This is a genomic window from Ureibacillus thermosphaericus, from assembly GCF_002370195.2.
In the GTDB taxonomy this organism is placed as follows: Bacteria; Bacillota; Bacilli; order Bacillales_A; family Planococcaceae; genus Ureibacillus; species Ureibacillus thermosphaericus.
This window is the reverse complement of record NZ_AP018335.1, coordinates 195,001-252,671: the sequence shown is the minus strand read 5'-3', so window position 1 is coordinate 252,671 and position 57,671 is coordinate 195,001. Positions and strand designations below refer to the sequence as shown.

Here is a 57,671-nt window from a genome sequence, read left to right as displayed (position 1 = left end):
ATAAGTAGAATAGATGGTAATATATACCATAACGAACCTCTTTCGAAAAAGTATTTAAATTCAGGTATAAATACCATATTTTCTGAAATGTACATGAACATGAAAAATGAACTTACTAATAGAATAGCTTCAGGTATATTAATAACTTTTTTAATAGGAATTCCTCCTTTTATAAAAATATACTTAATTATACCATATTATACTTTAACTGTAAAAAATATATGTTGTAATATGGATAATCAATAAAAAAGGAGTGGTTTAATGAAGTTCAAAGTCTTATTATTTCTTCTAAGTTCTTTCTTGTTTTTGTCATTTGGTATTAATCAAGAGGTATCAGCATCAGTTTTAACAAAAGATTTGAAAGATACAGCAATTGCTGATAGTAAAGTTGAGTTTGAACCTGCGGTTGACTATGAAAATTTACAAGTTACTAATGATGATGGCTCAATTATTCTTTTTGACAATCTAGAAGACATGGAAATTTATTTGACGACTTCAAAAGAATCACAATCAGGTATCGGTATTAATTGGTATGGCGAGACTGTAGTAGGTACAGAATATAAATGGTTCCACTTTATGGGATATTCTAAACATACTCCTAGTTGGAGAAAGGCATCTGAGCACCATGTAAATAGTGGAGAAACAGAAACGTTTTCTGCAACAGTTAAAACAGAATGGGGAGATGTAACAGCATCATATACTAGAACAACTGGTGTTACATCTGTAATTCCTGCTGATCCTTCTAGATACAGCAGATTAGGTGGCTTTGCAGATTTGAAAATTGAAAGAATTAAAACTACTCAACCTAGCTTTGGTACTCGTTATTCTACAAAAGTAAAAGTATTAGATACGTACATTGATGTAGTATATAAATAAAAATTTTTGGTTCTTTGTCAAATGGTGTTGGTGAATAAATTTTAGTGATATTATTTGGTAATATGTAATCGGATGGCTTAGGGGAAATTCGAGATTCCCCTAAGCGGTTTTTATTTTCGCTAAGTTTTGGGTAATGAATATTCGGTTTCTAAAGTGATAGAAGGATCGATAACCGAAAGAAATGCGTTTCATCACCTTGATTTTGTTATGAATTCCCTCTAAAATGCCGTTGTTATTAATCGTATTTCAACGTATTCTCGACGTCATTGATGGATTTGTTGATTGTCTTGATGGCGGGTTTCATATAGCGGGAAACGATATTTTGTTTATTCTCTAATGTTTTCTTTAGGAGCTCAAAGTCTTTGATTTTGATGCAATGTTGCACGTATTGATATAACTCAAAGGAGCTTCCAGTATTTTTTTCAATTTATTGTAATTCTTTTTATCCCGATTCATGCCGTTGATGCGCGTTTTGTTTAAAGCTCTGCTAAATAGTTGGAGGATATGGAATTTGTCGAGTATGATTTCTGCTTTAGGGAAAACTTCTTGGATTAAGGAAATATAAGGGCTGTACATATCGATGACAATCGTTTTTACCGCATCTCTCGCCTTCTTGGAATACCGTAAGAAATACTCTTTGAGGACATGTAATCTTCGGTCCTCCACGATATCCACCTTTCAGAGTCGCAGAAAATAAAGGACATCGCTCCAGCTGCGGATTTCACTGATTTAAACTCATCAAAACACAAATGCTGTGGAAGGTAGTGAACATTTGGTTGATAGTAGCTATAAAAGCTGTCGATGACTCGACTGACAGTGGCATGAGATACATTGTGTTTGATGGCAATATCTTTTTCGGATATTTTATCTTTGGCGTTTAAAGTAATCGATACTTTAGTATTGTTGGAAATACAACAGTTTTTAGCCACGACGCTCGTTTTTCAAGTAAACGTGGCATGACAATGTTTACAGAAATAACGCTGTTTACGCAATTTTAAGTAGGTATGAAAACCTGAAACACTAGGCATTTTAATGAGAGACGTTTAAACCGTGTTTAATGATTTGATCATCGAAGACATGGCCACAAGCATAGCACGCTTTTGGTTGGTAAGTTAATTGGCCATAAAAGACTTTTGATTGGACCCCTTTAATGAGTTCTTCTGCACATAACATCACCGAATCCACCATGTCATAAAAGCAAGTAAAGAATAAATATATTAGTAATATCCCTTTTTGAGGTGGAAAAATGAGACGGTTAAGAAGAAATATAATGGTGATAATTTTTATATTAATTGCAAGTCTTATTCATTTTATCTTTCATTATTTTCTTCAATAAGTGGATAGGGAAACGCATCTCTCTATAAAATGAAAACAATTTATTTCTAGATAAGAAATGAATGAGTTACTATATAGAGAGATGTTTTTTTTTTTGGATTTATAAATGATACATTTTGAATTAATGAATTCTTTTAGATAAACTATTGTTAATGTTAGGGTGAGAGGATACGTGAAGACGATGTACGAAAAGGAAGTGCATTCTTTAGAAGAAACAAATCAACTTGGAATTCGTTTAGCGAATTTACTTGAGCCGGGAGATAATCTAACATTTGAAGGGGATTTAGGTGCCGGGAAAACAACATTTATTCAAGCTTTAGCGAAAGGACTTGGTATTTCCCGAACAGTGAATAGCCCTACTTTTACAATCATGAAACAATATGAAGGGAAGTTGCCGCTTAATCACTTAGATGTGTATCGTTTAGAAAATAGTGATGAAGATTTAGGATGGGATGAAATATTTTATGGTGATGCGGTAACGGTAATTGAATGGGCACATTTAATTGAGGAAAATCTACCGGATGAAAGATTAGATATTGAAATTCAACGAATTGATGAAAATAAAAGAAAATTTATATTTAGACCAATAGGAAAACGGTATGAACGATTATGTGAGGAGTTATTTACATGATTTGGTTAGGAATTGAAACATCAAACGCTCCACTTTCCGTCGCTATCGTAAGAGACGGAGAAGTGCTTTCAGAAATAGTACAAAATACAAAATCAACACATTCTGTTACTTGTATGCCAACAATAGAAGAGGTATTTCGAAAAACTAACTTAAAACCTGTTGATATTGATGCCGTAGCGGTTTCCGAAGGTCCTGGTTCGTATACTGGGCTAAGAATCGGGGTAACGATTGCAAAAACGTTATCTTGGACTTTAAAGAAACCATTAGTTGGCATATCAAGTCTAAAAGTGCTTGCAAGTAATGTTGAATTGTTTGATGGCATTATTTGCACGATGTTTGATGCTAGAAGAAAGAATGTATACGCTGCAGTATATAAAGGGAAAGAATTGAAAACGATTATTCCAGAACATCATGGATCTTTGGAAGAACTGTTGCAACAGTTAAAAGAGTATCAAGAAACAATTATGTTTGTTGGTTCAGATGTGAAAAAATTTAAGGAAGAGATTCAATCCGTTTTAGGTGAACAGGCTAAATTTGCACCGCCTTCACTTAACTTACCGAGAGCTTCAAAATTAATCGAATTAGCTGAAAAAGAACCATTGCCAACATTAGAAATGGTTCATTCCTTTGTGCCAAAATATCATCGTTTAGCTGAAGCAGAGGCAAATTGGTTAAAAGCACATCAAAAGGAGCAAAAAGGATGATTCACTATCGAAAAATGACGGCACAAGATGTGGAGGCAGTGCATGCGATAGAGGTTGAATCGTTTCCAACTCCTTGGACCGAGGATTCTTTTCATTACGAAATGAGAGAAAATCCCTTTGCTCATTACATTGTAGCAGAAGATGACCATGGAACAATTGTTGGATATTGCGGTATCTGGATTGTCGTTGATTCTGCTCAAATTACTAATGTGGCGGTTACTGAAAAATCAAGAGGACAAGGCATTGGTGAAGGGCTTATGCGAGAGGCAATGAGAGTAGCGAAAGAACACAATGCGGAAACGATGAGTTTAGAAGTACGTGTATCAAACATAGTGGCACAAAATTTATACCGAAAGCTCGGATTCCAAGATGGCGGAATTCGGAAAGGATATTATACAGATAACCAGGAAGATGCTCTAGTAATGTGGGTGAATTTATAATGGAAAACTTAATTTTAGCAATTGAAACAAGCTGTGATGAGACAGCTGCTAGCGTAATTAGAAATGGAAATGAAATTCTTTCAAACGTAGTAGCTTCACAAATCGATAGTCAAAAAAGATTTGGGGGGGTCGTACCAGAAATTGCGTCTCGCCACCATGTTGAACAAATAACGGTTGTAATTGAAGAAGCATTGGAAAAGGCAAGCATTGTACCATCAGATTTAGACGCAGTGGCAGTGACGGAAGGCCCAGGACTAGTTGGTGCATTGCTTATCGGCATTAATGCAGCAAAAGCCTTTGCCTTTGCTCACGGATTACCGATTATTGGGGTGCACCATATTGCCGGTCACATATATGCAAGTGCGCTTGTTGAACCAATGAAATTTCCTTTATTAGCACTTGTTGTATCTGGAGGGCATACGGAATTAATCTATATGAAAGAACATGGATCTTTTGAAGTCATTGGAGAAACTCGCGATGATGCGGCCGGGGAAGCTTATGATAAAGTAGCGCGGGTGTTAAATTTACCTTATCCCGGTGGTCCGCATATTGATCGAATGGCTCATGAAGCTAAAAAAGGTGTAGATTTTCCACGAGCGTGGTTAGAAGATACGTATGATTTTAGTTTTAGTGGATTAAAATCAGCTGTTATTAATTATAAACATAATTTGGAGCAAAGAGGACAATCAATTGTGCCTGAAGAAGTCGCAAAAGGCTTCCAAGACAGTGTTGTAGAAGTATTGACAACTAAAACGATAAAAGCAGCTAAGGAATTAGGGGTTAAACAAGTAATAGTAGCTGGTGGTGTTTCTGCAAATCGTGGATTGCGAGAAAGTTTAAGTAAAGCGCTTGAACAGGAAGGGATACCATTTACGGCTCCACCACTTTCTTTATGCACAGATAATGCAGCAATGATTGGCGCCTGTGCGGCTTACATGTTTGAAGCGGGAGTAAGATCCGATTTATCGATGAATGGTTTGCCAGGGAAAGAATTGAAAAGTTGGAGTAATACAGACGACAAACTTCGATAAAAGTATAATATTTTCTTCAGAAAAAGATGGGGTATGACATGAAGTCATATCCTTTTTATTTATACACAAAATTATACACAGAATTAAAATAATATTTTTCTTAAAACTTATTCGCAAGTTTGTGAATAGTTTTCTTTTTTTGTCAAGACGAACATTCGTACTTATGCACAATCTGTGTATAACTTGTGGATAACCTGTGATAAAGCTGTGAAAAATCAATATATTGTGTGTATTTTTCCAGAACGAAGTGTGGATTTTTTTTCTGGTGATGTGGATAATGTGGAAAAGGCTGTTGATATGTTGGTATCACTGAGTTTTTATTGTGAATAAAACTGTGGGGAAAATTTATCGAAATTTGTCTATTGACCAAGATATATGTAATATTCGAAAACAAGATTCATGTTTTCCATATATAAATGAAAAGCTACCTGAATATTATTCAGGTAGCTTAAATTTTCAGGTTTTCCAATTCTTCTTGTAGTTCAAGCCATTGAGTTTCGAGCTCGCTGTGAGATTGCTTTAACGAATCCAGTTTATTTTGGAGCTCTAATGCCTTTTCGTAATCACTAAAAATCTCTGGTTCACAAAGCTTCAGTTCGATATTGTTAATTTCCTCTTCATAATTGGACATTTCTTTTTCAAGCTCTTCAATTTTTCTTCGAATTTGACGCTCTCGTTTTTTGACTTCTTTGTTTACTGAAGATGGATGCTGGATTTTGATTTCTTCCTGTTTTGCTTCATGCTTTGTTTCATTCAGTTCAGCTAATTCCATTAATTCTTGTTTTTTCTCTACATAATAATCATAATCACCTAAATACTCAAATGTGCCTGTGGCGGATAGTTCAACGACTTTTGTAGCAATTTTATTCATGAAATAACGGTCATGGGAAACGAATAGTATCGTTCCGGGATAGTCCATCAACGCATTTTCTAATACTTCTTTACTGTCTAAATCAAGATGGTTTGTTGGTTCATCTAATACAAGGAAATTTGCTTTTTGCAACATGAGTTTTGCTAAGGCAAGGCGTGCTTTTTCCCCACCGGATAATGTATTAACAAGTTTTAGTACATCATCGCCACTAAATAAAAATTGACCTAAAACGGAACGAATTTCTTTTTCATTCATTAACGGCCATTCATCCCAAAGTTCATTTAAAACGGTTTTATTACTATCGAGTTTTGCTTGTTCTTGATCGTAATAGCCAATTTTAACGTTCGTTCCATAACGAATGCTTCCAGACAGTGGAGATAAATCTTTGACAATGGTTTTTAATAGAGTGGATTTTCCGACTCCGTTCGGTCCTACTATCGCAACTCGATCTTGTCGGAAGATGCGCAAATAGATATTTTCAGAAATCATTTGATTTTGCTCATATCCAATTGATAAATCATCGATTGATAGTACATCATTGCCGCTTTGTCTTTCGATATCAAATCCAAATTTTGCTGATTTTTCATCACCAATTGGGGCATCCATCCATTGGATACGTTCCAACATTTTTCTTCGGCTTTTTGCAAGTTTTGCTGTAGAAGCACGTGCGATATTTTTTTGAATAAAGGCTTCAAGTTTCGCTTTTTCATCTTGCTGTTGCTCATACATTTTTAAATCGCGTTCATATTGTTTTGCTTTTTGGTCCAAATAATCGCTATAATTTCCTATATACTTTGTTACGCGAGTTCTTGATACTTCATAAACGATATTGACGATTTGATCGAGAAAATAACGATCGTGAGAAACGATTAAAATGGCACCTGTATAAGCTTTTAAATAATTTTCAAGCCAACTTAATGTTTCGATATCTAAATGGTTCGTAGGCTCGTCTAAAATCAGTAAATCCGGTTTACTTAGTAGCAATTTTGCAAGGGCAAGTCGTGTTCGTTGACCACCCGATAAGGAAGAAACAGGTTTATCATACATGTCGGGGAAGAATTTCATACCATGGAGTACGGAACGTGTATCTGCTTCATATTGATAGCCACCTGCTTCTTTAAAAGAATGTTGTAGTTGATCATATTCTGCCATAATACGAGAGTAATTAGTTGGACTCTCATACACGGATGGGTCAGCCATTTGTTGTTCTAATTCGCGAAGTCGCATTTCTTGTTTTTTTAACGGTTCAAACACCGTCATCATTTCTTCCCAAATTGTACGTTTGGATTCAAGACCAGCATGTTGTTCTAAATACCCAATTGTTATATCTTTAGGAATAATGATTTCGCCAGAATCGTAAGACAATTGTCCAGCAATGATTTTTAATAACGTAGATTTACCCGCACCGTTGCGACCTACTAATGCGACACGGTCACGGTGTTGAACTTCTAATTTTACATCCTTTAATATTTCATCAGATAAGAATGATTTTGTTAATTGATTTACTTGAAGTATGATCATGTTTACACCTCTGTTCACTACTATTAGTGTAATAGAAGACAGGAATTCAAGCAATGTGAACGCTTTACTTATTTAGCTATGTTTAGTAATATAAAATCAATTTCGAGTTGAAGTTAACAGGGGGATTATTGTGAAAAGAGATATAAAAATTCCACAGGCGACAACAAAAAGACTTCCTCTTTATTATCGGTTTTTACAGAACTTTGCAAATGATGGAAAACAGAGAGTTTCATCTCAAGAATTAAGTGAGGCAATGAAGATTGACTCCGCTACAATTCGAAGAGATTTTTCTTATTTTGGCGCCTTAGGTAAAAAAGGATATGGATATGATGTTTTGTATTTGTTGGAATTTTTTAGACAAATTCTAGATCAAGATGAAGGCGCGAATGTCGCTCTTATTGGCGTGGGGAATTTAGGAAATGCCCTTTTGAAATATAATTTCCAAAAAAATCATAATACGAGAATCGTTGTTGCGTTCGATACAAAGGCGCCAATGGAAGGGCATGAAGTAAATGGAATCCCGGTTTATCATCCGGATCGATTAGAGGAAATGTATCAAAAATATAATGCGGAGCTTGCCATCTTGACGGTTTCTTCGCGTTCAGCCCAAGCCATTGCGGATCGCCTGGCAGCCATCAATGCAAAAGGGATATTGAATTTTACACCGGTCCGGCTGAACGTTCCGGATACGATGAAAGTGATGAATATCGATTTGGCTGTGGAATTGGAGGCTTTAATCTATTTAATTCGCAATAGTGATTGATGAAAAGTTTTCACAAACATTCATTTAATATGTAATGCAAAATGTGTCGAATTGGGGTAAAATAATTACATATTTAGAGGAGGTGGCATCAATGGTTGTGCACTTAAGTGCAATTTCACCAGCAGCTCTTGTCGTTATAGGGATTGTGGCTTTAATCATTTTTGGACCGAAAAAATTGCCTGAATTTGGACGAGCAATGGGAACGACATTGCGCGAGTTCAAAAAAGGTACGCAAGGGTTATTAGATGATAACGAAAGTACAGAAAAAAAGAATATTATTGAAATAGATCAGCAGCAAAAATCCATTGAAACAGTTGAAACGAAAGAAAGAGAACAGAATAAGTAATTTTGAGGATGTCTAGCAAATGGATCCAAAAGAACTTCCGGTTATAGAACATATAGAGGAATTAAGAAAGCGCTTAATCATATGTGCGGTTTTTTTCGTTATTGCATTATTTGCTGGATTCTACTTGGCGGAGCCAATTATCAAATACATTCAGTATGATGCAGAGCCATTTATCGAACACTTTAAGCAGAATAATGAACAGTTGGATCAATCAAATGAACTCACGTTAAATGCTTTTAAAGTGACCGATCCGCTCACCGTTTATTTGGAAGTGGCATTTTTTGTTGCATTGATTTTGACATCGCCGGTGATTTTATATCAACTTTGGGCGTTTGTTGCACCGGGATTGTATGAAGCGGAACGGAAGGCGACATTAAAATATATCCCTTACGCTTTCATCCTGTTTTTGGCGGGCGTATTGTTCGGTTATTTTATCCTTTTTCCGAATGTCATGAATTTCATGATGAATTTGTCCGAGCGGTTAGGAATTCAACAAGTGATTGGGATAAACGAATACTTTTCCTTTCTCTTCAAATTGGTGATTCCTTTTGGGCTTTTGTTTCAACTCCCGGTCATCACCCTGTTTTTATCACGGCTCGGTGTATTGAATCCGAAGTGGATGGTCAAATTCAGAAAGTATTCTTATTTCGTGCTCTTTGTGATTGCCGTACTGATTGCGCCGCCTGATTTGGTTTCGTATATCATCCTGTCGATTCCGTTGTTCATTCTATATGAATTCAGCATTGTGATTGCAAAAATCGGATACAGGAAATTTGAAAAATCGGAAGAACAGCGGTTGAAGGAAGAAAAGGAAGCGGAACAGAAACAACAGGTGGAAGCGGCACTGGCGGAACAACGCCGCCAAATCGAACAAATGAAAGAACAAAATTAAAGCCTATTTTCAATGATGTGAATTCATTGAAAATAGGCTTTTTTTTTCATCTTTAAATTCCTGCAAAAATCAATGATTGAAAAATTGTTGGATTTTATCAATGTTCAATTGCAAGTAAGTAACGAAACCATTCAACAGCATATGGGCAATAATCGGAGTAATTAAACGCTTTGTCTTATAATACAAGTAAGATAGGATAAAGCCGGTAATTGTATAAAGGATAATGTGACTGAAATCCAAATGGATGATGGCAAAGAAGATGGCACTGACAAATGCGGCCACCCAAAAGTTGTTTTGTGCTTGCATGATGGAACCGAAAATTACCCGGCGAAACACAAGTTCTTCCAGGACAGGCCCAAAAAATACGGAAGCAAAAATCATCACAGGTGCGATTTTTGTCACTTTGATAATGGCTTCCGTGTTTTCGGAGCCGGGATTGATGCCTAATGATGATTCAATTTGTACGCCGATCACTTGGCCAAGATAAATCATGAAAAACCCGACAATTCCCCAAACAATGGCCACGGGCAACGGCTTTTTTTCTCCCTTTAAGCAATTCCAAAAGTTTTTATTCCTTGAAATAAGAAGAATGGAGATGATGAATGCAATCCCCGCCGTGATGGAAGACCACCATCCGGCCAAGGCAATATTCGCTGAACTTCCTTCCAAATCAATGAAACTTAAAAAGAAGTTTTTTAGGGGAGGTATCCAAAGTAAAAAGGAAGAAAGTTGAAAAGCGATGTAAGTGATTAATACATAAAATGCTGTTTTTTGAGTTTGCAAATTTTTTGAACTGGCCAATCGTATGATTCCCTCTTTCCCGAAAAAATGTTTAAAATGTAATTGGAGGCATAAACTGACAAGTGTGATTGCTTCTTTTTACTAACCATATTCTATTGTAGAGGAAGATAGAAAGAAAAGAAATTTTTTATACTTCTCACTTGCAAAAATAGGAACGATTCATTATTATATAATTGTGTTAGCACTCGGTTGTGTGGAGTGCTAATAATGGTAGTTAAAATATGATTTAGGAGGTTGTTTCACTTGCTAAGACCATTAGGAGATCGCGTGATTATCGAATTAGTTGAGGTAGAAGAAAAAACTGCTTCTGGACTTGTACTACCTGATTCAGCAAAAGAAAAACCACAAGAAGGAAAAGTGGTTGCTGTAGGTTCTGGTCGTGTATTAGACAACGGCACTCGCGTTGAGCCTGAAGTAAAAGAAGGCGATGTGATTATCTTCTCTAAATATGCCGGAACAGAAGTGAAATATGAAGGTAAAGAATATTTAATTTTAAGAGAAAGCGATATTTTAGCTGTTTTATAATCATATAGAAAGCAAAATTGCGCTTCTTTCATTGTATGAAATGTCAGGCGTATTTATACCGATTTTGATTACCGATAGATAAAAATAAATGGAGGTAAGGCAAAATGGCAAAAGATATTAAATTTGCAGAAGAAGCTCGTTCGTTAATGTTACAAGGTGTAGATAAATTAGCAAACGCTGTAAAAGTAACATTAGGTCCTAAAGGTCGTAACGTTGTACTTGAAAAGAAATTTGGTTCACCTTTAATTACTAATGACGGTGTAACAATTGCGAAAGAAATCGAACTTGAAAATCCTTATGAAAACATGGGTGCAAAATTAGTTGCAGAAGTTGCTTCTAAAACAAACGAAGTAGCAGGTGACGGTACAACAACTGCAACAGTTTTAGCACAAGCAATGATTCGTGAAGGTTTGAAAAACGTAACAAGCGGTGCAAACCCTGTAGGAATTCGCAAAGGTATTGATAAAGCAGTAGCCGCTGCAATTGAAGAATTGAAAAACATTTCTCGTCAAGTTCAAAATAAAGAAGAAATCGCACAAGTTGCTTCTATCTCTGCAGCCGATGAAGAAGTAGGTAAATTCATCTCTGAAGCGATGGAACGTGTTGGAACTGACGGTGTAATCACAATCGAAGAATCAAAAGGTTTCAATACTGAATTAGATGTAGTAGAAGGTATGCAATTTGACCGCGGTTACGTATCTCACTACATGGTAACAGATACTGATAAAATGGAAGCAGTGCTTGAAAATCCTTACATTTTAATTACTGATAAGAAAATCTCTAGCATTCAAGATATTCTTCCATTATTAGAGCAAGTAGTACAACAAGGCAAACCATTATTAATTATCGCTGAAGATATCGAAGGTGAAGCTCTTGCAACATTAGTATTGAACAAATTACGCGGTACATTCCAAGTAGTTGCTGTAAAAGCACCTGGATTCGGTGACCGCCGTAAAGCAATGCTTGAAGATATTGCCATTTTAACAGGTGGACAAGTTATCACTTCTGACCTTGGCTTAGACTTAAAAACAGCTGATATCACATCTTTAGGACGCGCTGGTAAAGTAGTTGTAAATAAAGAAAACACTACTATCGTTGAAGGTGCTGGAGATCAAGCTGCTATTGAATCACGTGTAAATCAAATCCGTGCTCAAATTGAAGAAACAACTTCAGAATTTGATAAAGAAAAATTACAAGAACGCTTAGCAAAATTAGCTGGCGGTGTAGCAGTAATTAAAGTAGGTGCTGCTACTGAAACAGAATTAAAAGAGCGTAAACTTCGCATCGAAGACGCATTAAACGCTACTCGTGCAGCGGTTGAAGAAGGAATCGTTGCAGGTGGTGGTACTGCATTAGTAAATGTTTATAAAGCAGTAGAAAAAGTATTAGATGAAGTAGATGGCGATGTAGCAACTGGTGTGAAAATTGTGTTACGTGCTCTAGAAGAACCAGTTCGTCAAATCGCAGAAAATGCTGGTTTAGAAGGATCAATCATTGTTGATCGCTTAAAACGTGAAGAAGTTGGCGTTGGTTTCAATGCTGCAACTGGTGAATGGGTAAACATGATTGATGCAGGTATTGTTGACCCAGCTAAAGTAACTCGTTCAGCATTACAAAATGCTGCTAGTGTAGCTGCATTATTCTTAACAACTGAAGCAGTGGTAGCTGATATCCCAGAGCCACCAGCTCAAAATCCAGGAATGCCAGATATGGGCATGATGTAATAACGTTATAAATAAAGACGCCATCCTTTTGGCAGTGTTGAATAGAAAAGGGTTCTTTCCGAAGCAATGGAAAGAACCTTTTTCTTTTCGCTTACATCTTCACTATAACAATATTGAACTGCTAGTATAAATTCAAAATTACTAAATTTAAAGTAAAATAAAAAGGTAATATTTTTTTCTTGATAAATTTGAACTGTAGGTATAGAATAGATTTCGCTTAAAAATTGTTACAGAGAGTGTGAATAGATATGACTAAAGAACTGTCAGTACAAAGGCCTCCTTATTTAATGATCGCTGTATTGTTTATAGGAGCCTTTATTTCGTTTTTAAATAATACCTTAATGAATGTTGCATTACCTACCATCATGCAAGATTTTAAAATTAGTTATGCAACTGTACAGTGGCTTTCTAACGGCTATATGTTAGTTAGCGGTGTATTAATCCCTGCCTCTGCTTTTTTCATCACGAGATTTAACACAAAACCTTTATTTGTAGTGGCTACTAGTATTTTTACTTTAGGTACGCTACTTGCAGCCTTCTCTCCTAACTTTGGAACATTGCTTGCCGGAAGAATGGTTCAAGCTGCAGGTTCATCCGTTATGGCTCCGCTCTTAATGAATGTGATGTTAGTTAGTTTCCCAATTGAAAAACGTGGGACAGCAATGGGCTTCTTCGGGCTTATTATGATGGCTGCACCAGCAATCGGTCCAACATTATCGGGCTATATTGTAGAACATTATAATTGGCGAATTCTATTTACGATGATTTTGCCTTTTGCAGTTATTAGTGTTTTATTAGGTTTATGGAAATTAGAGAATGTCATACCTACGAAAAAAAAATCATTGGATTATTTTTCAATTGTGTTAAGTACAATTGGGTTCGGTTCTCTTTTATACGGATTTAGTACAGCTGGTAATAAAGGATGGTCCGACCCTGTAATTATTACAACCATCATCATTGGTATAATTGGCATCGTTTTATTTGTATTGAGACAATTAAAACTTGAATCTCCGTTTTTAAGTATGGAAATCTTTAAGGCTCCTTCCTATACCCTTTCCGCAATTTTTAGTTCCGTGCTTGGAATGGGGTTAACAGGGGGAATGATTTTAACTCCAGCTTATTTACAAAGTGTGCGGCATATCGAACCGATGGAGTCAGGGTTAATGATGTTACCGGGAGCGCTTGTTATGGCTGCAATGTCACCTATTACTGGTCGCTTGTTTGACAAGTTTGGACCACGCGTATTGGCGATAATTGGTATGAGTATTATGACGGTTACAACATATCTACTGTCTCATTTAGAAATTGACACTTCAATTATTTATATCATTTCCGTATATACTGTTCGAACAATCGGGATATCTTTAGTGATGATGCCTGTCATGACAAATGGATTAAATTCTCTAGCACCTCGATTGAATCCACATGGTACTGCAGCAAATAACACCATTCAACAAATTGCTGGTTCTATTGGCACAGCAGTCTTGATTGCGGTGATGAACACAAAGGCTACATCCGTTGGAGAAAAAATGGCAGCGGAAGCGATGCAAGCTGGTACATTTTCGGAGGAAGTAATGGCAAGCATTACCCAACAGGCCCTTTTAGAAGGAATTGAATTAGCATTCTTTGTAGCAACTTGCTTTACTCTTATTCCACTACTTTTATCATTCTTCTTAAAACGTGTAACACAGCCTCAAATTAAATAAAAATGAAACGAACAAAAACCACCATTTTCAATATTGAAAAATGGTGATTTTATTTTCCAATATTCTTTATAAAATTTATAAGAATTATATGATTTATTTTATTATAAAATTATTTTATAATAATTAATGGTCTGATTTGAAATGATATTAAATAAAATTTGAGGAATGTTTAGAATTAGGGAAAGGGGAAGTAGCTCTTTTTTCAGTTATATGAATATTAGAAATGAATGTTCTATTTAAGTTGCTTTTTAATGCATTATTTCATGTATAATACAGTTAGCATAGCAAGTTTGAACATAATTTGTGTGTGGAGGTTTCTTATGGAAGTACTAGATATTTTAGATAGAATAAATGAAATAGAAGTGTTTTATGAGCCAATTTTTAGTGCGGATTCGCATTCGATTGTTGCTTATGAAGTTTCTGGAAAGCTTTTAATAAATGATAAAACGATCGATATTGTTAATTTAACTTATGATTCAACGATTCCCGAAGATTTGCGGAAAGAAGCAGAACTTACTCTCATAAAAAAAGCTGTTACAGAAGTAAAGGATTCGTTAAATGATTTCTATGTTTATTTACCATGTAATCCAAATTTGTTTATGACAGATGTTGGAGATGCTTATTTTCAAGCAATAAAACAAACAATTGGTGAATCGTTATTATCCAAAATATTTCTAGTAATTCCAGCGCATAAATATGAAGGGGAAGCTGATGAATTACAGCATCCAATTCGGTATATGAAAACGTTTGGTGTCAAAATCGCTTTAGACGAAATTGGTAAAGAAAGCAAGTTGGATCAAATACTAATGTTGGAGCCAACTGTATTAAAAATCAACATTAATCAATTGAATTACAATGCTTGGGGATCCCAAAGTCATGTGTTTACAACGATTCAAAGTTTGGCAATCAAAATGGGTGCCGCTTTAATGTTTAATGATATAAAAACCGATTATCAATTACATCACGCTTGGAAGCATGGTGCTCGATATTTTAAAGGAGAATATTTACAGAAACCTTCTACACATTTAAATCCGAAAGACTCATTAAAAGAGCGATTCCGCAATGATTGTAAACAATTTATTGCAACCGAAAGAAAGCAGTTAGAAATAAAATATGAAGAAATGAAAAAATTGAAAAAGGATATTGCTACAATTGTTGATCAATCAAAACTACAAAGTCATGATGAGGAGTCACTCTTAGCATTAGCAAACAAATTAACAAAATATGCTTTCCGATTTTATATTTGCAATGAAGAAGGATTTCAAATATCCCCAAATATCGTGCGTAGAAATGGAAATTGGATAGTGGAAAAAGAAGCTATCGGTAAAAATTGGAGTTGGCGACCTTACTTTCTCTTAAATATCATCAAATTAAAAGATGATGTGAAAGGTGAACTTTCAAATATATATAGTGACATCAAAACCGGCGAATTAACTCGTACGTTCTCCATGGCATTAGCTGATAATGAATATTTATTTGTTGATATTTCGTACGATTACTTGTATGAACATAATCTGTTACATTAGTAATGAATTTGTATTCGATAAATGAAAGGAAAAGTAAATTTTTGGAGGCTATCTAGAAATTTCTAGATAGCCTTAATTGTTTGATGGAGAAGAATAACTGGAAGGGGGGGCTATCTACATAAGTTGAGAGATTATCTACAAAAGCTAGAGATTTATCCGCACGAGTAGAGAAATTATCTACACAAGCTGGGGAGTTATCCTCACGAGTAGAAGAATTATCTACACAAGCTGAAGATTTATCCGCACGAGTAGAGAAATTATCTACACAAGCTGGAGATCTATCTGCACGAGTAGAAGAATTAACTGCACAAGCTGGAGATTTATCCGCACGAGTAGAGGAATTATCTACACAAGCTGGGGAGTTATCCTCACGAGTAGAAGAATTATCTGCACAAGCTGGAGATCTATCTGCACAAGCTGAAGAATTAACTGCACAAGTAGAAGAATTAACTGCACAAGTAGAGGAATTATCTACACAAGTTCAGGCGTTATCCGCACGATTCAAGGGAATCTTCTCACAAGAACTGCTCTATTCACATTCAATCCTCCATATAAACTCCTTAGAATGTTTATCAATTACAATTGTTATTTTCTTTCAAAACACATCATAAAATCTATTGATTGTCATAAGTGCAAAAAGGAGGATGCACCATTCAAATACACGTTGTTCGGCCGGGAGATACGATTTGGGGGATTGCTCAAAGCTACAATGTCAATCCACAAACAATCATTCAAACGAATCAAATTGAATTACCAAATGAATTAGTGGTGGGGCAAGCAATTGTGATTCCGATTGTTGGAAGTTTTTACTGGGTTCAGCCGGGGGATACGTTATTTACCATTGCACAGCGTTTTGGAATGAACTATCTCACCCTTGCACAAATTAACGGACTAAATCCCAATCAGCCATTGCTGCCAGGACTAAGATTATATATTCCACCGAGGGCGAAAACGAGAGCAGAAGTTAATATTTATATTGAACCATCCGGGGATACAGTTAGTGAACAATTATTGAATAGTGCCCGTGAAGTAGGAACTTATCTCACATACTTAGCGCCATTCAGTTATGAAGCAAGAAGAGATGGTAGTCTCGTACCAATGCCAATACAGGGAATACCTGAAGTGGCTCAGAATAGTGGGGCTTCTTTGATGCTTGTCGTGACGAATTTAGAAAATGGTCAGTTTAGTGGGGAACTTGGTAGAGATATATTGCAAAGCTCAGCAGTGCAGGATGTTCTTCTAGATAACATTATTGATGAGGCAAAACGTATTGGGACGGTATCTGACATTCATTTTGACTTTGAATTTTTACCTCCAGATCAAAGAGAAGCGTACAATAATTTTTTAAGGAAAGCAGCAGATCGACTTCATGAGGAAGGATTGTTAATTTCCAGTGTATTAGCTCCAAAACTATCCCGTGAACAAACAGGTCAATGGTATGAAGCTCATGATTATCGTGCACATGGAGAAATAGTGGACTTTGTTGTATTAATGACCTATGAATGGGGCTATTCAGGAGGACCACCAATGGCAGTATCTCCAATTAGTGAAGTGGAGAAAGTGTTAAACTATGCTTTAACAGAGATGCCGCCAAGCAAAATTATGATGGGACAAAATTTATATGGTTACGATTGGACCCTTCCTTATGTTGAAGGAGGACAATATGCAAGAGCTATAAGCCCTCAACAAGCGATTGCTCTTGCCCGTGAACATAGTGCAGAAATTCAATTTGACCCAATTGCTCAAGCTCCTTATTTTTATTATGTAGATGATGAGGGTAAAAATCATGAAGTTTGGTTTGAAGATGCTAGGTCGATTCAAGCGAAGTTTAATTTAATGAAAAGGTTGAATTTACGGGGGATTAGTTATTGGAAGTTAAGCTTTGCTTTTCCTCAAAATTGGTTGTTAATTCAAGACAATTTTAATATTGTTAAAAGATGAAATGGCAATGCAATTATTAAACGGTTGATGGAGATTTCATTAATAGTGAATTGCACAAATTGCATGATTATAAAAAAGAATCCTCAAAATTTAGGAAACTAGCCCGAGTCTCGAGATATAGAAAACTATTTCATCAGTAAGCTCGAGCCGGGCATTAATTTGTTCACAGAATGACATATCAAATATATTTTTCTAATACATAAAAGTACGGATTATTAGCAATATGTAAAATTGATAAATTTAAAATTACTAAAAAATGCTAATTTTGTTATAGAAGTATTAATTTCAGAGTTAAATACAGGGGTAATTTCCTATTTAAACCAATATAGAAATGTCTTAAAATTAAAATTAGTAAATAAAAAGGAGGACTATTGGTGAAATTTAAAAAAATAGGAACGATTGCAACTGCTGCTACATTGTCAGTTGGATTACTTGCAACACCAGCTTTAGCTGAAACGCCTTTGGACGTATATGAAAAACCTCAACAATTGGAAATTCTTATTGCATCTACTGAAACTACTGTATCAAAAAGCGAATTAATTAAAAAGTTTAAAGATGTTTTCCCAAATAAATATGATTTTTTATCAGAATCTGACTTCCATTTAAGAAGTGGACACTATCCAAATGATAATACCGTTCGTTACAATTTAAGCTTCCACAAAAAAATAAGCGGCAATCGATACGTTTATGGTGATATTACTTTTGCTGGGGAAAACTTAGAGATTGAATCTTTATATTTAGATCCAATTGATACAAAAGATGCTATGTTCCCTGCGAAAGTATCAAAAGATGAAGCAAAGGAAATTGCAAAAAAATTTATTGAACAATTTACAGCAGGCAAAAAATATAAACTTTCTGAAGAAGACGATGTATATTATTATCCAGGACCAAAACAATTATTAACTGAACCAGTTCAATATTCATTTTCATTTGTACGTACAGAAAACGGTATTACAATTCCAGATCAAAGAATTTCAATATCAGTTTTAGGGAATGGAGAAGTAACTCATTTATATCGCAGTGAATTCTTATCAGCAACATTTGATGATGTAAATAAAGTAATAAATAAAGAAGAAATAATGAAAAAAATAAAAGACAATTTATCTGTTCAATTACGATATCAATTAGATTACAACTACTATACGGGAGAACAAAAAGCAGAGTTAGTATATGTGCCGTCCATTAAAGAGGGAATTCATGCCTTAACTGGAAATTGGTTGGTAGGAAATAAATTTCAATCTAATCCACCAGAAAACAAAAATGTGGACCAATTAACGAATCAACCCCTTTCACCAAAATATAAAGGGATGACTGTTGAACAAGCAAAACAATTAGCAGAACAAATTTTAAAGATTAATTCTAATAAAGTACGTTTAACGATTGATAGCGTGGAAGAGACAGAGAACCATTATGGAAATGAAATTATTTACGTTTCATATAGCTATGAATATGACCGTGGTGGATATGGGACAAACATTACATTTGATAAACAGACTGGAGATTTAATCGAGTACTATGATATTAAATCTGACGTATTAGCTCAGATTGGAGAAAATCCAAAAAATCAAAGAAAAATAACGGAGGAACAAGCTCTTTCTAAAGCGATTGGCTATTTAAAACAATATGCGCCATCAAAACTTCACCATTATTCAAAACCAATCGAGCAAAGGATAGAACATTATAATGGATTGTATTTCTTTACATTCCCAAGAATAGTAAATGGAATTCCAGTGATTGGCGATGAATTACATGTAGCTATAAGTGATACTGGTGAATTGATTAATTTACATGTCGGATATCATGAAAACAGTGAATGGCCGGCAATAAATAATGCAATTTCAGCAGAAGAAGCAAAAAATATTATAATGAACAGTACAGATGTGGAGCTTAGCTATATACAACCAGATGAAAATCCTCATTATGCTTTAGTGTACTCGCCAATTTATAATGGAAATATTTATAGTTATTTAGATGCGATAAGTGGGGAATGGAAAACTCCGAGCTATTTGCAAAATCCAGATATAAGTGAAGAGCAAAAGGTTTCTCATCCAACTGCGGAAAAAGAATTGAATTTCTTTATTGAGAACGGCTATTTAGAAATAGGGGATATTGATAGCTTTAATGCGGATGCTCCAATTACGAAAGGAGAAGTATTAAAAGGTTTAGTTAAATCTTTAACTTACTTCTATGAAGACTATTATTACAATAGCGAAGAAATGAAAAAACAAACATACGAAAATATTGGACCAGATCATCCGTATTTCCATATCGTAGAAAAAGCTGTTTCTATGGGCATTCTTGATCCGAAAAATAAAGGCTTTAACCCAGATACAAACATTACGAGAGAACAATTAGCTGTTTGGTACATTAGAGCATTAGGATTAGAAGAAGCTGCGAAGCATTCAGAAATATATAAAAGCAATGTGAAAGATGTAGATTTAGTAAATAGTCATTATATTGGCTATGTATCGTTAGCCAATTCTCTTGGATTAATTCCTGCAGAAAATAACCTATTTGAACCAAAACGACCTGTCACATATGCTGAATTTGTTACATCTGCAGTACGACTTGCCCAGAAAGCAAATGATATGAATTTGTATTTTAACTAATAATGGTTGAAAGAGGGGCGTCTGAAAAGTCATTTTAAGACGCCCCCTTTGCGGCTGTCGCTAGTGCTTTCGCCGCAGATAAATTGCGGCGAGAAGGCGCGTTTGAGGTGACCACCAGAGGAGCAAAGTTTTTAAGAGAATATTACTATAAGAAGTAAGGCTGTTCAGAAAGTGTTCGACTTTCTTGACAGCCTCCTTTTTCTATGCATTTTTAAGTTGTTTTTTTGCTTGAAGTGTATTAAATGCGAAGATTCCTAACACAGTGATTATACCAATTATATCTGTGTAAAATTCAGGAATAATTAATAACAATGATCCTACAGCGAGTACAAGACGAAGGACTATGTTGAGATTAGTTTTAAAGTACCCTTCAATCGCAGCCCCAATGCCTATTACACCTATTATGGAAGAAACCGTCACCTTAATAATATCAAGTGGAGAAGCAAATGGAAATTCTGTTGCATTCATTGGAAGACCTGTTGGATCGATTAATAACATCTCTGGTGCATAGACAAAAATATACGGAACGATGAAGCCTGCAAGTGCTAGACGTACGGAAATAAAACCGGTCTTCATTGGGCTTCCACCTGAAAGACCTGCTCCAGCAAAGGAAGCCAGTGCCACAGGAGGTGTGATGTTTGCGAAAATACCAAAGTAGAAAACAAACATATGTGCAACTAAAACTGGTACTCCAAAATCCGCTAATGCAGGTGCAACCATCGTTGCAGTAATAATATAAGCAGGAATACTTGGTAAGCCCATTCCCAAGATAATCGAAGCAATCATCGTTAAGAATAATGTTAAAAATAAACTATTGCCTCCAAGAGTTGTAATCGCAGATGTTAACGTAGCACCGAAACTAGTCAAGTTGACTACCCCAATAATAATTCCAACTACACCACATGCTATAACTGTCGATAATGACTGGCGTGTCCCGTCTTCGAGAGCAAGCAAAATGTCTTTAAAGGACATTCGTGTATTTTTGCGAAGAGAAGAGACTACGATTGTCAGGATAATTGTCCAAAAGGCAGCATGGGCAACAGGCATACCTGAACCGAGTAATACTATAAGCCCGATAAGAGGAAGGATTAAATGTCCGCCTTCTTTAAATACTTCCTTTACCCGTGGTAAATCAGGTTTTGGAATCCCTTTTAAATTGGAACGACCGGCCCGGAAGTGAACTTGCATAATAACACCTAAGAAGTATAAAAGCGCTGGTATAATTGCCGCAAGGGCGATTGTGCCATAGCTGATTCCTGTGGTCTCCGCCATAATAAATGCACTGGCTCCCATTACTGGAGGCAAAATTTGCCCACCAATCGAAGCGCTGGCTTCAACGGCACCTGCAAAGTTTTTCTCGTAACCGATTTTTTTCATTAATGGTATAGTAAATGCGCCTGTTCCAACGACATTGGCAACCGCAGAACCATTGATACTTCCCATAAAGGCGCTCGAAATTACTGCAACTTTTGCAGGACCACCTTGTCTATGTCCTGCAAGAGCAAGAGCCAAGTCGTTGAAAAACTGTCCCATTCCTGATTTGGCTAAAAACGAACCAAATAAAATAAAAAGGAAAATATATTGCACAGAGGCACCAATTGCAGTAGAAAATAATCCTTCCGTTTTTAAGTACAATTGTCCAAAAATATCTCCTAAATCAAAGGGACGTGTCATCATGATACGAGGCAGCCAAGCTTGATGACTGAAGAATGGATAACATAAAAATGCCAGTGCTAACAGAGGTAAAATCCAACCTGTTACACGTCTTGCAGTTTCAAGTACCAGTAAAACAGTCATAATGGCAACTGCGATATCGAATGTATTTGGAATGCCTCCTCTAGCAGTCATAATTTCTTCGTATTCCATAAATAGATAGCCGCAAGAAACAAGACATAAACCAAACAAGAGCCAATCGTATACTGGAATTTTATCTCGTCCTTGTTTTCCGTATGTAGGATAAAGGAGGAAAACAAGTCCCATCGCAAATAATAAGTGAATGGATCGCATGAGAAGTGTAGGGAGCGGGTTGAAAGTTGTATACAAATGAAATAATGAATATAAAATGCAAAGAATACTAACAAAAATAATTAATTTTTTTGAATTGTATTTTCTCACTTTCGAATCGGCATCGTATTTTTCCAAAACCTCTTGTATTTTTTCGTCCGAAATATTTTCTGAAAGGACTGGTTCTTTGATTGTTTGTGTCATAGACATTCCCCCTTCAATAACATGTCCCAAAGAGAAATTGTTTGTATGGAAATGGTTACGGGTTCGTAGTCTCCCGCCAGTTCATATAATAAAATTTCTTTATCATCGATAATTAAGGTACTCTTCACATTTTCAGATACGACTAGTTGAATGGATGGAAAGGAACGATTAATTTCCAATTCTACAAATCCATCTATTAATGCTGCTTGTTTACTCTCTTTTGGGGTGCTTGGAACCCCGGCACCGAAAGTTTTAAATTTTGTTTTTGTTAATAACAAAGCGTCTTCTTTTATTTCATAGAACTCCACCCATTCTTCCTTTTCTACAGAATGAATCCATTTGATTGCGAAATGTTTATTGGTTGACCAAAGTAGGTGTTCCTTAATTTCAAAAGTTAAGAGAGGAAACTTGATCAAGTGGGATAAGAAAAGGAGGACGAGAATACCCGTACCTCCCATGAGAAGTGTTTTACTTACTTTGTTCATCATAGAAGCGTTTAGCACCTGGGTGAAGCGGTGCAACAATATTTTGTTGTGCACCTTCTAATGTGATTTCATTTGCTGCTTGGTGAGCATTTTGTAATGTTGGCAAACTTTCGAAGAATTGTTTTGTTAATTTATATACATCATCTTCACTCATATCTGCACGAACTACTAGTGCATTCGGAACTGCTGCTGTAGGAATCGCTTCTTTGTTTCCGTAAGTATCTGCTGGAATGTCGTAAGCAACAAAGTACGGATGTTCTTTTGCAATTTCTGCCACTTTGTCAGGATTGATTGAAACTAATTGTAAATCGATTGATTCGGCTAATTCTAATACTGAAGCATTAGGAAGACCACTTGTTAAGAAGGCGGCATCAATTGTACCAGCTTTTAATCCATCAGCTGCTTCTGAATAACCCAAATAATCCACTTTCAAATCATCGTAAGTAATGCCATGTCCCTTTAATAACACGCGTGCATTGATTTCAACCCCTGAATTTTGGTCACCTACAGCAACGCGTTTACCATTTAAATCTTCAATCGTATTAATACCAGATCCTTTTTTTGTAATAATTTGTACAACATTTGGATATAAAGTTGCGACATGAGATATATTTTTCACTGGCTCATTGAAACTTACTTCACCATTAATAGCTTGGGATAAAGCATCACTCATGACAAATGCAATTTCTGCTTTACCTTGTTCTAATAAATTAATATTTTCAACAGAAGCACCTGTTGTTTGAGTGCGGGAGTTCACATCAAATGTTTTGGTATATTGGTCGGCAAGTGTTGAACCAATAATATTGTAAGGACCACTTGCTCCTCCTGTTGCGATTGTTACAATGTTCGTATCTAAACCATCAGTTGCAGCTGATTTATCATTGTCGCTGGCTTGATTATTTCCGCTGCTGTTACATGCCGCAAGCATCAATGATAATGATAGTACAAAAGCAAAAAATAGTACCCTATTCATAAATTTACCTCCAAAGGATTTTTTTGAAACTATAGTTTTTAGTGTACATATAATAAAAGAAAAATTGAATACATCAAAAAACAGATTTTTCCGACAATTTACGACAAATCACTTATATAGATGTCAAAATTTCACGAATACTTTCTTTTTTAACATTAATTAGTCGATATTTATTTAGAGTAAATTATATTCTTTCACTACTTCCCATAGAGAAATCTATGATTTATAATATATTTATATGAACAAATGTTCATATAAGAAATTATTCGAGGTGTGTTAAACATGGAAAACGAATTCATTCATCAAGAAGAAAATTCGGAACATAATGATTTAGATGATGAAACATTATTTTTAGTTTCTCAAACGTTTAAAGCGTTAAGCGACCCAACTCGAATACGAATCTTATATTTACTTTCACACAATGAGTATTCGGTTAATGAGATTGCAAAAAAATTAAATTTAAGTCAACCTACCGTTTCTCATCAGTTACGATTTTTAAAAAACTTAAGGCTTGTCAAATATCGCAGAGAAGGTACAACACTTTACTATTCTCACGATGATGACCACGTGATGCATATGTTACATCAAACAATAGAGCATTCTAAACATTAAGAACATTTATTTTTATATGAATATATACTAATATAAAGGGGGTTTACTGATGGGGCATGGCCATAATCATGCACACCATGATCATACTCATGGTGCTAACAAAAAAACATTAACTATTGCATTTTTCATTATTGCCACATATATGATTGTAGAAGCGATCGGCGGCTTATTAACAAACAGTCTTGCACTTCTTTCGGATGCTGGACATATGTTGAGTGACGCAGTATCGCTAGGAGTTGGTGTGCTTGCCTTCAAGTTTGGTGAAAAGATTGCAGATTATTCAAGAACTTATGGATATCGACGTTTTGAAATATTAGCGGCGGTTTTTAATGGTGTTACATTAATTCTTATTTCAATTTTTATTGTTATTGAAGCAATTGAACGTTTCATTTCCCCTCCGGAAATTGCATCTGTTGGTATGCTTGGAATTGCAATTGTCGGGTTGGCAGTGAATGTGCTTGTGGCTTGGATATTAATGCGCGGTGGCGATACTCACGATAATTTAAATATGAGAGCTGCTTTTCTTCATGTTATTGGAGATATGTTAGGTTCAGTTGCAGCAATTGTAGCAGCACTATCCATCATGTTCCTTGGCTGGGGATGGATGGATCCAGTGGCAAGTATTATTGTGGCAATAATTATTTTAAATAGCGGCTATCGAGTAACGAAAGATGCCATTCATGTTTTAATGGAAGGTGTACCAAGCAACGTCAATATAGATGAAATTATTTCATTATTTAGCAATACGCCTGGTATTATCGGTATCCATGATTTACATGTATGGAGTATTACAAGTGGACAAAACGCACTATCCTGTCATGCAGTGGTAGATGAACATTTAACGTTAAAAGAAACTCAGAAGATATTAAGAAAAATTGAGCATGAACTGCTGCATTTAGGAATTGCACATATGACCGTACAAATAGAAGATGCTGATCATGTACATGAAGATTCTGTATTATGTAAAATTCAAGGTAATCAACACCATCATCACCATCATCATCATTAATATGGACCTCCATCAATTTTGATGGAGGATTTTTTATTTTAATATATTTTTTAATTCTTCAATGACTTCTTTAAAATTCTGTTTTTCTCCAGCCTCAAAATAATTGTTAAATGGGTTGCCTAACGTATTCAGTCGTTCAACCACTTTTGGAATCGTAAAGTTATTTGGATGCAATCCTTCTTTCACCTCTTCCCAGTAAAGAGGTGTTGCGACACAGCCTAATTCATTTCCACGGGGAGAATATGGTGCAATAATTGTTTTTCCTTCTGCATGTTGCACATAATCTAAATACAACTTATTTCCTCTTTTCTTTTTTAACCGCTCTAATGTAAAAATATTCGGCTCCTGATTTACTAAAAATTTACAAATGAATTCAGTAAAGATGCGGGTTTCATCATAGGTGAATTGATTTTTTGGCAACGGTATATAGAGTTGCAAACCTTTTCCGCCAGACGTTTTGACAAATGATTGCAGCTGAAATCGATCAAAAATTGCTTTCATTCTTAGAGCTGCTTCAATGGCATATGGAAATTCGCTGACGGAAGGTGGATCTAAGTCAAACACGATTTCTGTTGGATAGGTTGTGTCAATCGTTTGGAAAGGAATATGAAATTCCAATACTAATTGATTGCCTAGCCATAATAATGTGGGTATGTCGTTGCAAACAATATAATCAATAGAATCGATCCGCATAGTTTGAACGAAATCAGGTGCGTAGTCTGGTACATTTTTTTGATAAAAGTTTTCGCCAGGAACGCCATGTGGATAACGAATCGCCGTTAGAGCTCGGTTTTGTAAAAAGGGAAGCAAATAGGGAGCAATCATGTCTAAATAAAGAATATAATCATCTTTCAATAAATTAAGTTTCGGCCAGACTGGTTTTTCAGGATGAGTAACTTGTACATGTTCGGGTATGGGATGAAGTTGTTTTAAAAATGTTTTCCAATTACATTCTTCTGGTAGTAAATCGAAACGAAAAGAATGGAAACGAGGTTCTCTTAATGTTTTTCCATCAAAATCGATACATGCAATGTCAACGCAAATGGAAGGAGGTAAAGTCCAAATTGAACTGGAGATTTTTTCTCCTTTCGTCTCAAAAAACGATCCCAATGTGTTAAATTCTTCATCGGACAAACCATGTTTAAAAGTTGTTACTTCTATTAATTGATGCTCTTTAAAAATTGCACCTGTAAAATAGCCGTTTGCTTTGTTGAAGGAATGGACAACAACGGATACAAGTCGCCAGTTTTTTATTTTTAACCAGTCCGTTGAACGCTTTCCACTAATCCATAGGCTTGTTTTTCGTTTTGCAACCATTCCTTCACCATTATGCTCTTTAATGATTTTCCAAAGAACATCCCTCTGTTGGAAGCTTTCAATACATTGTATTTGTCCACGGCAGAAAAATTGTATATTTTTTGGGAGGTTCGCCTTTGAAAAAAGCTGACTTAAATGTTCTTTTCTTTTGGATAGAGGAAAGAAATGCATTTCTTTTCCTTTGAATTGCAGTAAATCAAAAGCGATATATCGGCAAGGAAATTTTTGGCTAGCTTGTTGAATTTTTTGTTTTGTTTTTGTTTTTCCCCGGGATTGAACGATAGAAAAATTACTTCGAAAATTGTTTTCTAAGTATACAATTTCCCCATCTAAAGTTAGTGGAAGAAAAGATTTAACGAACGAAAAATACCGCTTACAAAATTCAATTAATTCAGGGAAAAGTGGTGTTAATTCGTTGCCATTTCTGCTGATAATGGTAGGAATTTCATTTTCCCATACCAAGATCGCTCGATAACCATCATATTTAACTTCATAAATCCACTCGTCACCTACAGGTAACTCCTCTACTGAAGTTAATAACATTGGCTTCATGACGAAAACCTCTTTTTTCATTATTGTTGAACAGAGGTTAAAGGTTATACATAGTTATTTTTCATTTAAGCATAATAAGAAAAAAGTAGGTGACGCTATGCATACGATATGGAAAGGTAGCATCAGTTTTGGGTTAGTGAATATACCTGTTAAACTCCACGCAGCTACAGAAAATAAAGATGTAAAACTTAGACAGCTTCACAAAGAATGTCATAGTCCCATTAATTATAAAAAGGTATGTCCCGTTTGCGACAGAGAAGTGAAAAGTGAAGAGATTGTCAAAGCTTATGAATACGCAAAGAATAAATTTGTCGTGTTGGATGAGGAAGATTTGGAAGAATTGAGGAAAGAAAATGAAGAAAAGGCTGTAGAAATTATAGAATTTGTCAAGCTAGAAGAAATCGATCCAATTTATTTTGAAAAAAGCTATTTTTTATCACCTGATACAGGTGGATTGAAAGCATATGCTTTGCTACGTCAAGCGTTGAAAGAATCAGGAAAAATCGGAGTTGCTAAAATTACTATACGTTCAAAAGAACAATTAGCAGTTGTTCGGGTATATGAAGATACATTGTTAATGGAAACAATTTATTTTCCAGATGAAGTTAGAAATGCTAAAGATGTTCCGAATATCCCGAGTGATGAAAAGGTTGTACAAAAAGAATTAGAAACTGCATTGATGTTAATTGATCAACTGACGGTAAAATTTGAACCAGAGAAATATCATGATGAGTATCGTACAGCACTTCTCGAACTGATTGAGCAGAAAAAAGCGGGAGAAACCGTAACAGCTGCGGAGAAAAATCCAGCCATTCCACCTGATATGACCGATTTGATGAGTGCTCTAGAAGCATCATTAAATAAAACGAAAAAGAAACCTGCCACAAGAAAGAAAAAAACAAAAGAGAAAAAAGAAGCATAATGTTGCACTATTTAATTTTTTGATTGATGTGTGAAACACTTCATTAGAAAAAATTTAATAAATACATTTTGAGTAAAGGGACATTCCAAAGATTAACTCCTTTGTAATGTCCTTTTTTATACGAAAAATTTACGAAAAAAATATGCTAAAATAAAATTTAAGTTACAAGGACGTGAAAAGATGAAGAATTACTATGTAGATTTACATATACATATCGGAAGAACTGAGAGTGGACGAGCAGTAAAAATAACAGGGAGTAAAAATTTAACGCTAAAAAATATATTACAAACCGCCTCAAGTCAAAAAGGACTTGACATCGTTGGGATAATCGATTGCCATTCACCTGAAGTCATAAAGGAAATCGAACAACTGGTAGAAGAACAAAGAATTGAGCTTCTTCCGGAAGGGGGATTGCGATTTGATAAGACGACACTCATTCCAGGCTCGGAAATCGAGATTTTTGATGAACACTGTAAGGGGCCGATTCATGTTCTCTCCTTCTTTCCAACTCTTGAGTACATGAAGAAATTTTCCGAATGGATGCGTCCTCTTTTGAAAAATATTCATTTAAGTTCACAACGCATCTATTGTGATGGGAGGACTTTACAACAAAAAGTACAAGAATTAGAGGGGCTATTTATTCCAGCCCATGTGTTTACACCTTTTAAAAGCCTTTATGGAAAGGGAGTAGAAAAAAGCTTATCGGAAGTGTTTGATCCTGAACGAATTGATGCCATTGAACTTGGATTGAGCTCTGATACATATATGGTGCAAGGAATTAGTGAACTTGAAAAATATCCTTTCGTCACAAACTCAGATGCTCATTCTTTAGGGAAACTGGCAAGAGAATATCAAAAAGTTCAACTGGAGGATGCAAATTTTAAAGAGCTTGTTTACGCTTTACAAGAAAAAGGCGGCCGAAAGATTTTAGCGAATTATGGATTAAATCCTCTATTAGGAAAGTATCACTCCACTGTTTGTCAAGAATGTGGTGAACATGTTGAATCGGAAGAATCATGTTCAGCATGCGGAAGCAGCCATTTGGTAAAGGGCGTTTCTAAAAGAATAAACGAATTGAAGGATCATAAACCCCCTACTCGTCATCGACCACCATATATCCATCAAGTTCCGTTAGATTTTATCCCGGGAGTTGGAGCAAAGACGATTCGTCGATTGATTGAAGCTTTCGGTACGGAAATGGCTATTTTACATGAAGTGTCGGTAGAACAATTGGAGCAAGTGGTTCCAAAGAAAATTGCTAATCTAATTGATTTAGCAAGAAGAGGAAAATTAAATATTGAGGTTGGCGGAGGCGGTGTGTATGGGAAAGTAATTGAGTAAAAAACATGCTTAACTTATTTAAGCTTCTCCTATATATAAATTAAAAACAAGCTACGAAGTTAGACGGGGATCTATTTCGTAGCTTGCCAAAGGGATGTATGTCTCAAGGACATATATTTTATAGCAAATTGGGGAATTTGCTAGGGGATACATTATTTATTATGTTGAGAAGATTCAAATATTATTCTTCCCATTTTAAACTTTCAAAGAAGCGATATACTTCTTCAAATACAAGGTCACGTTCTTTATCTACAGTTAAAATGTGACCTGAATTAATAAAGCTTTTAACAGATTTAATGCGCGATTTTACAGAGTTATAAATGTAATCTGCGCTTTGGCAGTAGTATTCATCATCATTTAACCCACGTAAAATATGAACAGGTTTATCTATTTGATTTAATTTCGCGCTTGTATCATTAATAATGCCTTGCAAGTATTCTAGCTTCGGCATTCGATATGTTTTCGCTAAGTTTTCTGGTTTATCTACATCTTCATTATATGTGCCAGTTAATTTTTTGTAATTAATAGTGTAGCTAATAATACGTTGTTGTAAGCTGTCAACACTTTTAGATAACGCTGGTGCTGACATTGTTACGATTGCTTTAATTGGTCGTTCTTCGCCTAGGCGTAGTGAGAAAATGCCGCCTAAAGAAACACCAGCAACCGCAATTTCTTTATACCCTCTTCTGCGAAGTTCATCGTAACCTTCAACAGCGCTATTCCACCATTCGATCGGGTCTGTGTTGATAAGGGTTAAAGGATCACTTCCATGCCCTTTATATAAAGGAGCATGAACCGTATAATTGCGATCTGCTAAATAACGACCTAAACGCTTCACATCATTAGTGTTGCCTGTAAAACCATGTAGTAATAAGACAGCGCGTTTTCCCGTCTCAATAGTAAATGGTTTTGGCGAAACGATTTTCATTATGAAGTACTCCTTTTATAAATAATGTTACAATAAAATGAAAAAAAATGAAAATATCTTGTTTTTTAAAATGAATTTTGTTATGCAAATCAATCTTGTAAACTTATTATAGATACAGCCTTACATAAATACAATTTATTATTTTTATCAAAACCATTCTAAATGGTTATCAATTAACAAAAGGGGTATGTAAATGGAAATACAACAATTGGAATATTTCAAAGTTGTTGCTGAAATAGAACATATGACTCACGCTGCAGAATTGTTAAACATTTCTCAGCCGGCATTAAGTAAGTCGATTTCAAATATCGAACAAGAAATTGGAGTACCTCTTTTTGATAGGCAAGGCCGTTCCATTGTATTGAATCGCTATGGAAAACTTTTTTTGGAAAGAGTGAATACGATTTTAGAAGAATATAATCGAGCGAAACAGGAAATCAATGGATTGATTATGCCAGGATATGGAGAGGTATCATTAGGATTTATCCACACTTTAGGGATGGAGATTGTGCCTGAATTGATGGCTCATGTTCACGAAAAATATCCGAATATCAAGTTTACTTTAACTCAAGCTTCTTCATTGAATTTATTAGAATTGTTGGAAGAAGGGGATATCGATTTATGTTTATCCCAACGTATTGAATCAAAAATAGTTGATATTGAATGGATTGAATTATGGAAGGAAGAATTGTTTGTTATCGTTCCAGAAAATCATCGGTTTGCAAATAAAGAATTTATCAATTTGTCTGAAATAAAAGATGAACCTTTTGTATCTATAAAAAAAGGGAATGCATTACGTCATATTGTAGACCAATTATTAAAAGATGTGGGAATTGCTAAAACGAATATTACATTTGAAGGAGAAGATCCACATACAGTAGCAGGATTTGTTAGTGCTGGCCATGGTATTTCGATTATTCCAGACATTAAAGGATTGAATGAGTATAATGTAAGAAAAATATCGGTTAAAGAGCCCATTTGTGAGCGGAAAATCGGTGTATCATGGGTTAAAGGCCGTTATATGTCTCCTGCTGCAACGAAATTTAAAAATTATTTAGTGGAATATTTTAAATAAAGATAAGGTGTCGATGGTGATGGAATTAGAGATGCAGGAAAGATTTGAAGAGCGTTTACAACAATTGCGTCATTTGCTTACAGAAGAACAAATGCTAGAAGCGAAAAATATATACCAACTTGCCCATGAAAAGAACGTAGAAGCGATGGTTGAATTAGCAGATATATACAGGATTATGGAGGAATATTCTCTTTCTGTTTATTGGTTGCAAAAAGCGAGTAAAGCGGGAAATAGTGAAGCGCAATATCAGTTGGCTAATTGCTATTACGAAGGACTTGGCGTTGAAGAAGATAATGAAATGGCTTTTTCATTATATAAAAAGGCAGCAAAAAACGGACATCCTGATGCAGCTAATAACTTAGCAGATATGTATTTAAACGGTGAAGTAGGCAATGTAAATTATAAGGAAGCTTTAAAATGGTTTGAAGTGGCTGCAAAACAGAATGTTGTAGAAGCAATGTTTACATTAGGAATTATGTATGAGCAAGGAATTGGGGTAAATAGAGATGTCGAAAAAGCATTTCAATATTATTTGAAGGCAGCTGAAGGCGGGGATCTCGATGCCCAATATCGAATGGGTTCCATCTATTTTGAGGGGCTATTGGGCAGGGAGAGGAATGTCCCTCTTGCTATTGAGTGGTTTGAAAAAGCAGCGGAATACCATCACATTGATTCAATTTATAATTTAGGGTTTTTATATGAGAATGGAATCGGTGTAGAAAGAAACGGAAAGAAAGCACTTTATTATTATAAGAGAGCTTCGTTGCTAGGAGATTATCAAGCAAAGTTAAATATCGCATACATTTACAAAAATGGGATTGATGTTGAAGTAGATAAAAAAGCGGCAGCCCGCTGGCGAGAACTGGCAAAACAACAAAAGCAAAATGAGTATAATGAATAATAAGCACACTAAAAAGTATTGCATTACTACATTCCGTGATTCCGTAATGTAATGGGAATGACAGAAAATTACATGCTATGAAGAACAGACGGAAACGACTTACATTTGCAGATTTATTTTATGAAAAACTAGATGAATAAAGTGAAACAGTCCTTTGTAGTGTAGTGGAGAGGGCTGTTTTATATTGTTTAATAATTGGATGAGTTATCAAAAATCCTTTTGTAATAAATTGAACAGTCGAAAAGCATATTTGTTGTTTACTATGTTGAAATTTACTAAAGCCGACACAGAAAGAGTTATAAAAAAAGATTATACTAAAAGTACGGTAAAAAGATCTTATAGGAGTTGTAACGAATGAAAACGGTAACGGTTATCGGTGGAGGAATTACAGGACTTTGCACAATGTATTATTTACAAAAACAATTAAAGGAAAATGAAATTCCTGCCCGTTTAGTACTTGTGGAAAAAAATCCGTACCTTGGCGGAAAAATGCACACAGAGCGTGAAAAAGGATTCATCATGGAAACGGGAGCGGATTCCATTGTAGCACGATATCCAAGCGTAATGGAACTTGTAAAGGAACTAGATTTTGAATCAGAAGTCGTATATAACGAAACAGGAATTTCTTATATTCACACCAATAATGAATTACATGCGATTCCAAAGGACTCTGTATTTGGCATTCCTATGACTCTCGAATCCCTAAAGGCGAGCACATTAATTTCAGAAGAAGGGAAACAACGAGTGTTAAAAGATGAGGAAATACCGAATACGAAATTTACGAAGGAAAGTTCCATCGGAGATTTCTTAGAATACTTTTTAGGAAAAGAAATAGTGGAGAAACAAATAGCTCCTGTATTAGCTGGTGTTTACTCAGGGGACATTTATAAATTGTCCATTGCCTCTACGCTTCCATACTTAGTTGATTACAAAAATGAATATGGAAGTATAATGAAAGGTTTGCAAGCAAATCGGGAAAAGTTTGAACGGGAAGCGAATAAAAAATTCCTTTCTTTTAAAAATGGACTATCTCAACTAATTGATCGAATGGAAGAACTGCTTGTGGATGTAGAAATATATAAAGATACTGAAACAGTTCTTGTTGAGAAGAAAGAACAACGTTATGAAATTTCCTTCGCTAACGGAGAAAAATTGGAATCGGATGTTGTTGTGTTAGCATTGCCCAACCAAGTCGTGAAGCAAGTTTTAAATAATGATGAATTAAATCCTTATTTCAACAAATTTAAAAATGCATCAGCCATTACGATGTATGTAGGCTTCGATCTACCAGATTCTATTTTGCCTAAGGATGGCACTGGATTTATCGTTTCCTACAACAGCGACTTATTATGTAATGCCTCTACTTGGACAAGCCGTAAATGGAAGCATACTTCAACAGAAGGAAATCTACTTGTTCGACTGTTTTATAAAGAAAGTAATCCTCGCTACCAAGAATTAATGAAAATGAGTGATGAAGAGTTAACAAAGGTTGCTTTGAACGATATTCAACTCAGTTTGAATATAGAAGCACAACCTACCATTGTGAATATTACAAAATGGATCGATGCCATGCCAACTTATGATTTAGCTCATCATGAAGCTTTGCAAGAAATAATTACAAAATTAGATAACCTCTATCCGAATATTTACATTGCTGGTTGCTCTTATTTCGGCGTAGGAATTGGTGCATGCATTGATAACGGGAAAGAAACAGCAAAACAAATTATAAACAACTTTTTAAATAATTCCGACTGATTAACTTGACAAAATGAAGTATTGATTTTATGATGTAAGTTATTATATTGATATTTTAAAATCGAATATGACTTATCAAGAGAAGTGGAGGGAACTGGCCCGGTGAAGCTTCAGCAACCACTAAAAATGTTTAGTAAGGTGCTAAATCCAGCGGCAATTGCCGAAAGATAAGGTGACTTCTAAAGGAAATGACAAGCCTTCTTTCGCAAGAAGGCTTTTTCTATTAGATGAATTGACAGAAAATTTATGAAGTAAAGAAAAGTGAGGGAATTTCGGATGGGGCTACTAGATGCGTTAAAACATAAAGTGTTAGTTGCAGATGGTGCTATGGGAACGCTGTTATATTCATATGGACTTGAAAATTGTCACGAAGAAATGAATATTGAAAAACCGGAAATCATTAAAAAAATTCATAAGGAATACATACAAGCTGGCGCAGATGTTATTCAAACGAATACATATGGCGCTAATCGAATCAAGCTCACTCGTTATGGTTTGGAGTCAAAAGTAGTGGAAATTAACGAAGGTGCGATAGGTGTTGCCAAACAAGCAGCCAAGAACAGTGAAGTGTTTATTTTAGGTTCGATTGGTGGTATCCGTGGTGTTCGCAAAGTAGATTATACATTAGATGAAATTCTCGCAGCAGTTCGTGAACAAGCAGAAGTGCTAATTGCGGGGCAGTTAGATGGTTTGTTGTTAGAAACTTATTATGATGTTGAAGAGCTATGCGAGACGTTAAAAATGTTACGAGCCATGACGGATATGCCCATCATTGCTCAAGTTTCAATGCAAGAGCCGGGCGTATTAATGAATGGCATGAAATTGAATGAAGCATTAAAGCAGTTAGAAAAATTAGGTGCAGATATTGTAGGGGTGAACTGTCGACTTGGTCCATACCACACAATACAGGCTTTTGAACAGGTAGAAATTCCTGAACGAGCGTATTTATCTGTTTATCCGAACGCTTCTTTATTAGATATTGAAGAGGGGCGTGTCGTTTACGAATCAGAAGTAGATTATTTTGCAAGGGCAGCGGTTGAATTATGCAATGAAGGAGTAAGGCTCATTGGAGGATGTTGCGGTACAACACCGAAACATATTGAAGCGATGAAAAAGAAGCTTGCTCATTTTCAGCCGGTTGAAAAGAAAGAGGCAAAACCTCAGAGGGAAATAATCATTCGCGAGGCTGAACCGCATAGTTTTGAACCTCTCCACGAAAAAGCAAAAAGAGCACGTTCTGTCATTGTAGAATTGGATACGCCGAAGCATCTTGAAATTGAACAGTTTGTTGAAGGAGCAAAAGCTCTTTACAATGCAGGGGCAGATCTTATCATGATGGCAGACAATTCACTAGCATCTCCAAGGGTTAGCAACTTGGCAATGGGGGCCATTTTAAAACTGCAATATGGCATACGCACAATGCCACATATTACTTGCCGAGATCGAAACTTAATTGGGCTGCAATCCCATTTAATGGGGCTCAATGCTCTTGGCCTTCATGATGTGTTGGCTGTAACTGGTGATCCAACAAAGGTAGGGGATTTTCCGGGTGCAACAAGTGTTTATGACGTTTCATCGATGGAATTGATATCATTAATTAAACAGTTAAATGAAGGGATTTCTTTTTCTGGCAAAGCACTAAGAAAAAAAGCGAATTTCTCAGTAGCAGCGGCTTTCAATCCTAACGTGAGAGTGTTAGATCGTGCTGTCAGCCGTCTAGAGAAAAAAATTGAACATGGTGCGGATTATTTCATTACGCAACCAGTCTATTCGAAGGAAAAAATTGTGGAAATTCATGAGGCGACAAAACATTTAGATACACCAATTTATATAGGAATTATGCCGCTTACTAGCTTTAAAAATGCGGAATTTTTGCATCATGAAGTACCGGGAATTAAATTATCTGATGATGTGTTAGAAAGAATGCAACAAGTAAGCGGAAATAAAGAACAAGAAACAAAAGTAGGACTAGAAATTGCAAAAGAATTGTTAGATACAGCAACGAAATACTTCAACGGCATTTATTTAATTACGCCGTTTATGCGATATGAAATCACTTTACAACTATTGCAATATATTCAACAACTTGACGAGCAAAATAAAGGAGTTAAAGCAAATGGTTAACCATCCAATAGAGGAACAATTGCAAAAAAGAATATTGATTATCGATGGTGCAATGGGAACAATGCTCCAGCAGGAAAATTTAACACCGGAAGATTTTGGTGGGGAAGAATTTGATGGATGTAATGAACACCTTGTATTAACTAGACCTGATGTCATTTCTAAAATCCATCGAGCGTACTTAGAAGCTGGAGCAGATATTATTTCTACAAATACATTTGGAGGAACCCCACTCGTATTAAATGAATATGGATTAGGTTATAAAGCAGAAGAAATTAATAAGAGGGCTGTAGAACTTGCAAAAGCAGAAGCTGAAAAATATTCAACAAGCGACTGGCCTCGCTTCGTTGCAGGATCCATAGGTCCAACGACGAAAACATTGTCTGTAACGGGCGGTATTACATTTGATGAGCTATCTGAAAACTTCTATATCCAAGCGAAAGCACTAATTGAAGGCGGCGCAGATTTATTGTTACTTGAGACAAGCCAAGATATGTTAAACGTGAAAGCGGCAACCCTTGGTTTGAAGCGGGCATTTAAAGAAACTGGAAAAGAGCTTCCGATTATGGTTTCTGCGACGATTGAGCCAATGGGAACAACACTTGCTGGGCAATCTATAGAAGCTTTCTATATTTCTATTGAACACATCAAGCCAATTTCAATTGGGCTTAACTGTGCGACAGGGCCAGAATTTATGACGGATCATATTCGCTCGCTTTCCGAATTATCTACAAGCTATATAAGCTGTTATCCGAACGCTGGATTACCAGATGAAGAGGGACATTATCATGAAACGCCCGAATCTTTATCGAAGAAATTGCAAGGATTTGCTGAAAAAGGTTGGTTAAACATTGTCGGTGGATGCTGCGGTACAACTCCTGCCCACATAAAGGCAATCCGTGAAGCAGTAGAAGGCTATAAACCTCGAAAGAAGAAGGAAAAATCCCTTGGACATGCAGTATCAGGTATTGAACCGCTGCTTTATGATGATTCAATGCGTCCGTTATTTATTGGTGAAAGAACAAACGTTATTGGATCTCGTAAATTTAAGCAGTTAATTATTGATGGAAAATACGAGGAAGCGGCTGAAATTGCTCGAGCCCAAGTGAAAAACGGGGCGCATGTGATTGATATCTGTTTAGCGAACCCTGACCGAGATGAGCTAGAAGATATGCGCCGATTTATGCAAGAAGTGGTAAAGAAAGTGAAAGTACCTTTAGTCATAGACTCAACTGACGAGCGAGTGATAGAGGAAGCATTGAAATATTCTCAAGGAAAAGCAATCATCAACTCCATCAACTTAGAAGATGGAGAAGAACGTTTTGATAAAGTGCTGCCAATCGTGAAGAGATATGGTGCCTCAGTTGTTGTAGGCACAATTGATGAAGAGGGAATGGCCGTCACTCGCGAGAGAAAATTGGCGATAGCAGAGCGCTCTTATAAAATTTTAACGGAAAAATGGGGCATTGCGCCGGAAGATATTATTTTTGACCCATTAGTTTTCCCCGTAGGTACTGGGGATGAGCAATACATTGGCGCTGCAGAAGAAACAATCGAAGGAATTCGACTCATAAAGGAAAAATTTCCGAGAGTTTTAACGGTTCTTGGGATTAGTAACGTTTCCTTTGGTCTCCCACCAGTTGGCAGGGAAGTATTAAATGCAGTATTTTTATATCACTGCACGCAAGCTGGCTTAGATTATGCCATTGTTAATACAGAAAAATTGGAGCGTTATGCCTCTCTACCGGAAGAAGAAATACAATTAGCTAATGATTTAATCTTCAATACAAACGATGAAACATTGGCGAAGTTTACGGCATTTTATCGCGATAAAAAGAAAGAAGAAAAAGTGATTGCTCTTCCTGAAACGGTGGAAGAACGGCTTAAATACTACATCGTCGAAGGTACAAAAGAGGGCTTAATTGAAGATTTAGAAGAAGCAAGAAAAATCTTTGATACACCATTAGATATCATAAATGGACCGTTGATGGACGGAATGGCAGAAGTAGGCCGATTATTTAATGATAACCAATTAATCGTTGCGGAAGTATTGCAAAGTGCCGGAGTCATGAAAGCGGCGGTTGCTCACCTTGAACAGTATATGGAGAAAATGGAAGACAGTTCTGGAAAAGGAAAAGTGATTTTGGCAACGGTAAAAGGTGACGTCCATGATATTGGAAAAAATTTAGTGGATATTATATTAAGCAATAATGGGTATCAAGTGATTGATTTGGGTATTAAAGTGACGCCTGCCGAATTAATTGAAGCCATTCGCAAAGAAAAGCCAGATATTGTTGGCTTGTCAGGATTGTTGGTGAAGTCTGCACAACAAATGGTATTAACCGCTCAAGACTTTAAAGCAGCAGGAATTAATATCCCGATTCTCGTAGGTGGTGCAGCTTTAACAAAACGTTTTACTGAAACAAAAATTGCTGCAGAATATGATGGACCAGTTATTTATGCTAAGGATGCAATGCAAGGATTAGAGCATGCCAATCGTTTAATGGATCCGAATGAACGTGAAGTATTATTAAAAGAAATTAGGGAGTCTCGTGAAAGACGATTAGAAGCAGATGCGAAACGGGCAAGGCGGCCAGTCAAAGAAGTTCCGAAACGACCAGCACGAACTGTTGAGGATGCACCCGTTTTTGTTCCGAAAGATTTAAAAGTGCACATCATGAAAAATTATTCCGTCAAACATTTACAGCCTTATATTAATATGCGGACACTCCTCGGCCACCACCTCGGCTTGAAAGGCAACGTGGAGAAATTGTTGGCGGAGCGCGACGAGCGGGCAACGGAATTATATGATTTAGTAACCAATATATTAAATTCCGAATTGCTCCAACCATCAGGAATGTATCAATTCTTCCCTGCACAAAGCGATGGGGACGATGTGGTCATTTACAGTCCGCTCGATTGTAAAACGGAAATTGAGCGATTCCATTTCCCACGCCAACAAGAGGAACCATATCTTTGTCTAGCTGATTTCTTAAAGCCGGTTGATAGCGGTGAAATGGATTATGTAGCGTTAATGGTCGTGACGGCAGGACACGGAGCGAAAGAGAAAGCAGATCAACTAAAAGAAGAAGGCAAATTTTTAGAAAGCCATGCCCTCCTTTCAACAGCACTCGAGCTTGCAGAAGGATTTGCAGAACGTCTTCACCAAGAAATCCGCGACGTTTGGGGATTCCCAGATCCGACAGACTTTACGATGAAGGAACGTTTTGCCGCAAAATACCAAGGTCAACGTTTCTCCTTTGGTTACCCGGCATGTCCAAATTTAGAGGACCAAGAAAAGCTGTTTAAATTGCTGAAGCCAGAACAAATTGGAGTGCATTTGACAGAAGGGTATATGATGGAACCGGAGGCAAGCGTTTCAGCAATCGTCTTTGCACACCCAAGCGCTAGATATTTCAATGTTTAAAATGAGCATCCCCTAACAACAGGGGATATTTTTATTAGCAAATGGATTTATGAAAATCCCGAACATATCAACCCGCTCGATTTTTATCAACAAGATTTGTGAACATATCGGATGATTTTGTGACAATATTGGCGGATTTTGTGAAAATATCAACGTGCTTGATTTTTATCAACAGGACTTGTGAACATATCGACGGATTTTGTGAAGATTTTCACCATCTCATATTTTTCAATTAGCAACCATGAGGAGGAGATGCAGTATGATTCGTCCAATGACAATGGAAGATCTCGATAGTGTACTTGAAATCTATAACGATGCCATTTTGAACACGACAGCGCTATATCGCACAGAGCCGGAAACGTTGGAAGGAAAACAAAGATGGTTTTTAGAAATTGAAAAGGAAAATAATCCGATGTTCGTATATGAAGAGGATGGGGAAGTCGTTGGATTTGCCGCATTTAAACGATTTGTTTCTAACGAAGGGTACAAATATTCCATGGAACATTCTGTTTATGTCTCAGCAAAACATCGTGGAAAAGGAATCGGAAAAAAACTCTTGCAAAAATTAATCGAAGAAGCGAAAAAGAGAGAAGTAAGAACGTTAATTGCGCTCATAGATTCTGACAATATCGCAAGCATCAAGTTGCACGAGCAGTTTGGTTTTCATTTTGCCGGCAGATTACAACATGTTGGATATAAATTTGGAAAATGGTTGGATATTGTCTATTATCAATTGGAATTATATGAATGACTAATAAAGATTTGATTCATCTCAAATATGGATGGGATGAATCATTTTTTGCATCGAAGTCTATATGACATTTGTAATGTGAAAAACATGATATTTGATTCTACTGGAAACCCTTATGCAATTGTACGATGATAATAACAAATTATAGGAACAGGTGAAAACAAGATGTCATTGACAGATGCTGAAAAGACGAAAAAGCTTCGTAAGGATGTTGCTCCTTTTGCAAAATCGGAAACAAAGATAAGTATAATTCAGATAATGAATACGATAATTCCCCTCCTTATCATTTGGGGAATTGGATATGGTTTCGCGAATACAAATCCATGGATTGGCGCTTTTTGCGGAGTGCTTGCTTCTGGATTTGTAGTGCGCACGTTTATAATTTTTCATGATTGCACTCATGGCTCATTTTTCAAAAGTAAAAAAGCGAATGATCTCGTTGGTAACATCACGGGAATACTCACTTCCTTCCCTTATGCAAAATGGAGGAGGGAACATTTAATTCACCATGCAACAAGTGGCAATTTAGATAAGCGCGGCATTGGTGATATCGATATGTTAACGGTAGATGAATATTTGGCTCTTTCGAAAATGAAACGACTGGCTTATCGTTTATACCGCAATCCATTTGTAATGTTCGGATTAGGGCCTTTGTATTTAGTGTTGGTGTTGAATCGCTTTAATCGTAAAGACGCTAAAGAAAAAGAGCGATTAAACACATATTTTTCAAATGTAATGGTACTATGTATTATTCTCTCTTTGATTATGGCATTTGGTTGGCAGGCAGTATTGCTAGTACATGGTACCACGATGTTTATTGCAGGAGCTCTTGGGATTTGGTTATTCTATATTCAACATACGTATGAAGATTCTTATTTTGAATATGACCCGGAATGGAATTATGTAAAGGCGGCAGTAGAAGGAAGTTCATTTTATAAACTCCCAAAGGTACTTCAATGGATTACTGGGAACATTGGATATCATCATGTCCATCATTTAGCGCCAAGAGTACCAAATTATTATTTAGAAGCCGCTCATAATTCTGTACCACCACTTCAAAAAGCGACAACTATTACAATTAGAACGAGCCTTCAATCGATACGTTATAAATTGTACGATCCAAAAAAGAAAAAGTTTGTAACTTTTAAAGAGGTTGAAAAAGTGTATGCTGGAAAAGTAAAGTCGGTTGAGGCTTAAATGAGAAGGGGCTGTCCAGAAAGTCGAACACTTTCTGAACAGCCTTACTTCTTATAGTAATATTCTCTTAAAAACTTTGCTAATGCGGTGGTCACATCAAACGCGCCTCCTCGTCGCAATTTATCTGCGGCTAAGCATGTGCGACAGCCGCGAAGGGGAGTCTCAAAATGACTTTTCAGACGCCCCCTTTTTAATTTATCCGTGTATAATGAATAGAAAAAGGACTTGATGAAAGCAATGCGTAGTTGGTACATGATTTTTCCAAAAAGTAAATGGATCAGTATATATATATGGATTATATTCTGTATTTTGCCTTTCTATTTTCTTGTTCGTACATTATCTCACATCCAGATTTTTTTCGGCGTAGTCATCATTTTACTCTATTTTTTATTTTATTATTTTTCCTTCCAGTCGAAAAACGGACTCCTATATATGTGGGTCAGTTTTGATATGGTGCTGAATATCATCATGACCTTATTTTATGGTTATGTTTATTTGGCTTTATTTACTTCCTTCTTTATTGGGAATATAAAAAGCACTGTCGGATTTTATATCATGTACGGTTTGCATATTGGGTTTACGATTTTATCAATCGTAGCCGGCTATTTCATCGAATTGGAATCTTTTCTTGACCAGACCCCTTTTATCATTATCACCGTAGTGGGGGTAGTCATTTTACCGATTGCCATTTATAACCGAAATAAGCAGGAAAACTTGGAAGGCGAGTTGGAAAATGCAAAGGAGCGGATTGCAGAACTGATCATCCACGAAGAAAGACAGCGAATTGCAAGGGATTTGCATGATACATTGGGACAAAAACTGTCCATGATTGGTTTAAAAAGCGATTTAGCGACTAGGTTGGTTGAGAAAAATCCGAAAGCGGCAATTCAAGAAATTAAGGAAATACGACATACGGCCAGAATTGCATTAAAGGAAGTACGGGAGCTCGTTTCCAATATGAAAGCGGTGAAGTTGAGCGATGAATGTATACGTGTAGAGGAAATGTTACAAGCTGCTGAGATTCACTATCAGTTGATTGGGGATGTCCATAAACTGAAAATACCGATATTAGTCGAAAATGTGTTAAGCATGTGTTTAAAAGAGGCAGTAACAAATATCGTAAAGCATAGCGGTGCAAAACATTGCAAAATCGAAATTCAACAAAATGAAAATGAAGTGATGATGATGATAGAAGATGATGGGAAAGGACTCAATGAAAAAGTTGGATATGAAGGGAATGGATTAAAAGGGATACGAGAACGATTAGAATTTATCAACGGCACGTTAACTATTGAAAATAATCCAGGAGCTAAATTAACAATTACCATTCCCCTTACTATTACTCATCAGGAAGGAAGTGTATGATGATTCGAATCGTGATAGCTGAAGATCAAGGGATGCTACTTGGAGCGTTGAGCTCACTATTAAACATGGAAGATGATATGGAAGTAGTTGGGCGTGCAAAAAATGGTGAAGAAGCAGTGCGACTTGTCAATGAATTAAAACCAGATATTTGCATTATGGACATTGAAATGCCAGTAAAAACCGGTTTAGATGCTGCTGAAGAATTAAATGGAAAAACAGATTGTAAAATTATCATTTTAACGACTTTTGCAAGACCTGGTTATTTCGATCGAGCAAGAAAAGCGGGAGTAAGAGGATATTTACTAAAAGATAGTCCGATTGAAGAGTTAGTAAATGCAATTCGAGTCATTATGGAAGGAAGAAGAATTTATGCTCCAGAACTCGTTGATATTGTATATGATGAAGAAAGCGAAAATCCATTAACTGAACGAGAAAGCCAAGTGCTAGAGCTTGTTGCAGAAGGAAAAACAACAAAGGAAATTGCTGCCGAACTATATTTATCAACAGGAACTGTAAGAAACTACATTTCCACTATTTTAGATAAGCTTGGGGTTGGAAATCGAATAGAAGCCATTTCTCGCTTTAAAGAAAAAGGATGGAATAAATAAAAAATGAAGGACATAACAACGTTTTGCTTGTTATGTCCTTCATTATATTTAATTATTTATTTTTCTTTGTAACGCGGCCTAATGCAAAGGCAGCAGCCATTAAACCAATAATTGTGTTTGTCTTTTTATTGAATACTTGTCTTGTTACAAGGTTGATGTTTTGTGGACGTTCCGCAAGTCTGCGCATGAAGTATCCGTACCAGTCTGAACCAAATGGAACATAAGTACAGAAATTATAGCCTTCTTTAGCCAATTCTAACTGCATATCTTTACGGAATCCATAAAGCATCTGGAATTCGAATCTATCTTTTGGAATATTATGGTCTTTCACAAATTGTTTAACATGATTAATTACGTTATGGTCATGAGTTGCAATTGATGTAAATTTGCAATTCAACAAGCTGTATTCAATGATTTCAATAAAGTTTAAATCAATATCTTTTTTATCTTGATAAGCAACAGTTGGAGATTCTTTATAAGCACCTTTTACAATACGAAGGCGGTAATTTTTATATTTTTCCGCGTATTCATTTGATTTAAAGAAATATGCTTGAATAACAGTACCAACGTTATCATAAGTTTCTGATACTTTTTCCATTAAGTCGAATGTTGGTTGAAGTAAATCGTGAGTTTCCTGGTCAAAATTCACGTGCATATTATATTTGTGTGCAGTTCCAACAATTTCCATGATATTATCATAACAGAAATCGAAATCAATTTTTAAACCAAGTTGAGAAGGTTTAATTGAGATATGTGCATCAACACCATGTTCATGAATAGCTTCAATTGTTTCGATAATATATTCTTTTGCTTTAATCGCTTCTGAACGTTCGTTAACAAACTCACCAAGTACATCCACAGTACAAGAAATGCCGTGAGCATTTAGCTCTTTAATACTTTCAATAACTTCAGGGATATTTGTACCAGCAACAACGCTTTGTGCACCGAGTTTTAAACCGTATTTTTGTGCGGCTTTATTTAAAAGTTGATTTTCTGATAATGCGATGAAAAAATCTCGTAAAACTGGCATAGATGATCTCCTCTTTTCATATAAGTTGTAGTTTAAGTTCATTATATCACACAAGAATTATAATACTTTCAGTTAATACTTGTTAATCATTATTTTTTTGTGACAAGTTATGTGTGATAAATTGCATTCGTTCATTAAATAACGTTGGATAACTTAAGAAACCAATTAAAATGCTGGACAAAGTCGCTGTTGTAAGTAAGCCAAATAAAATTAATAGTTGGAATTGCACTGCTTGCACTGGATCGGCACCACCGATAATCTGACCGCTCATCATTCCGGGTAGTTGTACTAAGCCAATCGTTTTTTGACTTTCAATGGTAGGGATTACGCTTGTTTTAATAGCATTTATCAATTGATTGTGAATGGCTTGCTTAGGAGTGCCACCAAGAGATAATATCAGTTCTATGATTTCTACATTTGCCTCAATTTCTGCTGTAAACCGGTTTAAAAATAAAATGGACAACACCATGGAATTTCCTAGCAACATCCCGCTGATTGGAATAATGTATTGGGCGGTAGGCGGAATAATTTGAAAACCAATCAAAATTCCTTGAGTCACTATTTCAATAACAATCAACGTAAAAGCAATTTTCCATGTAATTCCTTTGATATTTTTTCCTTTTTTACGGGCGTTTAGTGTAGCTACCGTGATCATCAATAGCACCATTAAAATAATATAAAAAAAACTCTCGGAATCAAAGACAAATTTTAATACATAACCGACAAAAAATAGTTGGATAACAGATCGAACGGTTGCGATGATTGTGTCCTTTTCCAAACCTAATTTTAATGTTTTGGAAAGGATGAGTGGGATGAGTACAAACGCAAGAGTCAATGCGAGGGAAGTATATGTCATGTTTTACGCCTTCCCCTCTACGAATTGTTGAATTCGTTTGTTTGTACTATGATCAAGCAAGCTGCTTTCTCCACTTTCAACGAGCTCCCCACCCATCATCACCCAAGTATAGTCACCAACTCTTTTTGCCTGCCCCAAGTTATGTGTGATCCAAATGATTGTCACGTTATATTTCCTATTAATGCTTAATATTAGTTGTTCAATTTCATTTGTTGATGTTGGGTCGAGAGCGGATGTGATTTCATCTAATAAGAGTATTTTTGGTTGGTTCATTAATGTTCTAGCAATCGAAACTTTTTGTTTTTGTCCACCAGATAAATTATGGACATCTCTGTATAAAATATTCATATCTAATGAAACGTCTTCTAAGGTTGAGATCGCTTTCTTTTCCGATAACAATTTGTTTTGTAAAGTCATTGGTAAAGCTAAATTATCATATACTGTTCCTCTAATTAAAGGAGCATTTTGAAGGGCAATTCCAACATATTGACGCAAGGAAGTCGGGCTGAACTCATTAATATTCTTGCCATCAATTATAATATCCCCTGATGTTGGTGAAATTAATCCATTGCACATTTTCAGAACGGTAGTTTTTCCTGCTCCAGATGGACCTACGATCGTTGTAATTTTTCCCTTGTAAAAATCGCCGGTAACATCTTTTAATATGAAAGAACTATTTTTTTCGTAATGAACGTGTTCAAAATGAATGGTAACTTCCAAAGGTTGCGTCATAACAATCTCCTATTCAAAATGTTGATAATGGTCAATAAGTGATATGTGAAGATGCTAAGGTCATCATAACTTTTATATAGAACAAAAGAAAAATAATTACAAATTATATGTGTTATTACAAAAAGGATGTTTATAATAATTAAATATAATTTATTTAAAATTTCGATTAGAATAATGGAATAGTGTATACTAGGACTAATGAATAATGGAAGAAGGAGTTCCTAATGAAAGAAATATATAAGGATGATTCATTAACTTTGCACACAGATTTATATCAAATCAATATGGTGGAATGTTATTGGGCAGACGGTATTCATGATAGAAAAGCTGTATTTGAAATTTTTTTCAGAAAACTTCCTTTTGGGAATGGATATGCCATCTTTGCAGGGCTTGAACGGATTATTGAATACTTAAAGAATTTCCGTTTCACTGAAACAGATTTGGCCTATTTACGAGAGTTAGGATATGATGAGGAATTTCTCAATTATTTAAGTTCTTTACGTTTTACAGGTTCCATGTATTCAGTAGTTGAAGGGGAAGTTGTTTTTGCTAATGAACCGATTGTTCGCATCGAAGCTCCCCTAGCAGAAGCCCAACTAATAGAAACAGCCCTACTAAACATTATTAATTTTCAAACATTAATTGCAACAAAAGCGAGCCGTATAAAGCAAATTGTAAAGGAAGAAGCTGCTGCAGAATTTGGTGCTCGCCGTGCACAAGAGATGGATGCAGCTATTTGGGGAGCACGGGCTGCAGTCATTGGCGGTTTTGAATCAACTTCCAATGTTCGTGCAGGGAAAATATTTAATATACCTGTATCTGGTACCCATGCTCATGCGTTTGTCCAAGCTTATAAAAATGAATACGATGCTTTTAAAGCCTATGCAAGACGTCATAAAGATTGTGTATTTTTAGTAGACACTTACAACACGTTAAAATCAGGCGTACCAAATGCAATACGTGTAGCTAAAGAATTAGAAGGGCAAATCAATTTCGTAGGAATTCGTCTTGATAGCGGTGACATTGCCTTTTTATCAAAAGAAGCGAGACGTATGCTAGATGAAGCTGGCTTTACTAATACGAAAATTATTGCATCCAATAATTTAGATGAATACACCATCCTAAACTTAAAAGCTCAAGGGGCTAAAGTGGATTCTTGGGGAATTGGAACGAAACTCATAACTGCCTACGATCAGCCGGCATTAGGTGCTGTATATAAAATGGTCGCGATTGAGAATGAGCTAGGTGAGATGGAAGATACATTAAAAATTACTTCAAATGCTGAAAAAGTAACGACACCAGGATTAAAAAGAGTGTTTCGCATTGTGAATAAAGAAAACGGAAAAGCAGAAGGGGACTATATTACAATGGCGGATGAAAACCCGCAAGAAGAGAAGCGTCTAAAAATGTTCCACCCTGTGCATACGTTTATTTCAAAATTTGTTACAAACTTCGAAGCGAGAGAATTACATAAACAAATCATCGATGAAGGTGCCATCGTATATGAAAGTCCTTCAGTGATGGAAATGCAACAATATGCAAAGGAAAGTCTAGAATTATTATGGGATGAATATAAACGCTCTCTGAATCCTGAAGAATATCCTGTTGACCTTAGCCAAAAATGTTGGGATAACAAAATGCAAAAGATTCAAGAAATTCGCGATGCGATTGAAAATATCGAATAATTTAGGGGGATGCTCTTGGAAAGTTTACAAAAACAAATTATTGAAGAGTTGCGTGTACTTCCGAAAATTGATCCAGCAGAAGAAGTTCGAAAATCCATTGATTTTTTGAAGGAATATGCAAAGAAACATCCGTTTGTTAAAGGATTTGTCATCGCAATTAGCGGTGGGCAAGATTCAACACTAGTTGGAAAACTGACTCAAATGGCAGTGGATGAGTTAAATGCTGAAATTGGCGAGCAGATATATTCTTGTTACGCGGTTCGCCTTCCCTACGGTGAACAAAAGGATGAACAAGATGCTCAAGATGCGTTAAAGTTTATCCAACCTACTAAAGTTATTACAGTTAATATTAAAAAGGCGGTAGACGCTAGTATTGAAGCATTGAAAGAAGCGGGAATTATTTTGAGCGATTTTGCTAAAGGAAATGAAAAAGCACGTGAACGAATGAAAGTGCAATATTCCATTGCGATGATGACAAACTCGGTTGTTGTTGGTACGGATCATGCCGCTGAAGCAATAACAGGTTTTTACACAAAATATGGCGATGGTGGAGTCGATCTAGTTCCGATTTTCCGATTAAATAAGCGCCAAGGAAAACAGTTGCTTAAATATTTAGGGTGTCCTGAACATTTATATATGAAAACACCTACAGCCGACTTAGAAGATGAAAGACCGCTATTACCAGATGAAGAAGCTCTTGGGGTTACTTATGAAATGATTGATGATTATTTAGAAGGAAAAGCTGTTCCGGAGGATACAAAAAAAATAATTGAAGGCCACTACTTACGATCAAAACATAAACGTCATTTACCTATCACAATCTTTGATGATTTTTGGAAGTAAATGAACATCATTTTATGAAGAGAATTCGCATACATTATTTGTAGCGAATTCTTTTTTATATGCATTAAATGTATTGGAACGAAAAAATAAAAATATAAATTTAGTACAAATTTCATATTGTAAAATTTCATTTTAATCAATTTATTCCGATAATATAATAAAAAAGTTGGTAAATAAACAGGGAATGGAGGTGAGCGCATTGAGAACTTCTCGTATTCAACCTGTTGCGAGTAGCACTTATTCGAAGCAATATTTACACACAAACAATGAACAAGTATTTCGAGTGATGGATGAAGGAAGAGGAAATCATCCGTTTTCGAAGAATCCTCGAGAACAGCGGAAAAATCGAAGTAAAAGTAGTGCTGTTCAATCACGCTTATCCAATACGGTTTTAAATCGCAACGCAAAAAGAATGTTTATTGTAGGGCAACAATTTGATGGTGAATCGATGGAAAAAATGCGAAAAAGATTATTACAACATAAAGAGAAAATCAAGAGGGCAAGAAATAAGAAAGTTCTCATCCGCGCTTACCGCACTTCTATTTGAAAACAAGATATAAAATAAATGGAAGAGCAATGTTTTACAGCCAGTAACAAAGATATGGATTTATCCATAAAGTATAAACATTCCATCACCTCGCGTCTTTTATAAATCTTTGCTCCTTCTGTATTTGCTATCCTTATCGCAAATGGGCCGTCTCAAAATCATTTCAGACGGTTCATTTTTTTTGTTTAATTTTTCGGTAAAAGGTGGAAACTATACTAATGTATAATCTTAACTTTTTTAAATTGTAATTAGTTGTCTTTTAACTGAAGGTTCGTTTATGCTTTATTTATGTTATTTTGTGTAAATTCTGACTTTTACACAAAGATCAGGAGGATTTATGTATGCATCCAAAAATTGAAATGATAATCAAAAATATTGAGAAAGTAATGATTGGAAAACGAGAAGTCGCAGAATTGAGCATTGTCGCATTGCTTGCTAGTGGACATGTACTGCTTGAAGATGTGCCAGGAGTAGGAAAGACAATGATGGTGCGTGCTCTTGCGAAATCCGTGAGCGCAGATTTCAAAAGAATTCAATTTACTCCTGATTTGTTACCTTCTGATGTCATTGGCGTTTCAATCTATAATCCAAAATCATTGCAATTTGAATTTAGACCAGGTCCGATTGTTGGAAATATTATTTTAGCAGATGAAATTAATAGAACTTCTCCTAAAACGCAATCGGCTTTACTTGAAAGCATGGAAGAATCATCAGTGAGCATCGATGGAGAAATGTTTGAGTTACCGAAACCGTTTTTTGTCATGGCTACACAAAACCCGATAGAATACGAAGGCACATTTCCTTTACCAGAAGCACAGTTAGATCGTTTTTTAATGAAAATTCATATGGGCTATCCAACAGCACTAGAAGAAATAGAAATTTTAAGAAGAGCTGAAAAATCAGCACCGATTCAAAATTTAGAACCAGTGATTACAATAGATGAATTGTTAGCGATACAAGACGAAGTGAAAAACGTCTATGTAGATGATTCGGTAAAAGGCTATATTGTTCAGTTGGCTAGAGCCACTAGGGAAGAACCAAATGTATATTTAGGAGTTAGTCCAAGGGGAACTCTTGCATTAATGCGAGCATGTCAAGCATATGCGAAAATACACAATCGGGATTTTGTAAAGCCTGATGATGTACAATACTTAGCTCCCTTTGTTTTCAGCCACCGCATTATTTTAAAACCGGAGGCACGCTATGAAGGATTGACGGTGGATGAAATTCTAAACAATATCATTACAAAGTCTGTCATCCCTATTAGAAGGTTTGTAGAAAAATGAGTTATTGGAACAGAATATTCAGCAAGATCGGTCGCTTTATCGTCAATATCTTATTAATTCTAATTACCTTCAGTTATGCCATGTTTCAAGGTGGGTTTGTCAGTTGGTTTTTATTTTACACATTAATTCCATTTTTGCTTTATTCCTTAGTTCTCAACTTTATTCCTGTACGCATAGAGGAAGTTAAGAGGGAAATCCACCCTACCAAACTAGTGAGAGGCGATGGAGCGTCCGTCACAATTCATTTTAAAAATAAAACATGGTTTCCATTAGCATTTGTAACAGTAAGGGAGATTGGACTGAAAGATGATATTGTTGCAAAGTCTAAAGGGTGTTCAAACATTTTTTTTGCGGGATTTAAAAGAAGCTTTCATTGGACGTATGAGATACCTGAATTAGAGCGAGGAGTTATTGAATTTTCAACATTACAATTTACTTTTACCGATTTTTTTGGTTGGACGGTACGACATAAATTTGTAGATGTAAAACAAAAGGTAATAGTATATCCAAAAATAACGGAAATGAAATATCGCCAATTCCAACGGCATATTGATCAAGGTGGAGTGTTAGCTCCTTTTGCTTTCTTGAAAGATACTACTTTGGTTTCAAGCGTTAGAAATTATCAAGCTGGCGACCGGTTTTCTTGGATTCATTGGAAGTCATTTGCGAAGGATGAAACGTTAAGGACGAAAGATTTTGAAGTGCGGCAAAGCCATGAAGTAATGCTTGTGTTAGATGCTACTGTGAAAAGACATTTTGAAGAAGTGGTGGAATTAGCAGCATCAGTCTTGCAAACCATTGTAAAAAATCATGGAGAAGTATCATTTTTCATTGCAGGAGATGAACAAGTTTTTTATCCACAACTGAAACAAAGTCAATTCGGGAATATTATGAAACAACTATCGTTGGTGGAAGCGAGTGATTCAAAAAATATAGAATGGATATTAACAAGAGAGGGCAAGACACTCGATTCTTTCATGCTGCTTTTTACAGGTGAATTAACAGAGTCGTTAAGAAATTTCTTTATGAATCACTCGAAAAAGACAAAAGGAATTATTTGTTTTGTCTTGTCATCCCAACAAGAAATAGGACAAGCGAGGGAAGAGTTTTTCAACGTAACTATTATACCAATTACAAAAGAGAGGTTTAGTGATGTCTTCACGGAGGTGATAAAACCGTGAAAAATGGAGCTTATAAAACAATAGAACTTGCACTATATTACGTTCTTATTTTTTTTATATTACGGGAATGGTTGACGCCTATCATGAGCGTTACAGGAATAGGGTATGTGGATTTAATCTTGTTATTTATTGCTCTGTGCCTCGCTATTAGTTTGTTCCGTTTACCAATTTTTATTTCATGGATTGTGAAAATATCTTATATTTCATGGTTTATCGTTTATGTGTATAGTGATTTATCGATTTTTTCAAATGAAGGCATTCAGTTTCTGTTGAATGAATTATTGTACAATTTTGCTTTGATGTTTCAAGGAGAATTTTTTCATATAACGAACTCTTTCCAATCTATTTTATTTTTTATTCTCATTTGGATGCTTGTTTATTTAGTACATCATTGGTTAACGGTAAGAATGAATATTTTTTACTTCCTTGTGTTAACGGTAGTATTCATTGGTATTTTAGATACATTTACTGATTACGATGGGACGACGGCCATTGTTAAAGTCGTGCTGCTTGGATTATTAATGATGGTATTTTTGTTTGTGAAAAGGCTCATGTTGCAATCAGGTATATCGTTCAATTGGTATAACTATTTAAAACTTGCATTACCTGTTCTGCTGATGATAGGAATGGTTGTATTGGTAGGGGCGTTATTGCCGAAAGCATCCCCACAATGGCCAGATCCTGTTCCGTATATCAAAACTATGGCAGGACAAGGAAATGGGTTGGGCGGCCCTGTGAAAAAAATCGGTTATGATGAAGATGACTCCCAACTAGGAGGATCGTTCGTTGGGGATGATACAGTTGTTTTTATTGCTCATGCTACGACAAAGCAATATTGGCGGGTTGAAACAAAAGATGTATACACGTCAAAAGGTTGGGAGACGTCGCATTCAGATGAATTGGCATCCATTCCACTTGGGGAGCCGATTCATCATTTTCACTCATTGCCAGTGGGACCTGATGAAAAAAGGCAATTTGCCCATATAGAACTAAGATACCCATACGATTTTATTATTCAACCGTATGGACTTATTTCCATCGATGCAAGAACAGACGTGGAAAACCCAATTCGTCTGATTATGAATCTTGAAACGGAGAAAATATCTACAGATTATGCTGGGGAGTTTTTGTATCACGTTGAGTATAGCACTCCGGAGTATTTATATAGCGATTTGACTTCAACAATTCAACAACCCATTGATTCTAGCATTCAGGAAAAATATTTACAGTTGCCAGAATCCCTACCTCAAAGAGTCATTGATTTGGCAAAGGAAATTGTTGAGGGGGAAGAAAGTGATTATGATAAAGCTCGCGCAATCGAAAGCTATTTTCGTTTAAATGGCTTCCGCTATGAAACGGAAGGGGTGCCTGTTCCTGATGAGGGCCAAGATTACGTTGATCAATTTTTGTTTGAATCAAAAATCGGTTATTGCGACAACTTCTCAACAGCGATGGTTGTCATGCTGAGAGCGGTGGGGATTCCAGCTCGTTGGGTTAAAGGGTTTGCTGGAGGCGAAGTGATTGCAAGTGACGGTGATTTAAAAACATATGAAATTACAAACAACGATGCTCATTCTTGGGTAGAAGCATATATTCCAAAGGTTGGATGGGTTCCATTTGAACCAACAATTGGTTTTACTACAAATCGTAACATTCATTACGATTTTGAAACGGATGCTTATCAGGATGATATGTTAACAGTAGATGAAGATACGGAACCTGACAAACTAAAAGATGAACAAAATGAGGAAATGAAACAACGTAATGTTGAGTTTACAAGTTTTAAGAATTGGCTTAACCATATCGGACCTATATTAAACATTGCCTTTATTGGAATAGTTATGGCGAGTATACTATTATTTATTTTCCGCAAAAGATGGATGCCGAAATTGTATAGTCGGTGGCTGAAACATCAAACTATTAATGAAGCAAGTTTTGAAATCATTTATTTGAGACTGTTGAAAGTGTTGGAATTAAACGGATTGCAGAGGAAAGAAGGTCAAACGTTACAATCTTTTGCGAAAGAAGTTGATGAAATATTTTCTTCTACACATATGTCACAGATTACGGAAGCCTACGAAAATTATATCTATGGTAATAAACAGCAAATTGACTACGGAAAAGTGAAAGAATGTTGGGAAAATTTAATCAATCGCACTAGTAGTTGATTTTATATATGAGTAAGAGTAAAATTTAAAAAATTATAAGGCAGTAAATATAGAAGAGGTGTAAATCGTGACGACTCAATTAAAAGAACAAGAAAAAATCGTTGTTCTCGACTTTGGAAGTCAATACAATCAATTAATTACCCGACGAATTCGTGAATTTGGTGTATTTTCGGAGCTCTTGCCTCACACACTTTCTGCTAAAGAAATTAAAGAAATGAATGCGGTAGGGATTATTTTTTCAGGTGGTCCAAATTCAGTATATGACGATAATGCTTTTAAAGTCGATGAAGAGATTTTTAATTTAGGTTTACCGATTTTAGGAATTTGTTATGGTATGCAATTAATCGCCCATACTCTTGGCGGTAAGGTAGAAAGCGCAAATACTCGTGAATATGGTAAGGCAGAAATTGAAATTACAAAAGACAATCCATTGTTCGGCGACCTTCCAAAAGAGCAAGTGGTTTGGATGAGTCACGGCGACCTTGTAACTCAATTACCTGAAGGTTTCGAAACAATTGCAACGAGTCCAAGTTGCCCAATTACTGCAATGCAAAATGAAGAACGAAAATTATATGGCGTTCAATTCCATCCAGAAGTGCGTCATTCTGTTCATGGAAATGATATTTTACGTCATTTCGTATTTGATATTTGTGGCGCAAAAGGCGATTGGACAATGGAAAATTTCATTGATTTACAAATCAAAAAAATCCGCGAACAAGTAGGCGACAAAAAAGTATTATGTGCCCTTTCAGGTGGTGTGGATTCATCTGTTGTTGCGGTATTAATTCATAAAGCAATTGGAGACCAATTGACTTGTATGTTTGTCGACCACAACCTTCTTCGTAAAGGTGAAGCGGAGGGCGTAATGGAAACATTCGAAGGTAAATTCGGAATGAAAGTCATTAAAATCGACGCTCGTGAACGCTTCATGAACAAATTAAAAGGAGTAACAGACCCTGAACAAAAACGCAAAATCATCGGAAATGAGTTCATCTATGTATTCTCCGATGAAGCAAGCAAATTGAATGATATGGATTTCCTAGCACAAGGAACTTTATATACAGATATCATTGAGTCTGGTACAGCAACTGCTCAAACAATTAAATCTCACCATAATGTGGGTGGCTTACCAGAAGATATGAAATTTGAATTAATTGAACCATTAAAAACATTGTTCAAAGACGAAGTTCGAGAACTAGGTACTCAGCTTGGTTTACCGGATGAAATTGTTTGGCGTCAACCATTCCCAGGTCCAGGTCTTGCTATTCGCGTATTAGGAGAAGTAACAGAAGAGAAACTAGAAATCGTTCGTGAATCCGATGCAATTTTACGTGAGGAAATTGCAAAAGCTGGCCTTGATCGTGAAATTTGGCAATACTTCACTGTATTGCCTAACATTAAATCTGTAGGTGTTATGGGAGACCAACGCACATATGATTATGCGGTTGGTATACGTGCGGTAACTTCCGTTGACGGTATGACTAGTGATTGGGCACGCATTCCTTATGACGTGTTAGAAAAAATTTCTACTCGTATCGTAAATGAGGTGCCACATGTAAACCGCGTACTTCTTGACATTACATCTAAGCCACCTAGCACAATCGAGTGGGAGTAAACAGAATACCTGCTTTATGAATCAACAATCGACTTTCCTTTATCCAGTTCTTCATGGATAAAGGAAAGTTTTTTTGTGTTTTTTATTGCTTGTACAAAGCAGAAAAAGATTTGGCCATGTATGAAATATAGTATTGATATTTCTTATTTACATCACAAAAAAATAAAAAGGATCATCCAATCCAATGATTGAATAATCCTTCAAATGCGGTCTTTATTTCGAAGATGCATTCAGCGAACGCATGATGAACGTTGCAAATTGTTGTCTCGTTACAGGAGCGTACGGATTATAAGTTGTCGGAGTTGTTCCTGTTGTAATTTCATGATGGTAAAGTACTTCGATGTTTTTGTATTGCTCATATGAAGGGGAGATGTCTGTGAATGGAAGATCACTTTTCCCCTGTGATTGGAATGCTTTAGTTCTTTTGGAAATTATTGGTGAAAGACGGAGGAAAATGTTTGATCAACTCATTCGGTCAAAAGTGCAATGGCTAGTGGATAACGATCAGGAAATTATCGAAACTTTAGCGATGAACTTAATAAACAAGCATTTGGAGATATGATATATCACGAAGTACTAATATATCTCCAAAAATTGAAATGCTCCCTAATAGGTGGATAAAAAGTGAAAAATCCAACCTATTAGGGAGTTTTTTATTGTCATAAGAAAACTTATAAAAGAAAATAGGGAACATAATTTTTGGGAAAAGCGGAATGAATTTCACGAACTTTATTTTAAAAATATAAAAAAATGTTCGTGATTAGGGTTGAAAAGCGAAAAATAAGATGATATATTACAGGAGTAAAAATTAAAAAAACGTCGTATAATGTCGAGAATATGGCTCGATAGTCTCTACCAAGCTACCGTAAATAGCTTGACTACGACTTTATAGATAGAATTCATGCTTCTATGAATTCGTTTATAAAAGTTGTAGTCATGCACTTGTTGCATGACTTTTTATTTTTCGTATGTTATTCGAAAGGTAGGACATACTGAAGCTATCTGGACATAGGCGACGAGAGACGGAGGAAAATATGAAAAAATATTTTCAATTTGATGAACTAGGAACATCTTATAAGCAGGAGATTATCGGTGGTATTACAACCTTTCTAGCGATGGCGTATATTTTGGTTGTAAACCCATTAACGCTAACGTTGGCAGATATTCCTGATTTACCAGATGAATTAAGAATGGAATACGGTGCGGTATTCGTTGCAACTGCAGTTTCTGCTGCAATAGGATGTTTCATCATGGGGATTTTTGCAAAATATCCGTTGGCTTTAGCGCCTGGCCTTGGGTTAAACGCATTTTTTGCTTACACTGTTGTACTATCTCACGGAAGTCCATGGCAACATGCATTAGCAGCTGTATTCATTTCATCTGTCTTCTTCTTTATTTTAACTTTAACTGGTTTACGTGAAAAATTGATTAATGCCATCCCGATGGAATTGAAACTTGCGGTAGGTGCAGGTATCGGTTTATTTATCGCGTATATCGGATTGAAAAATGCAGGAATTATTGTAGCGAATGGAGCAACAGTTATTGGGATGGGGAATTTAAAAGATCCTCAAGTGTTGTTATCTATTTTTGGAATCTTAATAACAGTAATATTAATGGTTAGAGGATCTAAAGGCGGCGTTTTCTATGGTATGGTCATCACGGCTATCGTTGGTATGATTTTTGGACTTATAGATAAACCTGCGTCTATTTTATCAGCTCCTCCAAGTATTGCGCCAACATTCGGTAAATTATTTACAGCATTTTCTGATCCAAGCTTTTATTCATTATCAATGCTTTCAGTAATCTTAACATTCTTATTCGTTGACTTTTTCGATAATGCAGGAACGCTTGTTGCGGTAACAAACCAAGCTGGATTTGTAAAAGATAATCGTTTGCCACGTGCAGGCAGAGCGTTGATTTCAGATTCAATCGCATCAAT

The 57,671-nt window shown here is 35.9% G+C and carries 51 protein-coding genes and 2 riboswitches (1 of these 53 running past the window's edge); of the genes, 36 read left to right on the top strand and 15 right to left on the bottom strand.

What is annotated here, in order from left to right:
* The first annotated feature begins 261 nt into the window (after positions 1 to 261).
* Positions 262 to 876 (top strand): hypothetical protein, encoded by a 615-nt coding sequence (locus tag UtA1_RS01200; protein WP_096549784.1) that lies wholly within the window; start codon positions 262 to 264, stop codon positions 874 to 876.
* Between the two features lie 99 nt (positions 877 to 975).
* Here UtA1_RS01200 and UtA1_RS17985 read toward each other — a convergent pair whose 3' ends face one another.
* The 4 genes from UtA1_RS17985 to UtA1_RS16910 all read right to left on the bottom strand — a co-directional run bounded on the left by UtA1_RS17985 (position 976) and on the right by UtA1_RS16910 (position 2,049).
* Positions 976 to 1,068, bottom strand: a complete 93-nt coding sequence (locus UtA1_RS17985) for a hypothetical protein (RefSeq protein ID WP_408647335.1) — start codon at positions 1,066 to 1,068, stop codon at positions 976 to 978.
* 153 nt (positions 1,069 to 1,221) lie between these two features.
* A complete protein-coding gene (locus tag UtA1_RS01190; RefSeq protein WP_172597801.1) occupies positions 1,222 to 1,542 on the bottom strand; it encodes a transposase in 321 nt (106 codons plus the stop codon).
* A gap of 275 nt (positions 1,543 to 1,817) precedes the next feature.
* Positions 1,818 to 1,904: a transposase family protein gene (locus UtA1_RS17980; protein ID WP_126434555.1), complete on the bottom strand. Its 87-nt coding sequence runs from the start codon at positions 1,902 to 1,904 to the stop codon at positions 1,818 to 1,820.
* 1 nt (position 1,905) lies between these two features.
* A complete protein-coding gene (locus UtA1_RS16910; protein ID WP_172597800.1) occupies positions 1,906 to 2,049 on the bottom strand; it encodes a hypothetical protein in 144 nt (47 codons plus the stop codon).
* A gap of 343 nt (positions 2,050 to 2,392) precedes the next feature.
* On the opposite strand from UtA1_RS16910, the gene tsaE reads away from it, so the two are divergent.
* The 4 genes from tsaE to tsaD are packed head-to-tail and all read left to right on the top strand — an operon-like array spanning position 2,393 to position 5,017.
* Positions 2,393 to 2,842 carry a tRNA (adenosine(37)-N6)-threonylcarbamoyltransferase complex ATPase subunit type 1 TsaE gene (tsaE, locus tag UtA1_RS01180; RefSeq protein WP_096549783.1) on the top strand — a complete coding sequence of 150 codons (450 nt, stop codon included), beginning with the start codon at positions 2,393 to 2,395 and terminating at the stop codon, positions 2,840 to 2,842.
* The gene (gene tsaB / locus UtA1_RS01175) at positions 2,839 to 3,546 is read left to right on the top strand and encodes a tRNA (adenosine(37)-N6)-threonylcarbamoyltransferase complex dimerization subunit type 1 TsaB (RefSeq protein ID WP_096549782.1); all 708 of its coding nucleotides are present in this window, start codon (positions 2,839 to 2,841) and stop codon (positions 3,544 to 3,546) included. The genes tsaE and tsaB overlap by 4 nt, the downstream gene beginning before the upstream one ends.
* On the top strand, positions 3,543 to 3,986 hold the full coding sequence (rimI, locus tag UtA1_RS01170; protein WP_096549781.1) for a ribosomal protein S18-alanine N-acetyltransferase: 444 nt from the start codon (positions 3,543 to 3,545) through the stop codon (positions 3,984 to 3,986). Before tsaB ends, rimI begins: the two co-directional genes overlap by 4 nt.
* Positions 3,986 to 5,017 carry a tRNA (adenosine(37)-N6)-threonylcarbamoyltransferase complex transferase subunit TsaD gene (tsaD, locus tag UtA1_RS01165; protein WP_016839628.1) on the top strand — a complete coding sequence of 344 codons (1,032 nt, stop codon included), beginning with the start codon at positions 3,986 to 3,988 and terminating at the stop codon, positions 5,015 to 5,017. The genes rimI and tsaD overlap by 1 nt, the downstream gene beginning before the upstream one ends.
* A gap of 448 nt (positions 5,018 to 5,465) precedes the next feature.
* Here the strand turns inward: tsaD and UtA1_RS01160 are convergent, their stop codons facing one another.
* Positions 5,466 to 7,409 carry an ABC transporter ATP-binding protein gene (locus UtA1_RS01160; RefSeq protein ID WP_096549780.1) on the bottom strand — a complete coding sequence of 648 codons (1,944 nt, stop codon included), beginning with the start codon at positions 7,407 to 7,409 and terminating at the stop codon, positions 5,466 to 5,468.
* A gap of 130 nt (positions 7,410 to 7,539) precedes the next feature.
* Here UtA1_RS01160 and UtA1_RS01155 point away from each other — a divergent pair, with 130 nt between their 5' ends.
* The 3 genes from UtA1_RS01155 to tatC all read left to right on the top strand — a co-directional run bounded on the left by UtA1_RS01155 (position 7,540) and on the right by tatC (position 9,410).
* Positions 7,540 to 8,172 carry a redox-sensing transcriptional repressor Rex gene (locus tag UtA1_RS01155; RefSeq protein WP_096549779.1) on the top strand — a complete coding sequence of 211 codons (633 nt, stop codon included), beginning with the start codon at positions 7,540 to 7,542 and terminating at the stop codon, positions 8,170 to 8,172.
* Positions 8,173 to 8,263: 91 nt separating this feature from the next.
* Positions 8,264 to 8,518, top strand: a complete 255-nt coding sequence (locus UtA1_RS01150; protein WP_096549778.1) for a twin-arginine translocase TatA/TatE family subunit — start codon at positions 8,264 to 8,266, stop codon at positions 8,516 to 8,518.
* Positions 8,519 to 8,537: 19 nt separating this feature from the next.
* A complete protein-coding gene (gene tatC / locus UtA1_RS01145) occupies positions 8,538 to 9,410 on the top strand; it encodes a twin-arginine translocase subunit TatC (protein WP_096549777.1) in 873 nt (290 codons plus the stop codon).
* A 69-nt stretch (positions 9,411 to 9,479) separates the two neighbouring features.
* Here tatC and UtA1_RS01140 read toward each other — a convergent pair whose 3' ends face one another.
* Complete coding sequence (locus UtA1_RS01140; protein ID WP_096549776.1) at positions 9,480 to 10,211, bottom strand: CPBP family intramembrane glutamic endopeptidase; 732 nt, start codon at positions 10,209 to 10,211, stop codon at positions 9,480 to 9,482.
* A 243-nt stretch (positions 10,212 to 10,454) separates the two neighbouring features.
* Here UtA1_RS01140 and groES point away from each other — a divergent pair, with 243 nt between their 5' ends.
* From groES to UtA1_RS01110, 6 genes are all read left to right on the top strand, one after another.
* Positions 10,455 to 10,736, top strand: a complete 282-nt coding sequence (groES, locus tag UtA1_RS01135) for a co-chaperone GroES (protein ID WP_016839634.1) — start codon at positions 10,455 to 10,457, stop codon at positions 10,734 to 10,736.
* A gap of 104 nt (positions 10,737 to 10,840) precedes the next feature.
* Positions 10,841 to 12,460, top strand: a complete 1,620-nt coding sequence (groL, locus tag UtA1_RS01130; RefSeq protein WP_016839635.1) for a chaperonin GroEL — start codon at positions 10,841 to 10,843, stop codon at positions 12,458 to 12,460.
* A 248-nt stretch (positions 12,461 to 12,708) separates the two neighbouring features.
* Positions 12,709 to 14,166, top strand: a complete 1,458-nt coding sequence (locus tag UtA1_RS01125) for a DHA2 family efflux MFS transporter permease subunit (protein ID WP_096549775.1) — start codon at positions 12,709 to 12,711, stop codon at positions 14,164 to 14,166.
* Positions 14,167 to 14,486: 320 nt separating this feature from the next.
* Positions 14,487 to 15,692, top strand: a complete 1,206-nt coding sequence (locus UtA1_RS01120; protein WP_096549774.1) for an EAL domain-containing protein — start codon at positions 14,487 to 14,489, stop codon at positions 15,690 to 15,692.
* Positions 15,693 to 16,343: 651 nt separating this feature from the next.
* Positions 16,344 to 17,633: a LysM peptidoglycan-binding domain-containing protein gene (locus UtA1_RS01115; protein ID WP_096552352.1), complete on the top strand. Its 1,290-nt coding sequence runs from the start codon at positions 16,344 to 16,346 to the stop codon at positions 17,631 to 17,633.
* Positions 17,634 to 18,007: 374 nt separating this feature from the next.
* Positions 18,008 to 20,242: an S-layer homology domain-containing protein gene (locus UtA1_RS01110; RefSeq protein WP_096549773.1), complete on the top strand. Its 2,235-nt coding sequence runs from the start codon at positions 18,008 to 18,010 to the stop codon at positions 20,240 to 20,242.
* A 201-nt stretch (positions 20,243 to 20,443) separates the two neighbouring features.
* On the opposite strand, the gene UtA1_RS01105 is transcribed toward UtA1_RS01110, so the two are convergent.
* Genes UtA1_RS01105 through UtA1_RS01095 form a run of 3 tightly spaced genes read right to left on the bottom strand, consistent with a single transcriptional unit; the run spans position 20,444 to position 23,908 of the window.
* The gene (locus UtA1_RS01105) at positions 20,444 to 22,450 is read right to left on the bottom strand and encodes a TRAP transporter permease (protein WP_096549772.1); all 2,007 of its coding nucleotides are present in this window, start codon (positions 22,448 to 22,450) and stop codon (positions 20,444 to 20,446) included.
* Positions 22,447 to 22,938 (bottom strand): DUF1850 domain-containing protein, encoded by a 492-nt coding sequence (locus UtA1_RS01100; protein ID WP_232019884.1) that lies wholly within the window; start codon positions 22,936 to 22,938, stop codon positions 22,447 to 22,449. Before UtA1_RS01100 ends, UtA1_RS01105 begins: the two co-directional genes overlap by 4 nt.
* Positions 22,919 to 23,908 carry a TAXI family TRAP transporter solute-binding subunit gene (locus tag UtA1_RS01095; protein ID WP_096549771.1) on the bottom strand — a complete coding sequence of 330 codons (990 nt, stop codon included), beginning with the start codon at positions 23,906 to 23,908 and terminating at the stop codon, positions 22,919 to 22,921. Before UtA1_RS01095 ends, UtA1_RS01100 begins: the two co-directional genes overlap by 20 nt.
* A gap of 282 nt (positions 23,909 to 24,190) precedes the next feature.
* Between UtA1_RS01095 and UtA1_RS01090 the strand changes: the two genes are divergently transcribed.
* Both UtA1_RS01090 and UtA1_RS01085 read left to right on the top strand, forming a co-directional pair.
* Positions 24,191 to 24,520, top strand: a complete 330-nt coding sequence (locus UtA1_RS01090; protein ID WP_016838936.1) for an ArsR/SmtB family transcription factor — start codon at positions 24,191 to 24,193, stop codon at positions 24,518 to 24,520.
* A gap of 49 nt (positions 24,521 to 24,569) precedes the next feature.
* Entirely contained in the window at positions 24,570 to 25,529 is a 960-nt protein-coding gene (locus UtA1_RS01085; RefSeq protein ID WP_096549770.1) for a cation diffusion facilitator family transporter, read from the top strand.
* Between the two features lie 33 nt (positions 25,530 to 25,562).
* Here UtA1_RS01085 and UtA1_RS01080 read toward each other — a convergent pair whose 3' ends face one another.
* Entirely contained in the window at positions 25,563 to 27,398 is a 1,836-nt protein-coding gene (locus tag UtA1_RS01080) for a DNA ligase D (protein ID WP_096549769.1), read from the bottom strand.
* 97 nt (positions 27,399 to 27,495) lie between these two features.
* On the opposite strand from UtA1_RS01080, the gene ku reads away from it, so the two are divergent.
* Positions 27,496 to 28,320: a non-homologous end joining protein Ku gene (gene ku / locus UtA1_RS01075; RefSeq protein WP_096549768.1), complete on the top strand. Its 825-nt coding sequence runs from the start codon at positions 27,496 to 27,498 to the stop codon at positions 28,318 to 28,320.
* Between the two features lie 180 nt (positions 28,321 to 28,500).
* Positions 28,501 to 29,661: an endonuclease Q family protein gene (locus tag UtA1_RS01070; protein ID WP_016838940.1), complete on the top strand. Its 1,161-nt coding sequence runs from the start codon at positions 28,501 to 28,503 to the stop codon at positions 29,659 to 29,661.
* A gap of 181 nt (positions 29,662 to 29,842) precedes the next feature.
* Here UtA1_RS01070 and UtA1_RS01065 read toward each other — a convergent pair whose 3' ends face one another.
* A complete protein-coding gene (locus tag UtA1_RS01065) occupies positions 29,843 to 30,589 on the bottom strand; it encodes an alpha/beta hydrolase (protein ID WP_016838941.1) in 747 nt (248 codons plus the stop codon).
* A gap of 193 nt (positions 30,590 to 30,782) precedes the next feature.
* Here UtA1_RS01065 and UtA1_RS01060 point away from each other — a divergent pair, with 193 nt between their 5' ends.
* The 9 genes from UtA1_RS01060 (at position 30,783) to UtA1_RS01020 (ending at position 43,789) form a co-directional block, all read left to right on the top strand.
* Complete coding sequence (locus UtA1_RS01060) at positions 30,783 to 31,664, top strand: LysR family transcriptional regulator (RefSeq protein ID WP_016838942.1); 882 nt, start codon at positions 30,783 to 30,785, stop codon at positions 31,662 to 31,664.
* A 19-nt stretch (positions 31,665 to 31,683) separates the two neighbouring features.
* Positions 31,684 to 32,565 (top strand): tetratricopeptide repeat protein, encoded by an 882-nt coding sequence (locus UtA1_RS01055; protein ID WP_172597799.1) that lies wholly within the window; start codon positions 31,684 to 31,686, stop codon positions 32,563 to 32,565.
* A 354-nt stretch (positions 32,566 to 32,919) separates the two neighbouring features.
* The gene (gene hemG / locus UtA1_RS01050) at positions 32,920 to 34,320 is read left to right on the top strand and encodes a protoporphyrinogen oxidase (protein WP_096549766.1); all 1,401 of its coding nucleotides are present in this window, start codon (positions 32,920 to 32,922) and stop codon (positions 34,318 to 34,320) included.
* Positions 34,321 to 34,389: 69 nt separating this feature from the next.
* Positions 34,390 to 34,494, top strand: a riboswitch (SAM riboswitch).
* A 102-nt stretch (positions 34,495 to 34,596) separates the two neighbouring features.
* Complete coding sequence (locus UtA1_RS01045) at positions 34,597 to 36,444, top strand: bifunctional homocysteine S-methyltransferase/methylenetetrahydrofolate reductase (protein WP_096549765.1); 1,848 nt, start codon at positions 34,597 to 34,599, stop codon at positions 36,442 to 36,444.
* Positions 36,437 to 39,868, top strand: a complete 3,432-nt coding sequence (metH, locus tag UtA1_RS01040) for a methionine synthase (protein ID WP_096549764.1) — start codon at positions 36,437 to 36,439, stop codon at positions 39,866 to 39,868. Before UtA1_RS01045 ends, metH begins: the two co-directional genes overlap by 8 nt.
* Positions 39,869 to 40,127: 259 nt before the next feature.
* On the top strand, positions 40,128 to 40,619 hold the full coding sequence (locus UtA1_RS01035; protein ID WP_096549763.1) for a GNAT family N-acetyltransferase: 492 nt from the start codon (positions 40,128 to 40,130) through the stop codon (positions 40,617 to 40,619).
* A 165-nt stretch (positions 40,620 to 40,784) separates the two neighbouring features.
* Complete coding sequence (locus UtA1_RS01030; RefSeq protein ID WP_096549762.1) at positions 40,785 to 41,816, top strand: fatty acid desaturase; 1,032 nt, start codon at positions 40,785 to 40,787, stop codon at positions 41,814 to 41,816.
* Between the two features lie 237 nt (positions 41,817 to 42,053).
* A complete protein-coding gene (locus tag UtA1_RS01025) occupies positions 42,054 to 43,181 on the top strand; it encodes a sensor histidine kinase (protein ID WP_172597798.1) in 1,128 nt (375 codons plus the stop codon).
* Complete coding sequence (locus UtA1_RS01020) at positions 43,181 to 43,789, top strand: response regulator transcription factor (protein ID WP_026019112.1); 609 nt, start codon at positions 43,181 to 43,183, stop codon at positions 43,787 to 43,789. Before UtA1_RS01025 ends, UtA1_RS01020 begins: the two co-directional genes overlap by 1 nt.
* 52 nt (positions 43,790 to 43,841) lie before the next feature.
* Here UtA1_RS01020 and UtA1_RS01015 read toward each other — a convergent pair whose 3' ends face one another.
* The 3 genes from UtA1_RS01015 to UtA1_RS01005 all read right to left on the bottom strand — a co-directional run bounded on the left by UtA1_RS01015 (position 43,842) and on the right by UtA1_RS01005 (position 46,407).
* Complete coding sequence (locus tag UtA1_RS01015) at positions 43,842 to 44,819, bottom strand: proline dehydrogenase family protein (protein WP_016838951.1); 978 nt, start codon at positions 44,817 to 44,819, stop codon at positions 43,842 to 43,844.
* An 82-nt stretch (positions 44,820 to 44,901) separates the two neighbouring features.
* Positions 44,902 to 45,675 (bottom strand): ABC transporter permease, encoded by a 774-nt coding sequence (locus UtA1_RS01010; RefSeq protein WP_016838952.1) that lies wholly within the window; start codon positions 45,673 to 45,675, stop codon positions 44,902 to 44,904.
* A 3-nt stretch (positions 45,676 to 45,678) separates the two neighbouring features.
* Positions 45,679 to 46,407, bottom strand: a complete 729-nt coding sequence (locus UtA1_RS01005) for an ABC transporter ATP-binding protein (RefSeq protein WP_016838953.1) — start codon at positions 46,405 to 46,407, stop codon at positions 45,679 to 45,681.
* Positions 46,408 to 46,631: 224 nt separating this feature from the next.
* Here UtA1_RS01005 and UtA1_RS01000 point away from each other — a divergent pair, with 224 nt between their 5' ends.
* The 7 genes from UtA1_RS01000 to guaA all read left to right on the top strand — a co-directional run bounded on the left by UtA1_RS01000 (position 46,632) and on the right by guaA (position 55,732).
* Positions 46,632 to 48,092: a nicotinate phosphoribosyltransferase gene (locus UtA1_RS01000; RefSeq protein ID WP_096549761.1), complete on the top strand. Its 1,461-nt coding sequence runs from the start codon at positions 46,632 to 46,634 to the stop codon at positions 48,090 to 48,092.
* A gap of 9 nt (positions 48,093 to 48,101) precedes the next feature.
* A complete protein-coding gene (gene nadE, locus UtA1_RS00995; protein ID WP_126434379.1) occupies positions 48,102 to 48,935 on the top strand; it encodes an ammonia-dependent NAD(+) synthetase in 834 nt (277 codons plus the stop codon).
* A gap of 199 nt (positions 48,936 to 49,134) precedes the next feature.
* Positions 49,135 to 49,482 (top strand): hypothetical protein, encoded by a 348-nt coding sequence (locus UtA1_RS00990; protein WP_096549759.1) that lies wholly within the window; start codon positions 49,135 to 49,137, stop codon positions 49,480 to 49,482.
* Between the two features lie 341 nt (positions 49,483 to 49,823).
* Positions 49,824 to 50,768, top strand: a complete 945-nt coding sequence (locus tag UtA1_RS00985) for an AAA family ATPase (protein WP_016838958.1) — start codon at positions 49,824 to 49,826, stop codon at positions 50,766 to 50,768.
* On the top strand, positions 50,765 to 51,949 hold the full coding sequence (locus UtA1_RS00980; protein ID WP_016838959.1) for a DUF58 domain-containing protein: 1,185 nt from the start codon (positions 50,765 to 50,767) through the stop codon (positions 51,947 to 51,949). Before UtA1_RS00985 ends, UtA1_RS00980 begins: the two co-directional genes overlap by 4 nt.
* Positions 51,946 to 54,117 (top strand): transglutaminase TgpA family protein, encoded by a 2,172-nt coding sequence (locus UtA1_RS00975; RefSeq protein WP_096549758.1) that lies wholly within the window; start codon positions 51,946 to 51,948, stop codon positions 54,115 to 54,117. Before UtA1_RS00980 ends, UtA1_RS00975 begins: the two co-directional genes overlap by 4 nt.
* Positions 54,118 to 54,184: 67 nt before the next feature.
* Positions 54,185 to 55,732, top strand: a complete 1,548-nt coding sequence (guaA, locus tag UtA1_RS00970; protein ID WP_172597797.1) for a glutamine-hydrolyzing GMP synthase — start codon at positions 54,185 to 54,187, stop codon at positions 55,730 to 55,732.
* Positions 55,733 to 55,945: 213 nt separating this feature from the next.
* Here guaA and UtA1_RS17975 read toward each other — a convergent pair whose 3' ends face one another.
* Positions 55,946 to 56,074 (bottom strand): S-layer homology domain-containing protein, encoded by a 129-nt coding sequence (locus tag UtA1_RS17975; protein ID WP_408647334.1) that lies wholly within the window; start codon positions 56,072 to 56,074, stop codon positions 55,946 to 55,948.
* Between the two features lie 34 nt (positions 56,075 to 56,108).
* Between UtA1_RS17975 and UtA1_RS00960 the strand changes: the two genes are divergently transcribed.
* Both UtA1_RS00960 and UtA1_RS00955 read left to right on the top strand, forming a co-directional pair.
* The gene (locus UtA1_RS00960) at positions 56,109 to 56,294 is read left to right on the top strand and encodes a hypothetical protein (protein WP_096549756.1); all 186 of its coding nucleotides are present in this window, start codon (positions 56,109 to 56,111) and stop codon (positions 56,292 to 56,294) included.
* A 237-nt stretch (positions 56,295 to 56,531) separates the two neighbouring features.
* Positions 56,532 to 56,633, top strand: a riboswitch (purine riboswitch).
* Between the two features lie 133 nt (positions 56,634 to 56,766).
* On the top strand, positions 56,767 to 57,671 hold the 5' portion of the coding sequence (locus UtA1_RS00955) for an NCS2 family permease (protein ID WP_016838963.1). The gene runs 427 nt beyond the window's last position; only the first 905 of its 1,332 coding nucleotides appear in the window; the start codon lies at positions 56,767 to 56,769; the stop codon falls past the right edge of the window.

Coding starts and splice junctions, on each gene's coding strand:
- UtA1_RS01200 (WP_096549784.1), top strand. CDS start 262: ATGAAGTTCAAAGTCTTATTATTTCTTCTAAGTTCTTTCTTGTTTTTG.
- UtA1_RS17985 (WP_408647335.1), bottom strand. CDS start 1,068: ATGAAACGCATTTCTTTCGGTTATCGATCCTTCTATCACTTTAGAAAC.
- UtA1_RS17980 (WP_126434555.1), bottom strand. CDS start 1,904: ATGCCTAGTGTTTCAGGTTTTCATACCTACTTAAAATTGCGTAAACAG.
- UtA1_RS16910 (WP_172597800.1), bottom strand. CDS start 2,049: ATGTTATGTGCAGAAGAACTCATTAAAGGGGTCCAATCAAAAGTCTTT.
- tsaE (WP_096549783.1), top strand. CDS start 2,393: ATGTACGAAAAGGAAGTGCATTCTTTAGAAGAAACAAATCAACTTGGA.
- tsaB (WP_096549782.1), top strand. CDS start 2,839: ATGATTTGGTTAGGAATTGAAACATCAAACGCTCCACTTTCCGTCGCT.
- rimI (WP_096549781.1), top strand. CDS start 3,543: ATGATTCACTATCGAAAAATGACGGCACAAGATGTGGAGGCAGTGCAT.
- tsaD (WP_016839628.1), top strand. CDS start 3,986: ATGGAAAACTTAATTTTAGCAATTGAAACAAGCTGTGATGAGACAGCT.
- UtA1_RS01160 (WP_096549780.1), bottom strand. CDS start 7,409: ATGATCATACTTCAAGTAAATCAATTAACAAAATCATTCTTATCTGAT.
- UtA1_RS01150 (WP_096549778.1), top strand. CDS start 8,264: ATGGTTGTGCACTTAAGTGCAATTTCACCAGCAGCTCTTGTCGTTATA.
- tatC (WP_096549777.1), top strand. CDS start 8,538: ATGGATCCAAAAGAACTTCCGGTTATAGAACATATAGAGGAATTAAGA.
- groL (WP_016839635.1), top strand. CDS start 10,841: ATGGCAAAAGATATTAAATTTGCAGAAGAAGCTCGTTCGTTAATGTTA.
- UtA1_RS01125 (WP_096549775.1), top strand. CDS start 12,709: ATGACTAAAGAACTGTCAGTACAAAGGCCTCCTTATTTAATGATCGCT.
- UtA1_RS01120 (WP_096549774.1), top strand. CDS start 14,487: ATGGAAGTACTAGATATTTTAGATAGAATAAATGAAATAGAAGTGTTT.
- UtA1_RS01105 (WP_096549772.1), bottom strand. CDS start 22,450: ATGACACAAACAATCAAAGAACCAGTCCTTTCAGAAAATATTTCGGAC.
- UtA1_RS01100 (WP_232019884.1), bottom strand. CDS start 22,938: ATGATGAACAAAGTAAGTAAAACACTTCTCATGGGAGGTACGGGTATT.
- UtA1_RS01095 (WP_096549771.1), bottom strand. CDS start 23,908: ATGAATAGGGTACTATTTTTTGCTTTTGTACTATCATTATCATTGATG.
- UtA1_RS01090 (WP_016838936.1), top strand. CDS start 24,191: ATGGAAAACGAATTCATTCATCAAGAAGAAAATTCGGAACATAATGAT.
- UtA1_RS01085 (WP_096549770.1), top strand. CDS start 24,570: ATGGGGCATGGCCATAATCATGCACACCATGATCATACTCATGGTGCT.
- UtA1_RS01080 (WP_096549769.1), bottom strand. CDS start 27,398: ATGAAGCCAATGTTATTAACTTCAGTAGAGGAGTTACCTGTAGGTGAC.
- ku (WP_096549768.1), top strand. CDS start 27,496: ATGCATACGATATGGAAAGGTAGCATCAGTTTTGGGTTAGTGAATATA.
- UtA1_RS01070 (WP_016838940.1), top strand. CDS start 28,501: ATGAAGAATTACTATGTAGATTTACATATACATATCGGAAGAACTGAG.
- UtA1_RS01065 (WP_016838941.1), bottom strand. CDS start 30,589: ATGAAAATCGTTTCGCCAAAACCATTTACTATTGAGACGGGAAAACGC.
- UtA1_RS01060 (WP_016838942.1), top strand. CDS start 30,783: ATGGAAATACAACAATTGGAATATTTCAAAGTTGTTGCTGAAATAGAA.
- UtA1_RS01055 (WP_172597799.1), top strand. CDS start 31,684: ATGGAATTAGAGATGCAGGAAAGATTTGAAGAGCGTTTACAACAATTG.
- hemG (WP_096549766.1), top strand. CDS start 32,920: ATGAAAACGGTAACGGTTATCGGTGGAGGAATTACAGGACTTTGCACA.
- UtA1_RS01045 (WP_096549765.1), top strand. CDS start 34,597: ATGGGGCTACTAGATGCGTTAAAACATAAAGTGTTAGTTGCAGATGGT.
- metH (WP_096549764.1), top strand. CDS start 36,437: ATGGTTAACCATCCAATAGAGGAACAATTGCAAAAAAGAATATTGATT.
- UtA1_RS01035 (WP_096549763.1), top strand. CDS start 40,128: ATGATTCGTCCAATGACAATGGAAGATCTCGATAGTGTACTTGAAATC.
- UtA1_RS01030 (WP_096549762.1), top strand. CDS start 40,785: ATGTCATTGACAGATGCTGAAAAGACGAAAAAGCTTCGTAAGGATGTT.
- UtA1_RS01025 (WP_172597798.1), top strand. CDS start 42,054: ATGCGTAGTTGGTACATGATTTTTCCAAAAAGTAAATGGATCAGTATA.
- UtA1_RS01020 (WP_026019112.1), top strand. CDS start 43,181: ATGATTCGAATCGTGATAGCTGAAGATCAAGGGATGCTACTTGGAGCG.
- UtA1_RS01015 (WP_016838951.1), bottom strand. CDS start 44,819: ATGCCAGTTTTACGAGATTTTTTCATCGCATTATCAGAAAATCAACTT.
- UtA1_RS01010 (WP_016838952.1), bottom strand. CDS start 45,675: ATGACATATACTTCCCTCGCATTGACTCTTGCGTTTGTACTCATCCCA.
- UtA1_RS01005 (WP_016838953.1), bottom strand. CDS start 46,407: ATGACGCAACCTTTGGAAGTTACCATTCATTTTGAACACGTTCATTAC.
- UtA1_RS01000 (WP_096549761.1), top strand. CDS start 46,632: ATGAAAGAAATATATAAGGATGATTCATTAACTTTGCACACAGATTTA.
- nadE (WP_126434379.1), top strand. CDS start 48,102: ATGCTCTTGGAAAGTTTACAAAAACAAATTATTGAAGAGTTGCGTGTA.
- UtA1_RS00985 (WP_016838958.1), top strand. CDS start 49,824: ATGCATCCAAAAATTGAAATGATAATCAAAAATATTGAGAAAGTAATG.
- UtA1_RS00980 (WP_016838959.1), top strand. CDS start 50,765: ATGAGTTATTGGAACAGAATATTCAGCAAGATCGGTCGCTTTATCGTC.